The sequence below is a fragment of the Ferruginibacter lapsinanis genome (genome assembly GCF_020783315.1).
GTDB classification, from domain to species: domain Bacteria; phylum Bacteroidota; class Bacteroidia; order Chitinophagales; family Chitinophagaceae; genus Ferruginibacter; species Ferruginibacter lapsinanis.
Genome location: NZ_CP086063.1, coordinates 1,268,771 through 1,326,441, shown reverse-complemented (window position 1 = coordinate 1,326,441; position 57,671 = coordinate 1,268,771). Strand labels below are relative to the sequence as shown.

Genomic DNA, 57,671 nt, shown 5'->3' with positions numbered 1-57,671 from the left:
GCAAAAGGTATATCATTAACTGAAAGAATAATTTTATTCATCAACCAAACAAGCCATGCAACTGCCTTTCCTAAATATATTCCAACAAATGGAATCCATGCTAAAGCGACCAATCCTATTTCTGTAAATAATATTATAGTAGATAAAGGCACTGCAATAATATTAGTGATCAAAAACAAATTCGGAAACTGATGAAAATAATAAATGCAAATTGGGAAAGTCAATATTTGTGCTGCCAATGAAACTGCAGCCAATTGCCAAACTTTATCTATCCATTTATTTTTTACATAGAATAAATTATAAATAGGTTTTTGAAAAACAATAATTCCAACTACTGCTAAGTAAGATAACTGAAAACCTACATCCCACAAATAATATGGATTGTAACATAGCATTACAAATGCTGACGCCGCTAATGAATTATAAATAGATGCTTGTCTGAAAAATGTTTTTCCAACAGTAATAAAACTAAACATTACTGCAGAGCGTAAAACAGATGCTGAACCTCCTGTAAGAATTGAGAACAACCACAAACAGGATAACATCAATACAACCTGAGTGATTTTCGATTTTTTTATTAGTGGTGTTCTTGCAAAGATCCATACCAGCATAACATATATCAAACCGAGGTGCATCCCGGATATTGCAATGATATGCACTACGCCTGTATTGCTGTAAGCCTGCACCAGATCCTTATCAAGATCATTTGTATAACCAATCAACAAGGCTTCGGCTATTCCTAATTCATTGGTATTAGCACCAACAGTTTTCTCAAGCGTTGCTAAAATTTTATCTGTTGCCGAAAAAATAAATTGATTAAACCAATTCACCTTTGTCTCTTTCAATTTAACCCAATCTTTATCTTTTAAAAATACATTGTGAAAAGTTTGTTGAAAGGCAGCATACCGTTCATAATTGAATGCACCAGGGTTACCTGAGTTTTTTATCGCTTGTAAATTTTTACTAATCAGAATTTTGTCGCCATAGTGTAATTGTTTTACTGAAGAGTCTTTCGAAAAATATAAAAGCAATTTTCCTTTGCCTTTTATAACAGAATCGTTTCTGATCATAGATTCTATATAACCATCTGCCTTATACGATTTTGTTTTTTCTACAATCGGTTCATTGATACACACTACCAAATAATCACTGTCATGATAATTTTGTCCATACCAATTATTGGTATGCCGTATATCTTTTTGCCAGGTGATAAATAATCCAAAATTTATCAATATCAGATTAAGCAATAAGCCCTGCAATGATTGAAGTTTAAATCTTACCCCAATTGGCAAAAAATAAAACAATAAATAAGCTGTGGTAAAACAAACAATGCTGATACAAATGATAGTCAATGGAATTTGCAGATACCATTCTAATAATATTCCTGCAATGAATGGTAACAGCAGACGCAGGAACGGCGCTGTTTTCCAAATGGGTATATTAAGTCGCTTCATGATGATGTTATTAAAAAGCCTAACAATCAATCATAGGAAGGTTATTGTAAGATAATAATTTTATGCTACATGAATATTTTTGACAGTATATAATTTTAGAAATACAAATATTTAAGTTGCCAAGGCCAGTATGGCCGATAATTTGGTAGAAATATTTAACATGATTCTAAGCTCTGTAGGAGCGACATTTTTAAACCCCCTCTAATGTTAATCATAAAACTCAAAGATATATTTATCGTTGTATTCTACTTCAAAATCGTTTAACATTTTTATGTATTCGTCGCTAAATGTTTTGACTTTATGATGTTCTTCTTGAGTCATAATGTAATTTATAACTACATCTCTTTGACTTTTTGAATGTGAAAATGCACCATAACCAGATTGCCATTGAAATTTTCCTTTTACAAACTGCTTTTCATTAATCCATTTACTACTATTTGCTTTTACAATACTCATAAAATCAGCAATGGTTGTTGTCATCGGCAAGCCGAAAAAAATATGTACATGATCTATCCAACCACCTACAGCTAAAGACTTAGCACCATTGCCTGTGATAATGCCCGAAATATATTTATGTAAATCATCTCGCCAATTACATGCAATTAAATTTTCTCTACCTTTTACAGAAAAAACAGCGTGAATAAAAACTTGCGAATATGTATTAGCCATAACAGGATTGATTAAAATGTCGCCCCTTCGGGGCTCAATAAGATTTTACAAAACTTCTTCTACCAAAATATTGGCCCTATGGGCCTTTGCCAGATTAAAAAACTATTAGATACACTCAATTATATTTATTGAGGCATTCTCGGGCTATACTCCTCTTTAATAATTTCTCCATTCTGTGCATCTATTTCTAAAATTCCTATATCGCCTCCATTTTTGACTTCAAAAAATCTCCAATAATATTGAATCCCAACATATTCTTTAGTTTGTTTTGATGAGCTAAATATACTTTCTAATTGACATTCGAGAGTTGGCTCAAATTCAAATCCTTTTTGTCTACCTAATTTTATAGCCATATCCAAACTAAATTTTAAATTCCCCTCAAAATGTTTTTTAAATCCTCTGATTAATGCTGGACGAGTACCTATTGGACAACCAAACTCACTTCTTACTAAACCTCCAGAACTATCAATTGATAAGTCGAAATTTCCAATTACTCTCTTCTTGTCTAAAACATAGTAATAAAGTTCATAACAGGTATCTACACCTAATCCTCTGTATTCTTTTGGTTTAGAAGAATATCGTGGAATTATTACTTTAGTAGAAAGTGAACAGTCAAACCAAATGTTTTTCGCAACCGACCTACCTACAATTGAAATAATATATTTTTCAGCACTTTTCAATGCTTTAAAATCTTTCTCTATTCTTGGATTTACTTTTCTACTATGGAATTTGCAATTAGAAGTATCGAGATTGATATAATTGGGAGTTTGACCAATTAACTTAAATGGACTTATGAAGATGGAAAGTAAAAATGTAAAGTATACTAGTTTCATGAAATTTTAAGATATTAGATTATATTTCAAGATAATTAATATCTTATACTGTACAAAAAAATATTATATTAAATTATTTCATCTGCTTTTTGATCATCTCCGTAAACACCAACGCTGCTTTTTTTCGATAGCTCTCTTTCGGCCAAGTAATAGAAGCCTGGCTTACAATATTCAAACCTTTAACAGGAATGGCCTTCAATGTGTGCCTGCCTTTTACAGCAGCAACAGTCATGACAGTGCACCAGTTACCTGTTTCAACCAATTGGAGCAATACATTAATATCATTTAATTCCATTTTTATATTTGGCTGAATATTGTTTTTCGCCAAAGCTTCATTGAGAAAATGTCGGGTATGAAAACCCGTGGAAGGAAGTACCAACGGAATGTCCTTTAGGTCTTTTATGTTGATAGAGGCTTTCTTTGATAGAATATTGGACGGATGTACCGCTAATGCCAAAGGCGAATCATATAATCGTTGAGAAATAAATTTTTCATTATCCTGCAATTCAAGAAAAGAAAGAAGAAAGTCAACTTTTGTTGACTTCAATTTATCCAGCATATCTTCTGAAGTACCAAATTCAACGATGATCTTAATGTCGGGATATAGTTCGGAAAACTGCAACAACACTGGGGTTAGTACTGCTGATAACCCGTATGTAACACCTATTCTAAGTTCGCCTATTTTTAATCCTTTCAAATCATCAATTACGAACCTACCGCTTTCTGCATCCACCAATGATTGTCGGGCATAGGGCAAAAATAAATTACCTGCTTCAGTTAAATGTACCCGTTTCCCGATCCTGTCAAATAAGGGAATCCCCAATTCGTCCTCTAACTGCTTGATCTGCTGCGATAAAGTACTCTGACTGATATACAATGTACCTGCAGCCTCAGTAAAATTGAGCAGTTCTGCTGAACGGATAAAATATCTAAGTTGTCGAAGCTCCATGATCAATCGGTTTTATCAATGATAACGATAGAAAAATACGGTTTTACAAATTTAGGAATTAAAATATATTTGTGCTCTAATTGGCGATTGATATTATGTAATTGCTGGTTTAATCGCTAAATTTGACACCCCTAATACAAAAATTATGAGTAGTACTTTATTCGACAAAGTTTGGGATGCCCACGTTGTCCGCAAAATTGAAGATGGTCCGGATGTATTTCTGATCGACCGCCATTTTATTCATGAAGTAACAAGTCCGGTGGCTTTTGTTGGATTGGAAAGCAGAGGCCTTGGTGTAATGTTCCCTGAGCGTACATTCGCAACTGCTGATCATAATACTCCGACAATCAACCAGCATTTACCGGTAAAAGACCCGTTATCTGCCAATCAGTTGAATGCTTTGGAAAAAAATTCTGCTAAATATGGCATCTCACATTGGGGCTTAGGAAATCCTAAAAACGGTATTGTACACGTAGTTGGACCTGAAAACGGTATCACTCTTCCGGGTATGACCATCGTTTGTGGTGACTCACACACTTCTACTCATGGTGCATTTGGTTGTATCGCTTTTGGTATAGGTACTTCAGAAGTTGAGATGGTATTGTCTTCTCAATGTATTATGCAGCCGAAACCTAAAAAAATGCGTATAACCATCAACGGTAGTTTAGGAAAAGGTGTTTTACCAAAAGATGTTCCTTTATATATATTATCTCAGATCAGTGCAAGTGGGGCTACCGGTTATTTCATCGAATTTGCCGGAGAGGTTTTTGAGAAAATGAGCATGGAAGGAAGAATGACTGTTTGTAATTTATCAATTGAAATGGGTGCCCGTGGCGGTATGATCGCTCCTGACGAAACCACTTTCAATTATTTAAAAGGAAAAGATCTTGCACCAAAAGGTGAAGCATGGGATAAAGCTTTAGCTTATTGGAAAACTTTGAAAACAGATGCTGATGCAACATTTGATTACGAATTAACCTATAATGCTGCAGATATTGAACCGCAAATTACTTACGGTACTAACCCAGGTTTAGGAACGGGTATCAGCAAACATATTCCAATGGCTGCTGATGTACAGGATGGTGCTGCTTCTTACAAAAAATCGTTGGAGTACATGGGTTTTCATGAAGATGAATCTATCCTTGGTAAAAAAATCGATTACGTTTTCTTGGGAAGTTGTACCAACGGACGCATTGAAGATTTCAGAGCTTTTGCATCAATCGTAAAAGGAAGAAAAAAAGCAGATAACATCACTGCATGGTTGGTTCCTGGTTCTCATGTTGTGGAATCTCAAATTAAAGAAGAAGGCATTTTAGATATTTTGAATGCAGCTGGTTTTGAATTACGTCAACCAGGTTGTTCAGCTTGTTTGGCGATGAACGATGATAAGGTTCCTGCCGGAAAATATGCGGTGAGCACCAGCAACAGAAATTTCGAAGGTCGTCAAGGCCCTAATAGCCGCACATTGTTGGCTAGCCCTTATGTGGCTGCTGCAGCTGCTGTAACTGGTGTTGTAACTGATCCGAGGGAGTTGCTTGTGTAAGGCTTTGGCTTCGGCAAACGGCTGCGGCTAGAAGAGAATACTAATTAAAGAAAATAATAAAATTAATCAAACCGAAGCCACTAAAGAAAGACCTCAGTCAAAAAGATGAGAGACTTCAGAAAGTACGAAGCATGGCAACTAAGTCATAAGTTGGTTTTGGAAATTTATTTGTTAACGAAAGACTTTCCAAACGAAGAAAAATTCGGATTGACGTCACAGATCAGAAGGTCAAGTGCTTCAATACCAACAAATTTTGCTGAAGGGTCATCAAAAACAAGTGAAAAAGATTTTACAAGATTTATTGATATAGCATTAGGTTCAGCAACGGAAGTAGATTATCAATTAGAATTAAGTAAAGACTTGAAATATATTAGTGAAGAGAAATATTTAACCTTGAACAGCAAAATAATTTCAATAAAAAAATTACTCTTTGCCTTAAGACAAAAAATATTAAAAGACATTAACAATAAAATGTAAACACGCTGTAGCCAAAAGCTGCAGCCAAAAGCAAAATTATGGCTTACGATAAATTCACAGTACTACGCTCAACAGCAGTTCCTTTACCAATTGAGAACGTAGATACAGATCAAATTATTCCTGCAAGATTTTTAAAAGCTACCAAACGTGAAGGTTTTGGTGATAATCTTTTCAGAGACTGGCGTTATAACGGTGACGATACGCCGAAAAAAGATTTCGTGTTGAACAACCCTATCTACTCCGGTAAAATTTTAGTAGGTGGTAAAAACTTTGGTAGCGGTAGCAGCCGTGAGCATGCTGCATGGGCTATTTATGACTATGGTTTCCGTTGTGTAATATCAAGCTTCTTTGCAGATATCTTCAAAGGGAACTCATTGAACATTGGTATTTTACCGGTAACAGTTAGTCCTGAATTTTTAGATAAAATTTTCAGAGCAATTGAAGCTGATCCAAAAGCAGAAATTGAAGTTGATTTACCTGCGCAAAAAGTTACGATCGTTGCAACAGGCGAAAGTGAAGGTTTTGCGATCAACACCTATAAGAAACATAATTTAACCAATGGCTTCGATGATATCGATTATTTACAAGCCATGAAAGAGGAGATAAAAGAATTCGCAGATAAAAGTCTATATTAAGCTCAAGGCTAAAAGCAGAAGGCACAAAGCTTTCAGCTTTTAGCTTTAGGCCTTAAGCTTAACCACCAATAATGAGACAGATTCAAATAATGGACACCACTCTCCGTGATGGAGAACAAACAAGTGGTGTATCCTTTTCATCGTCAGAAAAATTAACGATCGCACAATTGCTGTTGACTGAAGTAAAGGTTGACAGAATTGAGATCGCTTCTGCTAGAGTTTCTGAAGGCGAACTGGATGCTGTTAAAAAAATTACTGCGTGGGCAGATAAACAAGGGCTATTAGATAAAGTTGAAGTCTTGACTTTTGTTGATGGCGAAACATCCGTCAACTGGATGATTGACGCCGGAGCAAAAGTAATGAACCTTTTAACCAAAGGTTCTTTAAACCATCTTACACATCAATTAAAGAAAACACCGGAACAACATTTTAGTGATGTTGCAAAAGTGATCGCATTAGCAAACAGCAAAGGTTTGCAATGCAATGTTTATTTAGAAGACTGGAGTAATGGTATGCGCAACTCTAGGGAGTATGTCTTTCAATACCTGGATTTTTTATCTACACAACCTGTTAAAAGAATTTTATTACCGGATACGCTCGGCGTATTGATTCCTTCCGAAACATTTGAATACATTTCTGCGATAGTAAAAAAATATCCATCTATACATTTTGATTTTCATGCACACAATGATTATGACCTCAGTGTTGCAAATGTTTTGGAAGCGGTAAAAGCAGGCGCTCATGGTCTTCATCTTACCGTAAATGGTATGGGTGAAAGAGCAGGTAATGCTCCACTAGCAAGCGTTATTGCTGTGTTGAACGATTATCAAAAAGATGTAACAACCGGTGTTGAAGAAAAATCTTTGCACTCTGTGAGTAAACTCGTAGAGAACTTTTCAGGTTTCAGAATATCTGTGAACAAACCAATCGTTGGAGAAAATGTATTTACTCAAACTGCAGGTATTCACGCCGATGGCGATAAAAAAAATCAATTATACTTTAACGAGTTAATGCCTGAACGTTTCGGTAGACAAAGAAAATACGCTTTAGGAAAAACATCCGGCAAAGCAAATATTGAAAATAATTTACAACAGCTCGGTATACAATTATCTGACGAAGACCTAAAAAAGGTAACGCAGCGTATCATTGAATTAGGTGACAGAAAAGAAACGGTTACGCAAGCAGATCTTCCCTATATTTTGTCAGATGTATTGGATGGTGCTACTCTAGTTGAAAAAGTTAAAGTAGAAAAATATATACTAACTGTATCGAATGATTTAAAACCATATGCTACTATCAAAATAAAATTTGAAGACAATGGTTTGCATGAAGCAAGTGCTGAAGGTGATGGACAATACGATGCTTTTATGAATGCACTTAAAAAAGTGTATGCAAAAAAAGATTTAGAATTGCCTTTGCTCACGGATTACGTTGTACGCATTCCGCCGGGAGGTAAAACAGATGCGTTGTGTGAAACGATCATTACATGGAATTTAAAGGGAAGAGAATTTAAAACGAGAGGATTGGATTCGGATCAGACAATTGCAGCGATTAAGGCAACGCAAAAAATGTTGAACACTATTTAGGCCTTTGGCTGCAGCTTATGGCTACGGCCGAGCTTTTTAAAATAGAATTTTTAATTATAATAATAGGTCAAAGCTGTAGCCAAAAGCCGCAGCTGTAGCCACAAACACTTTCGAATGAAAAAACACATCGTTATCGTTCCTGGAGACGGAATCGGACAAGAAGTAACTGTTGTTGGTAAAAAAGTATTAGATAAAATTGCTGCAAAGTTTGGACATGAGTTCACTTATGATGAAGCATTGATCGGTCACGTAGCAATTGAAGCAACCGGTAATCCTTTACCTGATGAATCATTAGAAAAAATGAGAAATTCAGATGCAGTATTATTTGGTGCAGTAGGTCATCCGAAATATGATAATGATCCTTCAGCAAAAGTTCGTCCTGAACAAGGTTTGTTGAAAATGCGTAAAGAATTAGGCTTATATGCTAACCTTCGTCCGATAAAATTATTTGATGAATTGCTGAGTGCATCCAGCATCAAACCAGAAATATTAAAAGGAGCAGATATCTTATTCTTCCGTGAATTAACAGGAGATGTTTACTTCGGTGAAAGAGCAAGATCTGCTGATGGTAACACTGCTTACGATACAATGATCTACAGCAAATATGAAGTTGAACGTATTGCACGTAAAGCTTTTGATGCTGCAATGACAAGAGGTAAAAAATTAATGAGTGTAGATAAAGCGAATGTTTTAGAAAGCAGTCGTTTATGGAGAGAAACCATTTTAGAAGTGGCAAAAGATTATCCTGAGGTTCAATTAGAACATCAGTTTGTTGATGCAGCAGCGATGATCTTAATTAAAGATCCTAAACGTTTTGATGTGGTAGTAACCGGTAATTTATTTGGTGACATCTTAACAGATGAAGCTTCGCAAATTGCAGGCTCAATGGGCATGTTAGCATCTGCGTCCATCGGAGATGGGACAGGCGTTTACGAACCAATACATGGTTCTGGTCACGACATTACAGGTAAAGGCGTTGCTAACCCGATGGCTTCTGTTTTATCAGCAGCATTATTATTAGATATTTCTTTCGGCTTAAAAGCTGAAAGTGAAGCCGTGATCAATGCGGTTGACCAGGTATTGAAAGCTGGTTTCCGTACAAGGGATATTGCTGATGCTACTACGCCAGCTGACAAAATTTTAGGCACCGATGCTATTGGTGAAGAAATCCTAAGCAGAATATAGATCCTTGTAATTTTTTTATATAAAAAGTGCCGATCAGATCGGCACTTTTTATTTTGTTCTGATTACTTCTTTTGCCCCAATGGCCTTACTTTTTCCTCAAGTTCAACAATTTTTCCATTTACAATTTTAGCATCATCCATACAGATCATAGAATCAACTTTCCCTTTCATATCGGTATTGATCTGTTTATACCATAACGACACATACTCCAATTTTTTATCTTTAGAGATAACAGATTCATAATCATTCATAACGATCTTAATAGATGCAATAGCTTTCAGATCATTTGTAAACATTGATCGTAATGAGTCTTTTGAGATCTTAGCATCCATATTCCCAACTTGCCAGAGTACACTGTCTGCAAATGGCTCCAACGCCTGTTCAACATTTTTTGTTTCAAATCCTTTTAAAGACTTAAGCACCAGGGCAATATTTTTCTGATCCCCCCTATCCCAATAATCCGGAGGATGATTGGCGGGTAAATAAGCATAATCAATTTTTCCAGAGGAAGTGTCAGCTGCCGCTGTACTGTTTTCTTTTGTTGTGGCATTATTGCAACTCATCGCAAATACGGCAATGAAAGCAATCAGCATAAATTTTTTCATACGCATGTTGAGGTTTGGTTAATAAATGAATAAATATGATGGCCTTACAAAGAATGGATATTTTGCAGTAATTATGGGAGCGGATAGAGTAAGATAGAACTATTTTCTATAAAGTGCAATATTTTTGAGAGAACTAGAAAATACCTTCTATGATATAGCTGTTTCCATTCATAATCGCAGTATCTCCTTCTTTCAGTCTCATTAATTGTATGCCTAATGGTGACTGTGGCGAAAGTGCAATAACTGTTATACCCTCTATTTCCGCTTTACCTAAAGCAACACTCATGAACAAATAACCTCTATTGGTCTTGATAAGACTGCCAATCGTTACAATCGGCGCAGATATGGTTGGATTTATTTTTCCCAACACATTTTTTTGAGCTATTATCTCCTGTAATTGAGCTCGTTTGTTTGCCTGTTCTATTTGCAACATAGCTAAGGCTGTTTCATGTTTATCTCCTGCTGTACTTTTAGTTTCGTTAGTGCCACTTTCTTTCAGATCAGCCAATACCTGCTGTAGCAGCGTTATCTTCTGCTCTACTATTTGACAGTAGTGGCGATATATTTTTTGTTTTAGTATCATACTATGTACAGACAAAAATATGTTGCCAATCCGGCATTCGCTGATAAATAAATTTTTCATTACTGCTAAATATCATTGAAAATGTCTTTTATTTCTGCTTACTTTCCATTAGATTTAGGGTATAAAGTCTGGCCATAGTTTCAAGTGCTTCGGGAATATTTGTCGTTAGTATTATAAACCCTAAATCTTACCGGGATGAAATACACTGCTACAAAAAATACAGCTAAGCTAACCCATGTTTTTCTGTTATTAGCTATCACTATGTTTTCTTGCTCAAAAAGTTTTGCAACCATCGGGCTTACGGTTAATGGGCAAGCCAATGGTGCCACGTTTGAAACAGGCAATACTTTTTCATGGAGTATCAGCGGACTAACTACCGGAGCTGGTGTATCTAATCAGTTATGGATAGATATGAATGGCAACGACATCATTGATCCGGCTACTGATTTTTTATTCGTTTCCTTTAATCAAACAGATGGTGTTCCTGGTGGAAACCAAGGGCCGGGTGATGACGATGCAACTGCAAATGGCACTATCACTACTAGTATTGGAGGACTAGGCTTTCCGGTAGGCAATTATATTTTCCGAACGATCTCCGGTACAGATACGGCTACATCTACCTACTCGTTAACAGCCATCTCATCCCCTACATTTACCGTAAGCGGCAAAGTAACCAAAGATGGGAGTGGCCTGATAAATGTTGTGGTAAGTTTACAGGGGCCTGATGGCGAATATTATGTACTTACTGATAACAACGGTAATTATATTATCACAACTAAAGAAGCCTCCGGATCTAATGTAAGAGTACGTGTTCCAATGGAATCTTTCAACAGTTCTTTAAGCGGTTATGTGTTTACTCCCAATGAAGCAAGTTTCACATTAAGTTCTAATGTTTCAAATATTGATTTCACTGTTCTTGCCGGCAAAATTATCATGGGTACTGTTACTGACACAACCGGTGCTCCCATTTTTGACATGGCTGTAAATGTTTATACCCCTAATGGTGGAGGAAATAAAAATTATGATGGACGAACAGATGTAAATGGGAATTATTCTATTACAGTAGACACCGGAACCTATACTGTCCAATTTGGAAATGATCGGGAGCCTAAAGGATATCTGAGAACTTATTATAATCAAAAATACTCCAGTCAAAACGCCGATTATATTCACGTAACTGAGTTCACCGATACCATAAAAAATATCAATGCAGTTTTGAGAAAGGGTGCAGTCATAATGGGCACATTTAAAAAAGACGGGAAAAATATAAGAGGCGGAATCAATGCATATGCATATAATGTTCCGGGGCCTCCATTATATGAAGCCTATCATGACAGCACAGAAAATTTCTATTATTTATTTGTACCTCCCGGACAATACTCAATACAATTTCATGTGGACAATGGCGGAGGTGGGGGACCATCGCTGTTTTTCAACCAGACACCCAATTTTCCAGGAAGTATGGTTAACATCAACGCCCTGAGTGATACGGCAAAAAATATTAATGTTGATTTCACTTCTCCGCTCACTTATATGTTTATTGGCAATGGCAACTGGGGTAATCCTTTTAACTGGAAAGACAATTTGAGGCCGCCATTTACATTATATCCACCGGATACCATATTAATAAGCCATGTTCTCGGTGGGCAATGTATTTTAAATTATACACAACATATTTCCAACGGAGCTTCGTTGGTTGTACCTACGGGCAAAACACTTGTCGTCCCGGGATCATTGACGATACAATGATAATTTTCAGGTTTACAATTGGCAACAAAAAATCTTTGTAGGGACATCGCACAACTATATATTGAAATATATTTTTTGCAAATCAGTACGCTTTTTTACACAATAATGGATATTTTATTTCGTTTTCCTCTATTATTAAATCCATTATTATGAAAAATCAAACCTACCACACAACAGCCAAGTACAGTAGTACGCCGGAAATTACTAACGGTCAGGAAAATGTTACTATCACAGAGGATGAATTACATTTATTGGAAGATCAGTATCAAATTTTAACCAGCTTATCTTTTCCTTTCCCATAGTAGTTACATAATTAGCAAAATAAAATAGGGCTGCTTGATAGCAGCCCTATGACCTTTAGACCTATAACCCGTTTTATGTTGACTATCAAAATATCCTCAGATAAGTCATACTGTTAGGTCAGCAGATTCCAAAAATAGTAATTTTACGGAAACAAGAAGCATTTATACGTAATTTTACTATGAAATTTTACGAATTAGTTAGTTTTCTACAAATCATCGCCGCTTTCATCTATACTCCATCGTTATTGATACTTGCATCAGTTTTTGATGACTTACAATCTTCGGGGTAAAAAATCAATTTTCTAATGTTGATTTATTTTTTAACCCAATCTTATCAAACGATCAAAATCATAGCTCAATAAAAAAGCCCCGTTCAAAAAAAACGAGGCTTTCAATTATATTATATGTAACAAACTCTATTTACTCAAATGCATACTTCTCTCTTTGTACAAAGTTCTGAAGTAAGGATCACGAAGATCTTTGATGAAACGAATTGCTTCACCGGTACTCTTCATTTCCGGGCCTAACTCTTTATTTACACCAGGAAATTTATTGAAAGAGAATACCGGTTCTTTGATCGCAAAGCCTGTCATCTTTTTCTCAAAAACGAAGTCTTTTAATTTATTAACGCCCAACATTATTTTGGTAGCAATATTCAAATATGGTATTTGATATGCTTTTGCAATAAACGGTGTAGTACGGCTAGCACGTGGGTTTGCCTCAATCACATACACATTACCATCTTTAATAGCAAACTGAATATTGATCAATCCTCTGATATTTAATTTACGTGCAATTTTTTCTGCGTATTCTTCCATTGTATGAACGATCAATGGAGATAAATTGAATTGTGGCAACACGGCATTACTATCACCACTATGGATACCTGCCGGTTCAATATGTTCCATCACGCCCATGATATGGAATTCATCACCATCAAAAATTGCATCGATCTCAGCCTCCTGACAACGATCTAAGAAATGATCAATTAAAATCTTATTGCCCGGCAAATGTTTGATCAAACTTAAAATCCCTTTTTCCAACTCTTCGTCGTTCAACACGATACGCATTCTTTGTCCGCCAATAACATAACTAGGGCGTATCAATACAGGATAACCGACTTCTTTTGCCACTTCAATCGCATCATCAGTATTGTATGCTGTACCATATTTCGGATAAGGGATACCTAGTTCTTTTAATGTATCACTAAATCTGCCTCTGTCTTCAGCAATATCCATACTATCGAAAGAAGTACCGACAATTCTTATTCCTTTTTGATGTAATTTCTTTGCAAGTTTCAATGCTGTTTGTCCTCCCAACTGAACAATCACACCATCCGGTTGTTCATGTTCAATGATCTCCCACAAATGCTCCCAGAACACTGGCTCGAAATATAATTTATCAGCTATATCAAAATCTGTACTTACTGTTTCTGGATTACAATTTACCATGATCGCTTCATAACCTGCTTCTTTTACAGCAAGCAACCCATGTACACAACAATAATCAAACTCAATACCCTGACCGATCCTGTTCGGACCACTACCGAGTACAATTATTTTTTTCTTATCAGATCTTTTACTTTCGTTGCTGATCAGTTTGCTATCGTTAGCCGATTTGTTTTCAAATGTTGAATAGAAATATGGCGTCTTTGCCTCAAACTCTGCAGCACAGGTATCTACCATTTTGAACACCCTGGTCAATCCCATTTTCTTTCTGCGTTCGTAAATATCTTCAGCGTTTTCTTCTTTCATGATACGAACAATCTGCTCATCACTAAAGCCCAAGAATTTCGCTTCTTTCAACAACTCATCCGGCAAAGTCTTCAGATCATACTTAAGGATCTCTTTTTCGCAGTTACATATTTTTTGTATCTGGTAGATGAACCACCTGTCGATGCCGGTGCTTTCGCAAATACGTTTTACACTGGCCCCAGCCATCAATGCATCCTTAATTCTGAAAACCCTATCCCACTTCGGTATCTTGATGTATTCAATTAAGTCATCTGCTTTCATTAAGCTTTGTCCGTAGTAACCCAACCCTACCGCTTCATTCTCCAAACTCTGACAGGCTTTTTGTATCGCTTCAGCAAAGCTTCTGCCAATACCCATTACTTCCCCCACAGATTTCATCTGGAAACCTAAAGTATCATCAGCTCCTTTAAATTTATCGAAGTTCCAACGAGGTACTTTTACAATTACATAATCCAACGCCGGTTCAAAATAAGCCGAAGTACTTTGTGTGATCTGATTTTTTAATTCATCTAAATTATATCCAACCGCCAGTTTTGCAGCAATTTTAGCGATAGGATAACCCGTAGCCTTAGACGCTAATGCAGATGAACGACTTACACGTGGATTAATTTCTACAACAATAATCTCTTCTGTTTGCGGATTCATTGCAAACTGCACATTACAACCTCCGGCAAAATTGCCCAGGTTACGCATCATACTGATTGCTGTGTTACGCATCAATTGAAATGCCGTATCACTCAAGGTCATTGCAGGTGCTACAGTGATAGAGTCTCCTGTATGCACCCCCATCGGATCAAAATTCTCTACCGTACAAATGATCGCAACATTATCCGCATTATCTCTTAATAATTCTAATTCGTATTCTTTCCAACCCAACACTGCTTTTTCTACTAACACCTCATGTATCGGACTTGCAGTCAACGCTCTGTTCAGCGCTTCGTCCAACTCTTCTTTTTTAAATACTACACCACCGCCACTACCCCCAAGGGTAAACGAAGGACGCAGTACTAATGGGAAACCGATATCCTGTGCAAATTCTTTTCCTTCTAAAAATGAGTTGGCAATATGTGCCGGACAAACTGGTATACCCATCTCGATCATCCACTGACGGAATTTTTCTCTATCCTCCGCTTTATCGATCGCTTTAATATCAACACCGATCAAACGGACATTATGTTTTTCCCAAATACCCAGTTCATCTACTTCTTTACAAAGATTCAATGCTGTTTGTCCACCCATTGTAGGCAACACTGCATCAATATCATTTTCCTCTAAAATTTGTTCAATGCTTTCTACCTCTAATGGCAATAGATAAACTCTATCTGCCATCATCGGATCGGTCATGATGGTAGCCGGATTACTATTGATAAGGATCACTTTTATCCCTTCTTCTCTAAGGCTACGAGCAGCTTGCGTACCGCTATAATCAAATTCGCAGGCTTGTCCGATAACAATAGGTCCGGAGCCGATAATAAGTACTGATTTTATTGAATTGTCTTTTGGCATGATGTCTAAAACGGGGTTGTTATTCGGGGTGCAAAATTAAGGCTTCAAGACCATAAATATTTTTGTTTTTTAATTTTATTGAACAAGCTGTGGTACTACTATTCAACATCGTTGTGTCACTCTCTTGTACGGCATCGTTCTATTCAACTTTTTTCCACATAATGGGGCATTTGTTACACTTTTAGCAGGAAAACAATTGAATACTGAAGAATTTACAAAAGCCCGAAAAACAACTTCTTATCAACATTTAAAAAAAATATCAATCTCAAATGATTATCTCATAGTCTGATAAGTACGCGGCATACCTATGTTTACATTTTTTTAACGTTTACTACTTTAACTGGCACGTTATTTTCAAGTCATAGTACTAGAAAAGGCCTTTAGGTTATTCCTTCAATCAAAAACTAAACATTATGAAAAAGTTTGCAATGATATTAACAATGGCAGTAGTAATGGTTTCTTGTAAAAACAACAAACCCGCTAACACTGATGACACAAAAGTATTAGGCGTTACTGCTGAAGACTCTGCTGCATTTAAACAATGGAAAGCAGAAAGAGATGCAAAAACTGTAACAACCACAACAACAACAGTTGTAAAAGAACAAACCACAGCCGCTCCGGTGGCTACCCAAACTACCGCAGCAACGAATACAACCCCTGCAACAACTACAACCACTAAGAAAAAAGGTTGGAGTAAAGCAGCAAAAGGTACAGCAATCGGTGCTGGTACTGGTGCCGTAGTAGGTGCAATCGTTAACAAACGAAACCGTGCAGTAGGTGCTGTAGTAGGAGGCATTATTGGTGGCGGTGTCGGTTACGGTGTAGGTCGTTCGCAAGATAAAAGAGATGGCAGATACTAGATAACATAGAGAGCAAAAGCGGAGTGGTTTCACTCCGCTTTTTTAGAATCACCCATAACCCAATGAAATTGTTGCTATGAATTATACCGATATCATTTCCCTGACGATCATCATCATGGGAATTTTTTTAGGTTACAAAAAAGGATTTATCTCCTGTTTGATTGATATGGTCAGTCTGACAGCAGCAATTTTTTTTGGAGTATTGCTCAAACAAAGCCTGCTCGGTTATGTAAACAATTTATTCCCCTCTAATATTGAGTACAACCCATTCATCGCTTTTTTAATCCCTGCACTTTTTTTTCTTGTATTGTATGCTTTCCTACTCTCCTTTTTAAAAAAGGCAATTCCTGTACAGGTACATAAAAATTATTTCAATAAGTTCGGCGGTATCTTGCCGGGTATACTTTTTGGAATAGTATTGACCGGCATTTCTTTACATGCTTCAACCAATCTTTCTCTCAATGAAGCAATTAATAAGGATATAGAAACGAGCTATGCTTCTGATGTTTTGGTAAACATCACCAACAGGCATACTGACGCTCCAATACAAAAAGTAACCAGTTACGAAAACATTGCTGCTACCGGCAACGGAAAGATCCACACAGAAACACTTCTTCCATTCAAATCAAATAAATTTCAAGAAAGACCTGATCTTGAAGCATTGATGTTAGACATTATTAATAAAGAACGGCATCTTCAACACTTACGGCTTTTAACCTATGATAAAGACTTGAGAAGGGTTGCGCTGGACCATTCTGCTGATATGCTTGAAAGGGGATACTTTTCTCATAATACACCCGAAGGCATCGACCCATTCATGCGAATGAAAAAAGCCAAAATAGTATACACCGTTGCCGGAGAAAACCTGGCGCTGTCAAACGACCTGTATAAAGCATATACACAACTCATGTTGTCTCCTGACCACAGGGCTAATATTTTAAATGCTTCCTATGGGAGATTAGGTATAGGGATACTAGATGCCGGAGAGTATGGGTTAATGATATCACAAGAATTCAGAAATTAACCAATAAATATTTTTTTGCTCTACCTTTAGCAAATCCGATTTTTGCAACACTAAACCCATTTGAGTTGAATCTATCAATTACCTCTTTTTTGCAAAAATTATTTTGCATACTCATTTTGCTATTGTTATACGTATGTGCATCAGCACAAATTTTCCCCGACAAAGATTACCCAAAAGGATATTTTATATGGCCCGTAGCGGCGACAAAAGCTTTGGCTGCAAATTTTGGAGAACTACGGCCCAATCACTATCATATGGGATTGGATTGCAAAACAGATCAAAAAGAAAACATTCCGGTGTTGGCTGCCGCAAATGGATATATTGCTAAAATCAAAATTGAACCTTCGGGATTCGGACAGGCTATTTATCTGAATCATCCAAACGGGCTTACAACATTGTATGCACATTTAAACAGTTTTTATCCTGCTTTACAACGTTATATAAAAGAACAACAATACAAATTAAAAAGCTGGGAAATTTTTATAGACATTCCTCCACATATGTTTGAAGTTGAACAAGGGCAACAAATAGCATTAAGTGGCAATACCGGTGGCAGCCAGGGCCCACACCTGCATTTTGAAATACGAGACACCAAAACAGACAAAGTACTCAACCCGTTGTTATTTGATTTCCCAATTGCAGATAATATTCCTCCGGACATCCTTCGTTTAGCCGTTTACGATAGAAGTATCAGTACCTATGAACAAACTCCGAAGATATATCCACTTAAAAAAGTAAATGGCATATATATGCCATCCATGTCAACACTTATTTTAAATACGGATAAAGTAAGTTTCGCTATCACGGCCTATGACAGATATACCGGCTCTACCAATCAAAATGGTATATACGAAGCCGTATTGTATGATAATAATGAAGCTGTTATCGGCTTTCAAATGGACAGCATCAGTTATGACGAGACAAGGTATTTAAATGCTCATGTAGATTACAAATTACGCAGTAGTGGCGGGCCCTTTGTACAACATTTATCAAGATTACCCGGCTATACTTATGGCATATATAAAGATGTAACAGGCGACGGTGTGATCAATATTGGTGACGAAAACACTCATCAAATTAAAATTGTGGTAAAGGACCCTAATGGCAATACTTCACAAGTAAAATTTGATGTTAGAAGTAGTTTACAGTACGAATCAAAAACCTCTTCAGCAATATATGACCCGAAAGAATTTCATCCCGGGTTTATCAATATTTTTGAAAATGACAAGATCGGTTTTTACATGCCGGAAAATGCTTTATATGATTCAATCAGATTTAAATACAAAGAAACACCACAGGCTGATGGCAGTGATATCTTTTTACTCCATAATGGAAATATACCTGTACAATGCAAGTTCCCAATAAGAATAAAGAATACAACAACAAGTTCTCCTGATAAATTAGTTATGCACCGTTGGTGGGGCGCTAAAGATGATTATGCCAAAGCCGAATCGGTAAAATTCCCTGATAAGGGTGACTGGTATCAAGCCAGTTTCAGGGCATTTGGTAATGTTCAATTGATAGAAGACCACACTCCTCCTGCTATTACTCCCCTTGGATTCAGAGATGGTATGGATATGAGTAAACTTTATACTATCCGATTTGTTATTATTGATAATACAGAAGAATTAGAAAATTTTCATGCAGAGATCGACGGACAATGGGTATGTTTCAGCAATGATAAAGGCAAAACCTTTATTTATAAATTTGATGAACATTGCGGACCAGGTGAACATGAATTAAAGATCAGCGTGGAAGATTGTGTGGGGAACAGGTCAGAAAGGGTGTATCACTTTACGAGATAGAACAGCCTCCCACATAAAGGGTGAACTGAAAAGTATCAGAACAGAAACATTATTTATCAATCATAAAAGAAAATTTCTTTCCTGTGAGTAATTTCTAAGGAAAGCCCCTTTAGGGGTTTAGGGTATTATGACACACTTAACCGAAGGCCAAAAAGCACCAGCATTCAAAGAAAAAGACCAGAATGGAAAAGCGGTTTCTTTAGCCGATTACAAGGGTAAAAAGATCGTTCTGTATTTTTATCCGGAAGACAACACACCTACCTGTACCATTCAGGCATGCAACCTTAGAGACAATTTCGGGCTTTTAAAAGCCAAAGGATTTGTTGTGCTGGGAGTTAGCCCGGATGAAGTAAAAAAGCACAAAAAATTTGAAGAAAAATTTGAACTGCCATTTACTTTAATTGCCGACCCGGAGCATAATATCATTGATAAATACGGCGTATGGGGAGAAAAACAAATGTATGGAAGAACTTACATGGGCCTCCATCGCACCACATTTTTAATAGATGAAAAGGGTGTTATCCGTAAAATATTTTTGAAGCCAAAAAGTAAGGAACACACTCAAGAAATCTTAAATGCCTGGGCAGAAATTGACAACTGATCATTTTACCATAAAAGAAAGATCCTGGGTAGCAAAAATTGCCGCAAGAAAATTGAAAGTACCATCTGTTGCGATCGTGTTGGGAAAAACAATCCATCTACACAATATTTCTTCGAAGGATTTTTTAAAAGATACCAAACTGCTGAAACATGAGTTGTGCCATGTTCGGCAGTTTCAACAACATGGCTATATCCGTTTTATTGTAAAATATTTATGGGAAAGCCTGCGAAAAGGATATTATAACAATAAATATGAGATAGAAGCCCGGGCCGCCGAAGAATTATAACACCCACTCTACTTCGCCAAAATCAAATTGGTTGTTCATCACATCAGTAGTTAGTAATTGCCCAAAGGCAGAAACCCCTTTGATCTGCGTTTCAAAAACCATGTTTTCTCTTTTAAGTTTAACTTTTTCGTTTAAACGAAACAAGTGACTATTATATTCATTAAGTATTTGATCATAATTCTCTACAGAATAGGCATTTATCCGCCCCAATACAAATTGGTGCAGCTCCCTGGCCAATTCAATGATTTCAAACTCTTTTCCGGTAATCTGTTTAAGTGAAACCGGATTTTGCAGGGAACTATCAAACACAGATTGGTTGATATTGATCCCTATCCCAACAATTGACCATTTCCAAGCATTCCCACGCAACACATTTTCTATCAGCACTCCCCCTGCCTTTCTGTCACGCCAGTAAATATCATTTGGCCATTTTATCGTCGTTTCATCACCGGCATACCGACTAAAAAAGTCCCGTCCGGCCAATGCAACCAAAGCCGACAAATGAAATTGATGCAGCAATTTTACCTGTTGCGGCTCAATAACTATACTGAGCGCTATATTCAGATCTTTTCCTGATTGCCATTGCCTACCCCTCTGGCCCTTACCGGCAGTCTGTTCTACAGCAAAATAGCTATCCCCGTTTTTCGCCATTCCTGCATGAGCTTTTGCCATGGCATAGTTGTTGGTACTATCTACACTATCTAAAATTGTGAAAGAACCGGTTATAAACGACATAATTCAGCGATTGGTAAAGAAGTAGTACTTTTGATAATTGCAAGCTACTTAAAAAAACAAAAAAGTAATTATTGCGTTTAACAGGTATCAATATGGTCATTTCCATATAAACAATAAAATTAAAAACAGCGTAGGATTTGAAGAAAACGACACTAAAAACAGCCGATACAAAAAAAAGTAGTATTACCAGGCTAACGAGAAATAGCAAAATTGTAAAAGCAATTATCAACGCTATTCAGGAGAAAAAAGGCGAAAATATTATCAGCCTTGATTTGCGTAAAATACCAGAAGCGGTTGCCGATTTTTTTATCATTTGTGAAGCAACCAACAGCACTCAGTTAAGAGCTATTGCTGATTTTATTGAAACGGATGTAAAAGAAAAAATACAAGAAATTCCGTTCAAGCATGAAGGTAAAGTGGCACAACAGTGGATATTGATCGATTATGTCAATGTTGTAGTACACGTAATGATGCCTGATATCCGAAAATTTTATCAATTGGAAGAAATGTGGAGTGATGCTCCAATGATGGAACATAAAGGCTAACATAAGATAATATCAATCCAACAATCAATAAAAAGCAACCAGCGTTCAGCACACAGTAAATAATTATGGCACAACAAAATAACCAGCAGGACCCAAACAAAAAATTCGGCCCCGGCAATACTCCTCCCTTCGGCGGTGGAGATGATCAACAAAAAAATAAACCTCGTTTCAATATCTATTGGATCTATGCCATTGCCTTTGCAGGTATCATGGCTTATAGTTTTTTTAGAAGTGCAAATAATGCTGGCATCGAAACTGATCAGTTAAAATTTACAGAATTTGTAAAACAAGGTGATATTGATAATATCAAAACGATCCGTAATAAAAAGATAGTACGTGTCTTTTTAAATAAAGATAGTCTTGCTAAAAAAGCAGATTATTATAAAGCGAAACTGGGTAATGATTTTGCCTTGGTTACTAAGTTAAATCAGCCGCAATTGTATTTCAGCATTGTGGATGACAAAACATTCTCTGATGATATGCGGAATTTTTACGACAAAAACCCGCTGGTTAAACAAGTTGGAGACAGACCCGATGATGAAGGCGAATTGTTTGGACAGATCATCAGTACTTTATTACCTATATTATTAATAGGATTATTGTTTGTGATGATGATGCGTAAGGTAGGTGGACCAGGCGGCTCTGGTGGCGGACCAGGCGGCATTTTCAACATCGGAAAATCCAAAGCTACTTTGTTCGACAAAGCATCAAGAGTAAACATCAACTTTGGTGATGTAGCTGGTTTGGATGAAGCAAAAGTAGAGGTAATGGAAATCGTTGACTTCTTAAAAAACCCTAAAAAATATACAGCCCTAGGCGGTAAAATTCCAAAAGGTGCATTGTTGATCGGCCCTCCGGGCACAGGTAAAACATTATTAGCTAAAGCAGTGGCAGGTGAAGCTCAAGTACCTTTCTTCAGTTTAAGTGGTAGTGATTTTGTTGAAATGTTTGTGGGTGTGGGAGCAAGCCGTGTGAGAGATCTGTTTAAACAAGCAAGAGAAAAAGCTCCTTGTATCATTTTTATTGATGAGATAGATGCGATCGGTAGAGCAAGAGGTAAGAATGTAATGATGAGTAATGATGAAAGAGAAAATACATTGAACCAGTTATTAGTGGAGATGGATGGTTTCGGTACTGACTTAGGTATCATCATCCTTGCGGCTACTAACAGACCTGATGTATTGGATAGCGCATTACTTCGTCCGGGAAGATTTGACAGACAAATTTCTATCGATCGTCCGGATCTGGTAGGTAGAGAAGCAATTTTTAAAGTGCATCTTGGGCCGATAAAAATATCTACTACATTGGATATTCATAAACTGGCAGAACAAACACCTGGATTTGCCGGTGCAGATATTGCTAACGTTTGTAATGAAGCGGCTTTGATTGCTGCCCGTAAAAATAAAGAGGCGGTTGACATGCAGGATTTCCAGGATGCTATTGATAGAGTTATCGGTGGATTGGAAAAGAAGAACAAGATCATCTCTCCGGAAGAAAAAGAGATCATTGCGTATCACGAAGCCGGCCATGCCATTTGCGGATGGTATTTAGAGCATGCGTACCCGCTATTAAAAGTAACGGTTGTGCCAAGAGGAAGTGCGGCACTGGGTTATGCTCAATACACTCCTAAAGAACAATACTTATATAACACTGATCAGTTGATGGACCAGATCTGTATGACATTAGGGGGTAGAGCTGCCGAAGATATTTTCTTTGGAAAGATCAGCACCGGCGCAAGCAATGATTTACAACAGATCACAAAAATTGCCAACAGTATGATCACTGTATATGGCATGAACGAAAAAGTAGGCAATATCAGTTACTACGATCCGAACCAGGAAAATGGTTTCACCAAGCCATTTAGTGAAGAAACCGGCAAGATGATCGATGAAGAGATTCGTAAACTGATAGAGACGGCTTATATTAGAACAAAAAAATTATTGACTGAAAAGAAAGGTGATGTTGAATTGTTAGCGAAAGAATTATTGAGAAAAGAAGTGCTGTTTAAAAGTGATGTTGAATCTTTGATAGGCAAAAGGCCATTTGAAGAAAAAACAACCTTAGGTGTTCCTTCTGATGAAGAGGCAAAAGGAGCTATCTCGGAAACACCCCCAACAGATCTTCCTGAAAACGAAGTTCATCCTCCACAAATTTAATTGGCAACATGCAAGTTTCGGCGGCAAAAGAAAACATATTAAAAAAGATAAGGCAGGCACTGAGTAACCCGGTGCCTTTGCCTTTTCCCCAAAGCGAAGGCAATGCCTCAGTTTTCACTGCTCCTACAGATGAGTTAGAAGTTGTATTTGCACAGGAGTTTACTAAACTCCAAGGCAAGTTTGTTTTTTGTTTAGATGAAAAAGATCTTGCGGAGCAATTACAACATTTAGTCACTAAAAAAGAATGGACAAAAATTTATTGTAAAGAAGACAGATGGAGTGAACAATACAGCAATACCATCAATTTAGAAACCTGTCATGCATCCATTACCGGTTGTGAATATTTAGTAGCCCGGACAGGTACTATAGTAATGAGCGCTGCTGAACAGAGCGGTCGTACCACCAGCGTATATGCACCAATACATATTTGCATCGCCTATACCAATCAATTGGTGTTTGATATTAAAGATGCCCTACAAGCCATTAAAGAAAAATACAACGGAAATATTCCATCATTGATCACATTTGCCAGTGGACCAAGCCGTACTGCTGATATTGAAAAGACCTTGGTAACGGGTGTGCATGGCCCAAAAGAGGTTTATCTGTTTCTAGTAGATAGCCCAACCAAGTCTTAATTCTTCTTCTTACTTTTACGTAAGTAAATTACTTACTTCTTGAATACAGCTACCACTAATAAAAAAATATACTTCCTCTCCGATTTTCATCTCGGTGCTCCTGATGCAACCAAAAGCCTGCAACGGGAAAAACGTGTGGTGCAATTTCTGGATGACATCAAACACGATGCAGCACAAATATTCATCGTTGGTGATATGTTTGATTTTTGGTTTGAATATAAAAGAGTAGTGCCTAAAGGTTATGTAAGATTATTAGGCAAACTGGCTGAGCTAACTGACACTGGCATCACTATTCACTTTTTTGTAGGTAATCATGATATGTGGATGAGAGATTATTTTCAAACAGAATTAAATATCCCCGTTTATTTTGAACCAAAAACATTTGTACTGAATGGTAAAAAAATACTGATTGGTCATGGAGATGGATTGGGACCCGGAGATCATAAATACAAATTTTTAAAAAAGATATTTAGAAACCCATTGTGCCAATGGTTATTTGGAATTATTCCCCCGCAAATTGGCATAGGCCTTGCAGATTATTTCTCAACAAAAAGCAGGCAAGCAGCAGGCAATCATCAGTTAGAAACTTTCTTAGGTGAAGAAAATGAATGGCTGCTCATATACAGTAAAGAAATGTTGCAAAAAGAACATTTCGATTATTTCATTTTTGGCCACCGCCATCTGCCTATCGATTTTGTATTGAATGAAAAAAGCCGATACATCAATCTGGGAGAATGGATCAATTACGAAAGTTACGCTGTGCTTGATGAAGATAACATTGAGCTGAAGTATTATACCTCAACCCCCTAAAGGGTTTTAAAGACTGTAAAAATGAAGTTTACTTTTTTACCCATATTTCTTTCTTTTTGTTTTTGCGCCTTCGTGACTCAAAAAATAACTGCACAAAAGGATTCTTCATTCACACTTAGTAAAACTATTGCCGGAAACTTTTCTTATTTCACAGCCGATAATCTTGATAATATTTATTTAGTAAACACAGCTAATCAATTAAAAAAGATAAACAGCAACGGCGATAGTGCCGGCGTATTCAACGATGTAAGAAAATACGGAAAGCTCACATCTATTGATGCCACTAACCCGTTGAAATTATTGTTGTATTATCAAAATTTCTCTACTATTGTTGTATTAGATAGATTTTTGAACATTCGCAACACTATCAATCTCCGCAAACAAAATATATTTAAAGTAAAAACCATCACAACATCTTACGATAACAATATCTGGTTGTTTGATGAAGGGGATGCTAAACTAAAAAAGATCGATGATAATGGCGAAGTACTAAGTGAAACAGTTGACCTGAGGCAAATATTCGACACACTTCCTTCTCCCTCGAAGGTCATAGACAGAGATGGCTTTGTTTATTTATATGATGAGAACAAAGGTTTTTACATTTTTGATTATTACGGGGCCCTAAAAAACAAGATACCGTTTTTGCACTGGAAGAATGTTGAAGTGATTGGCAAAGACATCTACGGTTTCGGAGACAGCTGCCTCTATCAATACCCCTTATCTTCCTTAAACCTAAAAGAATATATTCTTCCAAAATCTTTTTCTACTGCAACCGAAATTGAGATAGAAAATAATAAAGTGTATTTGCTGAAGGAAGATGGGTTGCAGGTGTATAAAGTGCAATAAATTGATTAAACACGAATTTGACTGATCGGATTGATTTACACTAATTAGCTCATGTGATTATAAGTTTAATAGACGTTATCAGTGTTTTATTCAAAATAAGTATTTTTACCTCATGGACTTTCTTGATGAAATATATTTTGACAATACCGTTCGCAGCTACCTCATCGTTGCTGCAACCATACTGATCGTATTAATTCTAAAGAGGTATTTATCCAGATACATTGCCGCACTTTGTTACAGGCCTGTACATCGGGTTTGGAAAACAATCGATAAAAAAGCGTTTATTGACCTGGTAGTTGAGCCGCTTGAATGGTTCCTTGTAATTTTTATTTCCATTTTCGCTATTGATAAATTGCATTTCCCTACAGCATTTGACCATGATATTTACGGACATACTACCCGTGATATCGCTTCCAGATTAGGGATCGGTATTATCATTATTTCCTTTACAGGATTGGTGCTTCGATTGGTCGATTTCATTGCCATGGTGATGGAGCATAAAGCAAATCTCACTGTTGATACAAGAGACAACCAGCTGATCGTTTTCTTCCGAGATTTTTTAAAAGTGATTATCGGTATAGTAGGTGTGTTATTAATCGTAAAAGCTTGTTTTCATCAGCCTATCGGGCAGCTATTGACCGGACTAAGTATTGTCGGTGCTGCACTGGCGTTGGCCGCTAAAGAGAGCCTGGAAAACCTAATAGCTTCATTCATCATCTTTTTTGACAAACCTTTTTTTACAGATGATACCGTAAAAGTGAACAATGTAATTGGTAAAATAGAAAAAATAGGATTACGAAGTACCCGTATACGTACCCCCGACAAAACTTTAGTGACTGTTCCCAACAAACAAATGGTTGACACTATGGTTGATAACTGGAGCATGAGAACCAGCAGAAGAGCAGAGATCAAATTAGAGTTTGATGCTAAGATGTCTTCCGAAAATATCGAAACTACTCTTAAAAGCTTACAAAAAATATTGGCAGATAAAAATCAGGAGATTATTTCTTTCAGTGTTTTTTTAAAAGAGATTAGTAAGAACGGATTATTGGTGGTAGTAGAATATTTTACGGAACCTTATACATTAAAAGAATTCGACACTTTAAAACAGGTAGTAAATTTGGAGATAAAAAAAATGATGGAGACCAATAACATCGACTTTGCCAGCGAGGTAAGCACCATCGTTATTAATAATGAAGCAAAAGAAAATTAGATCGAAAAAGTTTCATTTTCACAATGCTCACTAACTAGTCACAAAGTTTCACAGAGAGTTTCCAATTATTTCGAAGGCTGTCATATTAATACACTCTCTCGGTGAAACTTTGGCACACTTTGAGTATCTGTGAGAAAAAATTAATTTGAAGTTATTATCTCTGCCAACTCTTTCTCCCATTTGCCTGTTTTACCGTACTCCACAACTCTTCCTATCTCCTTCCCATTTTTCATCACAATAATTGTGGGCACATTAATTATTGCAAAAGCCGATGCAATATTACCTATTGCCTGCTTTTGCCTGTCTACTCCAAAAAAACTGATCATGCTGTCGGGTAACCCTGCCATCTCCTGCATCTTAAAAAATCTTGGTAAAATAAATTGAGAATCATCGCACCAGGTGCCACCAAATAACACAAACTGTATACTATCCTTTGCTTTTAAAAAAATATTCAACACAGCAGAATCCGGGGTATATCCTTTCTGATTAAATGTGTACCACTTATTAAATTCCTCATTGTTTTGCAACAGGTATTTATTGATCACGCCTTTGTAAATCGTTACCTCCGGATGTTTAGGATCTTTACTAGTTTCATATGGCACCTGAGCAAAAACCGCACAAGAAATAAGAACCAATAAAATTGTAAGAGTAAACTTCATTCAAAAAATTCGTTGATGAGAATAATTCGTGTAATGAGAAAATCAGAGATTCGCTTTAAATTCCAATAAAAAGCCTTTTATTTTTTTCAACGATTCTATCGCAAGGTATTTTTCTTCTGCCTTCTTATTATTCTTTATAAAATCTTTAGCGCCTTGCATGGTGTATTTCTTTTCCCTCATCAGATGGTAGATCAACTGAATATTCTTAATATCCTCCGGTCTAAACAACCTATCCCCTTTCCCATTCTTTTTGGGCTTTAATATATCAAACTCATTTTCCCAAAGCCGTATCAATGATTGATTCACTTTAAACATCTCTGCCACCTTCCCAATAGAATAATACATTTTCTGAAACAATATCTCATCTTCCGGAACATCAACCAGATCGATCCCTGCATTCATTTCTTCAATACTCTTTCTGCCTCTGGTCGATTTTATTTTTACTTCCGAAACGGCTGTTACCGCCTCCGGAACTATAACAGGTTTTTGCTTTTTCACAACAGCTTTCTTCTCCGGCAATTTTTGTTCCGGCAGATCCCCAAAGTCAAAAGCAAATTGTGTTTGTAAAGCCATAATTAAAGTTAATCAAAACTTTTTGCACTTCCCGTTGCAGCTAATTTCAATAATCGGTCGTACTGTTCTGCATTCAAATCATTATAGAAAAAGTAAACCGGATCTACCGGTGTGCCATTAATATGCACTTCATAGTGACAATGCGGCCCTGTACTTGCACCCGTGCTGCCCACCCAACCTATCACTTCGCCACGTTTCACCGTTTGGCCAGCTCTGGCTTTAATACGAACCATGTGCATATACACCGTTTCATACCCATACCCATGATTGATAACAACATGATTTCCTGTACCATTGCCCTCCCCGGAAGTAGTTACTCTTCCATCACCCGTGGCATATATCGGTGTGCCCTGAGGGGCAGTAAAGTCAAGCCCATTATGCATTTTAGGTATCCCGTAAATAGGATGTATCCTGAAACCAAAGCCACTGGCTATTCTTGTAAGATCTTTGTTACTGATGGGTTGTATCGCCGGAATGCTAGACAATTTTTCCCCTTGATTCTTTATCAGTTTTACGATCGCATCGTAACTGGTACGCTGATACGCAATACGGGCACCTATATTATTCAGTTTATTGGCAATATCAATACTCAACTCATCATCATTCATCACATTCACCTTATCCAGTTCCTTTTTCTTTTCTATCAATTTGGCCCTAGCGCTATCAGGTACAGGGTTAGCTTCAAAAATACTACGGTATACCTCATTATCCCTTTTTTCCAATTCTGCAATTTGTCGCTCCAGGGTTTGGGTCTTTTCTTTTAATGAAGCATAATTATCCTTCATGGCATCATACCGGTATTGTAATACTTTATCGGTAGGCTTGGGTATAAATCTTGTATACAACCATATCACCAATGCAGAACTAACCAGCAATGCCGACAAAAAACCGAATATACGCAACAGTTTTACCCTTAGAGGGGTTACCAGTTTTTCGTAACGCAGTGTATTGGTGTTATAGAAGTATTTAATTTTCTTCATGCCCTATCTCCGCCAAGGCGGAGGAATATTATTTTTGGTTCAAGCAATTGCACTTATCTCAGCTTCATTGGTAAAGTTTATCCTGAGGAACAAAGGACACTCTTGTACAGTATACCTTTATTCAGCCATTAAAATAAACGCCTGTTTTCGTTACCTTTGCATCCACTTTACAAAAGTGTACAAATATAGACTGTTAAATTGCAAAAATCAACCCCAAAACAGAAAGGTTTATGATGACGAGTGCCGAGATAAGACAACAATTCCTCGACTTTTTTAATTCGAAAGGGCATACTATTGTCCCATCAGCACCTATTGTGCTTAAAGATGACCCCACATTGCTGTTCACCAATGCAGGGATGAACCAGTTCAAAGATTATTTCTTAGGTAATAAAAAAGCGCCATATAACAGGGCCGCCGATACGCAAAAATGTTTACGGGTAAGCGGAAAACACAATGACCTGGAAGAAGTGGGTGTTGATACTTACCACCATACCATGTTTGAAATGCTGGGCAATTGGAGCTTTGGCGATTATTTCAAAAAAGAAGCCATTGCATGGAGTTGGGAGTTGTTAACTGAAGTGTACAAACTGGATAAAGACCGTTTATACGTTACGGTTTTTGAAGGAGATGAAAAGGAAGGCATCCCAAAAGATGACGAAGCATTTGAAGAATGGAAAAAAGTAATTGCAGCAGACAGGATCTTGCTGGGTAATAAAAAAGATAATTTCTGGGAGATGGGTGATACCGGCCCTTGCGGACCTTGTACAGAAATTCATGTGGATTGCAGAAGCGATGAAGAAAGAAAACAAATTGCCGGAGCTACTTTGGTTAACAACGATCATCCGCAGGTGATTGAAATATGGAACAATGTATTCATCCAGTTCAACAGAAAAAAAGATGGCAGTCTTGAAGTGTTACCTGCTCAGCACGTAGATACAGGTATGGGCTACGAACGTTTGGTACGGGTGTTACAAGGCAAACAAAGCAACTACGATACAGATGTTTTTACCGGAACAATTGATGCTATCAGCAAAATAGTTAACAAACAATACAAAGCAACCGACGATAAAGAAAGTATCGCTTTCAGGGTTTTAGCGGATCATATCAGAGCTATCTCTTTTACCATTGCAGATGGCCAATTACCTTCAAATACAGGAGCAGGCTATGTTATACGCCGTATTTTACGTAGAGCAGTTCGTTATTATTACTCTTATCTGGAGTATAAGCAACCGTTGTTACACCAATTGTTGCCGGTTATTGCAAAACAATTTGAAACCGTTTTTCCGGAATTAAAAGCACAGCAGGATTTTGTTGGTAAAGTAATTAAAGAAGAAGAAGAAGCATTTTTAAGAACACTGGATAAAGGCTTAAAATTATTGGACAATTCTTTTAGAACAGCAATGCCAATTTCTGATGGCGTAGATTCGGACTTTCATGCTCAATTAAGTGGGGAGGTGGCATTTGAACTATATGATACTTATGGATTCCCTCTAGATCTGACTAAATTAATTGCATTTGAAGAAAACATTAAAGTTGATGAAGTTGGATTTGAAGTCGAAATGCAAAAACAAAAAAATCGCAGCCGTTCTGCTTCGGTTTTAGATACAGATGATTGGATAAAATTTAGAGATAAAGCTATCACACTTTCTGGAGTAGCTTTGTTAGTTGATGGTAAGGAAATAGAAACAAAAGTTCCATCTACTTCTGTAATTCAATACAGAAAAGTAAAAGATAAGAAAGGTGAATTTTATCAAATTGTTTTAGAGATAACTCCTTTTTATGCAGAGGGTGGCGGACAAGTTGGAGACTCAGGTGTATTGCTTTTTGATGAGAACGAACTTATAGAAGTTTATGATACTAAAAAGGAAAATGGCCTAGTAATTCACTTTACAAAAAAAATACCTGCGAATTTAAATGGCTCAACTAAAGTTGAACCAAAATATGATGTAGAGAGAAGAAAAAAGATCGCAGCTCACCATAGTGTAACGCATTTAATGCATGCAGCACTTCGTAATGTATTGGGCAAACATGTAGCACAAAAAGGCAGCTTGGTAAATGATGAGCATTTGCGTTTCGATTTTAGTCATTTTGCCAAAGTAACCGATGAAGAAATTGCTGCTGTTGAAAAAATAGTGAATGAAAAAATAAGGGAAAATATTCCTGTTGTTATTAAAGAAATGAAAAAAGACGAAGCGATTGCACTTGGAGCGATGGCTTTGTTTGGCGAAAAATACGGAGATACAGTAAGAGTAGTGATGATGGACCCTGCCTACTCTATCGAGTTGTGTGGTGGTACACATGTTGGCAGTACCGGCGAGTTAGGATTATTTAAAATAAAACATGAAAGTGCTGTTGCTGCTGGCGTTCGTCGTATTGAGGCTGTTTGCGGCCAAGCGGCTGAAGCCCTGATCAATGAACAATTTGAATTAGTTCGTTCACTTCGTGACACTTTAAAAAATCCGAAAGACATTAAAAAATCTATCGAAAATTTATTGACAGAAAATGCTTCTCTTGCAAAACATATAGAAGGATTGGAAGCAAGGCAATTGGTTGGTGTCAGAAATGAATTATTGCAAAAAGATCAGATCATCAACAATATAACTTTTGTTGGAGAAATTATTGAAGTGGCGAGCGCCGATGCATTAAAGAAATTATGTTTCGATCTGAAAAATCATTTACACGACCATGTAGTGGTTCTTTGTACTAATATAGATGGAAAAGCATTTGTAGCCATCGGTATCAGCGATACTGTTGTTGCGGCTAAAAATTTAGATGCAGGCAAGATCATTAAAGAACATATTTCATCTTTGATCAATGGCGGTGGCGGCGGACAAAAAAATCTGGCTACTGCCGGCGGACAGAATGTGGCCAATTTGAAAGAAGTGATTGAGAAAGTAAAATCGTTGTTATAAATTTTAATAAACATCCAAAGTTTTAAAACTTTGGATGTTCCTACACAATCATTCTTACTATGATAAATTACAATCCTAAAGATTGGTTTACATTTATTTTTCGTTTTCATAAAGCGGACACATTCAGGAAATTGTTTCCATTGATAATAGGAATATGCATTTACTCTTTTATTATCGCTTTCCTTGAAATTGAATACTTCAAATTATCTGCTAACAGCTATGTAAAAAATATTCCTGTAATGCACAGCCTGCTTGGCTTTGCTATTTCTATGCTATTGGTTTTTCGTACCAACACTGCATACGATCGATGGTGGGAAGGACGAAAACTTTGGGGGGCGTTAGTAAATAACAGCAGAAATTTAGCCATCAAATTAGCCGTCATCCTTCCGGAAGATGATAAAGAAAACCGTGATTTTTTCAGAACAATTATTCCAGCATATGCCAATACGTTACGCAGCCATTTAAGATCAGAAAAAACAAGAATAGAATTATTTGAGGAAGACCTTCGCCATCCTTTTATAGAGGCTATTGATGAGAAAAAACATCTGCCCAACCAAATAGCATTATCAATCTTCAAAAAAGTACAAGAGTTACATCAAAAAAATATCATAAGCAGCGAACAACTCTTATTCCTGAATACTGAATTACAATCATTTACAGATATCTGCGGCGCCTGTGAAAGAATCAAGAATACACCTATCCCTTTTTCTTACAGTGTCTTTATAAAAAAATTCATTTTTATTTATGTGATGACACTTCCTTTTGGTTATGTATTTAACCTGGGATACTATGTTATTCCGGTAGTAGCATTTATTTTTTATGTACTGGCAAGTTTAGAATTGATTGCTGAAGAGATTGAAGATCCGTTTGGCAATGATACCAACGATGTACCAACAGATAAGATCGCAAATAATATCCGAAATAATATCCAGGAGTTGATATAATAACGGCTATGAAGATCTTCGAGCTTTTCGTAACTTTATGCAATGCTCATCCTTTTTGAAAGTCCCCATTTATTGTTTCGACAATTTACCGAAGCTGATGCTGGTCTGATACTTGACCTGAACAGTTCTGCTGATGTGGTAAAATATGTGCATGAACCCATCTTACAAACCTTTGAAGCTGCCGGAAATATTTTAACAAACGTTATTTTACCTCAATATAAAAATGACCTGGGCAGATGGGCAGTCCATTTAAAAAGTAACAATGAATTTATAGGTTGGTGTGGATTGAAATACATCAAAGAAAAAGATGAAATAGATCTGGGCTATAGGTTTCTACAGGAATATTGGGGAAAAGGATATGCTTCTGAAGCAGCTGCATATACCCTTGAGTATGGCTTCAAAAAATTACGTCTGCATAAAATAGTTGGTAGGGCACATGTCGACAATATAGCCTCCTGGAAAATTCTCGAAAAGATCGGTATGCAATTTTTAAAAGAAACAAATGATTGCGATGGAAGAACCAAGTTGTACAGTATCTCCAACCCTGATATGAACCATTCAGAAACCTGATTTGCCAAAAAAATGTTAAACACTAAAGTTGATCTGCGAAATATTTCGTAATTCAAAAAATCTTTTTACATTTGTTCTACTAAACACTTCGTACATTAAAATACAGCATTATGAAAAAAATATTAATAACCGCTACAGTATTAGCTTTTATAGGTTTGCCTACCTGGTTATGGGCTCAAGAAGATGTAAAAAAAGATAAAGAGACCGAAGAAGTAGTTATCCGTAATAAAGGCGATAAAGACATGAAGTTGAAAATAGAGATCGACGGCGATAAGATCATTGTAAACGGAAAACCATTGGCCGAATTTAAAGACGATCAGGTTACTATCAATAAAAGAAAGATCATCATTAGAGACGGCGACGATATGATGGCTTTCGATTTTGGAGAAGGTGGACATCCATTTAATCTCAATGAAGATATTATGGAACAATGGAATGACGGTAAAGAAGAAACCAGGCCTTTTTTAGGTGTAACCACCGAAAAAGTTGATGATGGCGTAAAAATTACCGAAGTAATTGAAGGTAGCGCTGCAGAAAAAGCCGGATTGAAAGAAGGTGATATCATCACAAATATTGACAATGATAAAGTTGAAACAGCCAATGGCCTTGCTACGATCATCTCAGGAAAAAAACCAAAAGATGAAGTAAAGGTTTACTACATAAGAAAAGGCAAGAAAGCCAATGTGAAAGCCACTTTGGGCGAAAAAAAAGAGAAAAGAAAAATGGTATTTTCTTTTAAAGGCAGTCCAGAAGATATGATGAACCGCTTTAATATTCCAATTCCCCCTACTCCACCAAATGCAGATATGTTCAGTGAGAATTTTGAAAAATTTCACATGATGCCTCGTCAGAAAAAATTGGGGTTAAAAATTCAGGATACAGAAGAGGGTGGCAATGTAAAAGTGATTGATGTAGAGGATGAATCTGCTGCTGCTACAGCCGGATTGCAAAAAGGCGATATCATCACTGAAATTGGGGGCAATAAAGTCAACAATACCGATGATGCAAGAGAACAATTAAAACCGGTAGATGGAAAATCAAACTATACCATCAAGGCCTTACGAAATGGAAAAGAGATGACCTTTGAAGTGAAGATCCCTAAAAAATTAAAAACTGCCGATCTGTAAAAACGCTCTCATAGCTTAGATTCTGGCGTCATTCGGGCAACCGTTTGGCGCTTTTTTATTCCTTCAAGAATCCTTACAATCATTGCTCATCATGATTTACCTTTGCAAACAATGAAAAATGACAAGTATGAAGTGGTAATTGGGCTTGAAGTGCATGCCCAGTTATTAACGAAGAGCAAAATATTTTGCGGTGACAGTGCTGCTTTTGGTGGTGCTCCCAATACGCATATCAGTCCTGTTACACTGGCTCACCCGGGTTCTTTGCCAAAAATGAACAAGAAAGCCATTGAGTATGCTGTAAAATTAGGTATCGCATTGCATTGTGAAATTGAGCAGCATAACTATTTTGCCCGTAAAAATTATTTTTACCCTGATCTGCCTAAAGGATACCAGATCAGTCAGCACACTACCCCTATTTGTAAAAATGGTTTTGTAAAGATAAAAGTGGGAGATACCGAAAGAAGTATCCGCCTTAATCGTATCCACATGGAAGAAGATGCCGGCAAGAGTTTGCATGATGTGGATGAACATTACACAGCAATAGACCTGAACAGGGCGGGTGTTGCATTACTTGAAATTGTAAGCGAACCCGATCTGCATAGCAGCGAAGAAGCTTTTGCATATGTAACTGAATTAAGAAGATTAGTAAGATGGATAGATATATGTGATGGCAATATGGAAGAAGGCAGCATGAGATGTGATGCAAATATTTCTATCCGTTTAAAAGGCGAAACAAAATTGGGAACAAGGGTGGAAGTAAAAAATCTGAACAGCATCCGTAACGTAAAAAGAGCGATCGATATAGAAGTAGACAGATTGATTGACATCGTGGAAAGCGGCAACGCTGTTGTTCAGGAAACAAGAAGTTTTGATGCAGATAATAACACTACATTTTCATTACGTTCTAAAGAAGACGCTGATGATTATCGTTATTTCGCAGATCCCGACCTTACTCCATTTAATATTACCGATGAATTTTTACAAACAATAAAAGCGGAGTTGCCAGCATTACCGGAGGAATTAGAAACAAAATACAGAGATGTTTTCCTTCTGGCGCCTTATGATGCACAAGTGATATGCAGTGATAAATCGTTGGTTAATTATTTTGAAGCCATTATCAAACACACATCAAATTACAAAGCAGCGGTTAACTGGCTGATGGGACCTGTAAAATCTTACCTGAATGAGAACAGTATTGAATTAGATGCATTTCCGTTACCGGCTGATAAAATTGCCGAACTGATTCAGTTAGTGGATGATGGCAAAGTAAATTTCAGCATAGCATCAACAAAAATATTTGCTGCTTTATTACAAAGCCCGGATAAAAAAGCATTGCAAATTGCCACCGAATTAAACCTCCTGCAAGAAAGTGACAGTGGCTCTATTGAAGCATGGGTAGATGAAGTGATTGGCAAAATGCCTGACAAAGTAGTGGAGTATAAAAAAGGAAAAAAAGGTTTAATAGGCATGTTTGCTGGAGAAGTAAAAAAACTCAGCAAAGGAAAAGCAGACATGAATCTTGTAAATAAATTATTAGCCGAAAAATTAAACGGATAACCTTACAATGAAAAAGCTATTCTCATACATTGTTGTTTGTACATTATTGTTTTCATGTAACAACAATACAGATGAAGGAAAATTTACAGTAACAGGAGAAATTAAAAACCTGCCTGATCAAAATATATTTCTGGAAGAATTGTTTTTCAGTGATAAAAATCCTGAGGTACTGGATACAGCCGAAATAAAAAATGGTAAATTCACTATCAGCGGAACTGCGCCCGAACAAGGTTTGTACAGACTGAGATTACAAAATGGCAATATCGGATTCATATTTATCAATGATCAAAAAGAGATCCCCTTTACTGCTGATAATGGGAACCTGTCATTCAATAGTTATAATTTCAAAAGCCCCGCCAACAGTCTTTTAAAAAGTTTTATTATAAATGTAGATTCTCAGCAAACTAAATTAGCAGCTGAATCTTCGATGATCGAACAATTAAAAGCGAGTAAAGAAAGTGATAGCCTGATCGCCGAATCTACATACTTGCTGGAGAATAATATAAAGTTGCATCACAATTATATCATCAAATATATTGACACAACCAGCAATCCCGTTATCGCATTATTTGCATTGGGCTACTCACAAAATATTGCACCGGAAAAATTAGAACATTCTATCGAAAGTTTGAATACCCGTTTTGAAGGAAACCAGGCAATAGCAGGTGTTACAGCCCGATTTAAACAAATGCTGGCAGCAGCCAAATCGCACCCTCCTCAAATTGGCGATATTGCTCCTGAGATCAGCTTGCCTGATACCAGTGGTAAGCTTATTTCTTTAAGCAGTTTTAAAGGGAAATATGTATTAGTAGATTTTTGGGCTAGCTGGTGCGGCCCTTGTCGTGGAGAAAATCCAAATGTTGTAAAAGCCTATAATACTTTTAAAAATAAAAATTTCACTATCCTCGGTGTATCGTTTGATAAAGACAAGGAGTCCTGGTTAAGTGCTATTAAACAAGACAACTTAACCTGGCAGCATGTTAGTGATCTAAAAGGCTGGAATTCTACAGCAGCTAATGCTTACAGTATAGAATCAATTCCATACAATGTATTACTTGATCCCGAAGGAAAGATCATCGGCATTTCTTTAACAGGCATTACATTGGAGAAAAAGTTAGCTGAAGTATTGAAATAAATTTATTTTTTCTCTTTCTTTACTAACAACAGTAATGTTGGCAACAATACAAGATTTGTCATTGTTGCTACCAATAACGTTACAGAGGTAAGCCAACCTAAGGCAAACGTTCCGCCAAAGCTACTGAAGCAGAATATTACAAAACCTGCGATCAATACCAAAGACGTGTATACAATACTTAATCCGGTATGCTTAATTGTTGACATCACCGTTGCCTCCACATCATTATCAAAAACCGGCAACTCTTGTTTATAGTTAACCAAAAAACGAATAGTTATATCTATTGCAATCCCTAATGCCACGCTAAACACTAACACTGTGCTTGGTTTCAGAGGCACCCCTGCCCAGCCCATTACACCTGCAGTAATTACTAATGGAATAAGATTAGGGATCAATGAACATAACAGAATCCTTACTGATTTAAATAAATACAACATACACAAACTAATGAGTAAAAAAGCCCAGAAGATGCTTTCTTTCAATCCATTGATAATAAACTTGCTTCCTTCTAAAAATGTTATACTCGTTCCTGTTAGTTTTACATTGTATTGAGTTGAATCAAATAATTGATTCGCCCTGTTTTGTACTCCCGCTAATAACAGGGGCAACTGTACCGTTCCTACATCAGCCATATTTACACTGATCCTTGTGCTTTGTCTGGAAGTATCCATAAAAGCTGTAAGCATTTTTAAGAAATTATTTTTATTGCCTGTGTCGTTTTTATTAGGTCGCAGATATTCTCCCACAAACGCTCCGTCAAAAGTGTTAGGCAATAAATAACTGGCAGAGTCCCCATCATAAAACGCCTGTTTGGCAAACTTCAATCCTTCTGCCACACTCAATGGTCGGTTCATGTTTTTTTGAGCCGAAATATATTGCGATAAAGAATCTACTTTTTCAAAAACTGTAAGCGCCCTCATTCCTGCAAGACCATTGCGTTTTTTCGTATCTATTACAATCTCTAACGGCATCACTCCTTTAAAATTTCTTTCAAAAAATTTAAGGTCAGTATATACCTTGTCTGTTTTGGGAAGATCATCCACTATGAACGCAACGGTTTTTAATTTAAATATCCCGATCACTGCAAATACAAGGGCTGCAACAGTAACACCATAGATCACTTTTTTGTGATTGACCACCCATCTTTCTATTCTTAATAAAAAAGAAACAGCAAAGCGATTGTTTAAATATTTTGTTTGCGCTCCTTTAGGACTCGGCAGATAACTCAATATCGACGGCAGCAAAATAAATGAGATCACAAAAATCAGCATAATGCTGATACCTGCCACAGCTCCGAATTCTTTTAATATGGCGCTTTTTGTTAAAGCAAAAACTGCAAATCCAATGGCAGCAGTAATGTTACAGAATAGTGTAACAATTCCCATCTTACTTACCATGTCTACCAAAGATTGGTTTTTATCATTTGACGCCAGATAAGAAGTATGAAATTTATTAATAAAATAAATACAGTTTGGAATGCCAATAACCACTACCAATGGCGGTATCAGCGCAGTAAGCAAAGTGATTTTATATCCAAATAAATAGATCACCCCAAGACTCCACACAACCCCTAATATTACAACAGATAAAGAGAGAACAGTTGTACTGAATGAACGGAAGAACAACAATAAAATTAAAGCACTCAACACTAAAGACCCTATCAGGAAAAAGCGCATTTCTTTTTGTATTCGATCTCCGACAACAGTTCTTATCAATGGCAAACCACTTAAATGCGCTTCGATCTTCGTGTCCGTTTCAAACTTGTTTACAACTGCAGTTATCTCTTTTACTATTTTTGAACGCTTGGCAGAATTAAGAGAATCTTTATTGATCCGCACTCCCATCAGGTATGCAGCTGAATCAGGATTGTATAATAAGGACCTGTAAAAAGGAAGATTTAAAAAAACATTTTTAGCAGAATCCAACGCTGCTTGTGTTGCAATACTATCAGAAAATATTTTTACGGCATTTAATTTTTCTGTTAAAAGATCTTTCTCCAGATTAACAGCAGACGGCACACTCAGCACATCTTCTACATCAGTCACTCCTTTCAATTTTTTTTGCAGCTCCTTATATTTATTAAAAGTAGCCAACTCAAAAATTTTGTCGCTTTGTACCCCAATCACTAAAAGATTTCCATCGTCACCAAATTTTTGTCTGAAGGCTACATAATCCTTGTATTTCGGATTGTCTGTAGGAATGGCCCGAGAAAACTCATAGCTCAATTTTACCTTGCTTGCAAAAAAGCCCATAACAGCAGTTGTTGCAAATAAAACGATCAAAAGGGGGAAGCGATATTTAATTACAAGTTTTCCTAAACGTTGCCACATAATTTATTGAATATTGAGATGCAAAGAAAGATAATTTAAACGGCTTATCAATATATACAGGTGCTAATCTTTAGTTACTTTCGTTTGTAAATCAACTCTTCGGAGCTGCGACATGACTTATAAAACAAAAGGAATTGTATTGCGTATCGTTAAATATGGCGAAACCAGCCTTATTGTAACCATTTTTACAGAATTATTCGGTGTGCAGAGCTATATGGTTAACGGTGTCCGGTCTTCTTCCAGGAAGAATGCAAAGGGCAACTATTTTTTACCCGGTGCTATATTAGATCTGGTAGTGTATCATAATGAACAAAAAAGTTTACACCGTATCAAAGAATTTCAATGGGCTTATTTATATCAACATGCTTTTAGTGATGTAATAAAGAATTGTATTGTGTTATATATGGTTGAGTTGTTGACCAAAAGTTTGAAGCAACCGGAGCAAAACGCCGATCTGTTCAATTTCTGCGAAGATGTGTTGAAGGAATTAGATGAGACCAATAAAATAACCACTGCAAACATGCCGTTATTTTTCACCTTACACCTCACTCATTTTCTTGGTTTTAAAATGATAGACAACTACAGTAACGATAATGTTTTTTTAGATCTTCAGGAAGGATGCTTTGAACCAATGCCGCCTACACACAATAATTATATCGATGGAGAAAAAGCTCATATCACATCGCAATTATTAAAAATATTACAACCTTTTGAGTTGGAGCAAATAAAGCTGAATAAAGAAACAAGGCGTGAGTTGCTTTCACAATATCAAAGTTATTATGCGCTACATATCAGTGATTTCGGACAAATGAAAACGCTGACTGTTTTACACGAAGTGTTATAATGGCCTGACCGTTAAATAATTCTTTTTGCAGAAGATCTCACTGTAATATTCAATCCATTCATCTCTTCTATCAATACCACTCCCGGCGTTTTCCCTTTATCAAAACTCCCCAACTCTTTATCCATCCGCAATGCCTTAGCACCATTGATAGTAGCCCATTGCAATATTTCCGACAGTGGAACAGCAAAAGCCATTTCATGCTGAATAGTTTTTATTTCTTCAAACATATTCAATTGCCAGTTGCTGGCATAGCTATCAGTGCCTATCACAATATTGCAGTTATTTTTTCGCAATAAATTGATGGGAGGTATTTTCAGTTCTATATACCTGTTAGCATTGATGCAAAGGCAAAAGAAAGGTTGGAGGTTGGAGATTGGAAGTTGGTTGAGATCTTCCTGATTGGTGAATGTATTATGTACTGATATAATTGATTGGTTGTTGGTAAAATACGGCAACCAGGTTTGCAAACTTGTTTTTTGTGTTGGTTGAAAAGATGAAATATCGATGCCGAAATTTTTATATAGCTCCAAAAAGCCTCCGGACTTATTTTCATACAATTTATTTTCTTCTTCGCTTTCTTGATTATGGATAGAAATTAATTGATTGGCTGTTTCATTATTTAATAATTGAAATAAGGTTTTTGATACAGAATAAGGAGCATGCGGAACGATCGACCATTGATTATTGACCATTGACCATTGATGAGCAATCTGCATTGCTGCATTTAATCTCATTTCTGCTGCCGCATCTATAAAACCACTAACCTCAACAAAATTGTGCCACCGAATCTTGCTTTTCTGTTTGATGGCAATCGAATCTGCGGTATTGCAAATATCTCCCACGGCCACTGTGCCGCCATTATACATTTCCTGCTCTGCTAAACGCATGGCATCAAATTTCACTTCATCCGAGGCTGCTCTTTGTGTCATTACCTTTTGCACAAACTCCACCAAACCTGTTCTATTGGGTATAATGCCTTTTAAATGACTGAGTTCCAGATGACAATGAGCATTGACAAACCCGGGAGTAAGTATTCCCTTAAAGCTTTCTATATCATCGCCGGCATCATTTTTATCTACTATTTCGATGATCTTACCATCTAAATCTGTAACCAACACCGCATTACGATACAAGACTTCGTGGCCAGTAAAAATATGATCTGCTTTAAATTTTCTGTACTTCATACTCCAACCCCTAAGAGGGCTTTTAGACCAAAATCTTTAAAGTGATTCAAGTGATTAGAGAAATTTATTTTTTCCATTTATTCGCAACCTTTAAAACATTAAATTTGCTGCCCGTCGGGACCGTTTTGCAAAACGTAATAAAAGTTCCCCAAAGGTATGCGGTACAAGTGAGTGACACAACGATGTTGAGCAAAGATATTGGCTGGTAACAAAATTTTACTTGCGAAATCCCGATTATTTCGGAAAAGACAAGAATTACCGAAGCTTGTTCAAAAAACAACTAAAAAGCGTCTCCCTTTAGGGGACAAGGAATTATGTTAGATAAATTAGATGCGATAAAAGCAAAATTTGATGAACTGGGTGTAGCCCTCACCAATCCGGAGATTGTGAGCGACAATAAAAGGTTTAGCGCCCTGAGTAAAGAATACCGTAGCGTTGAAAAAATTGTAAACGCAAGGAATGCTTATATTAAAGTGTTGGAAGATATTGAATTCAATAAAGAAGTATTGAATGGTGATGATGAAGAAATGAGGGATCTGGCAAAAATGGAATTGCCCGGCCTGGAAGAAAAGAAGACCCAACTGGAAGCCATCGTTCGTAATATGCTGATCCCAAAAGATCCGTATGATGAAAAGAATGCTATTCTGGAAATCAGGGCTGGAACCGGAGGTGATGAGGCTTCATTATTTGCCGGAAATTTATTCAGAATGTATTTGAAGTATTGCGAAAAGAAAGGTTGGAAAACAGCTTTATTAAGCGAAAGCGAAGGTACCGTTGGAGGATATAAAGAGGTTCAATTAGAAGTAGTAGGTGATGATGTATATGGCACGTTGAAATTTGAAAGTGGTGTACACCGTGTACAAAGGGTGCCCGACACAGAAGCCAGTGGCCGTGTACATACCAGTGCTGCCACCGTGGCTGTAATGCCTGAAGCCGAAGAAGTGGATTTTGAATTGAAGGAAAGTGATGTAAAAATGGAAACTGCCCGAAGCGGTGGCGCCGGCGGACAGAACGTAAATAAGGTAGAAACAAAAGTGTTTTTAACCCATAAGCCTACGGGTATCGTAGTGATGTGCCAAACCGAAAGAAGTCAGTTGGGCAATAAAGAGAAAGCAATGGATATGTTGCGTACCCGTTTATACGATGAAGAAGTTCGTAAAGCGGAGGAAGCAATCGCACATAAAAGAAAAAGTTTGGTTAGTACAGGAGATAGAAGTGCTAAGATCAGAACCTATAACTATCCACAGGGAAGGGTTACCGATCATAGAATTGGTCTTACAGTATACAATCTGGATAGTGTTTTAAACGGAGAGATCCAGGAGTTTATAGATGCGTTGCAATTTGCAGAAAATGCAGAAAAAATGACCACACAGAGTTAGGATGCAACTATTGACAAATCAATTACGTCATACAGTCACAACTTAAATTTAAAACTCATGTTAGAAAATCTTTTCAACCTAATCAAACAAGAAGGTACTGAAGCAGTTATAAACAACCCTGCTATTCCCAACGAAAAAAACGATGCTGTAATTGCTGATGCTACCCATTCGGTTGCTGATGGATTACAAGGCGTTTTAGCCAATGGCGGCCTGACCAACATCTTGTCTCTTTTTGGCAATAATAACGCAGGTGGAAATAGCAGTCTTCTAGACAACCCGATAGTAAGTTCAATTATTGGCAATTTCACCAACAAGCTTACCAATAATCATGGGATACAGCAAGATCAAGCTAATGGCATTGCAGGCAGTTTGATCCCTAACATTATTGGCAGTTTGGTAAATAAAACCAACGATCCTAATAACAACAGTTTTGATATTAATAGCATTATAGGTGCTTTAACCGGCGGGGCAAACAATGTACAAACAGGTGGTGGAGGATTTGATTTTGGTAGCCTGGTCAGCAAATTTGCAGGCGGTGGATTAGATGCTAATAATGACGGACATGTTGGCCTCGATGATATTATCAGTAAAGTAACAGGCGGAGCCCAACAACAGCAGCAGCAAGCCCAAAATAGCGGAGGTGGATTGATGGATATGATACAAGGATTTTTAAAATAAGCTATTTCTAAAGTATTGTTAAAGCGTCTCAAAACTGGGGCGCTTTTTTATTTCTTTTAAACTCTTGATATAACTTACAGTCGGAATTAAGGAGTTCTTTTATAGCGCAAAAGCATAGTAAGTATTAGGGTTTTATTAACACTGACACTATAACCGATGGCATCGAATTTGCGTTAAGTAAAGTAGAACACATAACAGATAATTTAAGTTTTTCTCATAAGCAGTTAGTTTTGGTAAACGGCCCCGATTTCTATCGGGGCTTCTCTTTTACAATAGTTTTATTTACCATTCGTTAACGTATTAGTTACCTTCAACCAAAACAAATAGAATAATTTTGCTGCAATAATGGAGAAAGAACATCAAATATTTCAGGCAGAGAGCCCCACCAGGTGGAAAAGAATAAAATGGACGGGAAGAATTATTCTCGTTATTGCCATTTTTATTATAGCCGCCGTAGTGTTGGCTGTTGCTGTTAGTTCAAATCCCTCCACCGTTATAGCAACCGGAGTATTCACAGGGGAGAAAGACAGCGCCAACAACCCATACAAAAAGATCAAAGGTTTTAAAGATTTTTTGGAGAAAAAACAACGGGAAGATTCTTTAAGTAAACTGTCTAAAAATGCTAAAAAAGAAGAAAGCTCTTTTTTGAGATGTGCATTTTATACTCCATGGTCGGGAAGTAAATCAATTAACTCGTTAGAAAAATACGGAGATAAACTATCGGTTGTTTTTCCGGAATGGTTTTTTATTGACACTAACGGCCGTGATAAAATTCAATTAAGGATCGACAGTTTAGGATTGGCTCAAATGCGACAAAAAAAATTACGCATCATGCCAATGCTTACAAACTTTAATTCATCTACCAAAGACTTTGACGGCGATCTTATTCATCCAATACTTACCAACAGCCGTATACAACAAGCCTTTATCCAGAACCTGGTTGATACGCTGACCAAATATAATTTCAGCGGAATCAATATTGATTTTGAAGAATTAAAAGAACCTTCAAACAAGCCGTTATCTGTATTCCAAAAAAATCTATATACACAACTGCATGCAAACGGATTTGTTGTAACACAGGATGTAGCTGTAAACGACAATGATTACAATTTTAAAGAATTAATCAATTATAACGATTATGTTATTTTAATGGCATATGATGAACATAGTAATGTTCAAAGCGGTTCTGGGTCAATCAGTTCTCAACAATGGATCGAAAATGCACTTGATATCGCTGCTACAAAAATGGAAAGCAGTAAAATTATTCTGGGCTTGGCTGGATACGGGTATGATTGGTACGAGGGTTTTGATGACGATGGTAATATCATCACTAAAATAAAAAATATTACTTATGCGGAAGCGATAGACAATGCCAATATTTCCAAGGCTACGATCAATTTTGATAACAATACCTATAACCTTCATTACAGTTATACCGAAAAAACAATAGACACCAAGGGGCATCAATTTAAACATGATGTCTATTTTACCGACGCGGCTACTACTTTCAATATTATGCGGTTTGCAGATGAATATGGCCTTGCCGGCACTGCATTATGGAGGTTGGGCAGTGAGGATCCGAGGATATGGAGTTTCTATAATCGTGACTTAAGTAATGATGCGCTGAACACAAAGCCTTTCAATTTCAATTCGCTGGCAACTATACCCATCAACCCAAATCAAAAACCAACAGCTGTTGGACAGGCGGGTGGTGAAATATTAAATATCTTATCAAGTCCGCAGGAAGGAAAGATACAATTTGAGTTAGACAGCACAGAACGATTGATTGCTGAGCAATTCTACACACAATTACCTTCTGGATATGTATATGAAAAATCTGGTGAAGACCCTTCTCCTATCGGACCGGGACATAAGATCATTTTAACTTTTGATGATGGTCCCAGTGAGAAATATACTCCAATGATATTAAGCATCCTGGAAAGAGAAAAAGTACCTGCTACTTTTTTCGTTGTAGGATTGGAAGCAGAAAAGAATTTATCATTATTACAAAGAATCTATCGGGATGGTTATGAGATCGGCAATCACACATTTACGCATCATAACATTGCCACAATGAGCCCGGGAAGGGCCGATATAGAACTAAAAGCCACCCGACTGTTGATTGAAGCGGCAACCGGGCATTCAACTATTTTATTCAGGGCTCCTTATAATGCTGATAGCGAACCCCAGACTTTTGAAGAAATAGAACCGCTTGCCCGTAGCAAAAAAGATAATTATATCACCGTAGGTGAAAGTATTGACCCGAATGACTGGGATGCTCATAACCCCGCCGATTCAATCGTTGCAAAAACGATCAGACAAGCGGAAGAAAGAAATGCAAATATTATTTTATTACATGATGCAGGCGGCGAAAGCAGACAAGCTACTGTTGATGCCTTGCCAAGGATCATACAGTATTTTAAAAGTAAAGGTTGCACATTTACAACCGTAGCAAATTTAATGGGCAAAACAAAAGACGATGTGATGCCTGTAGCAAAACACGACTGGAAAACCGGCACAAGTTTTATGTTTGCCAAAACAACTTATTGGTTAACTAATTTTATTTTCTCTCTTTTTCTGATAGGGATATTTCTTTCTGTTGCAAGAATATGTTGTATTGCTTTATTGGCGTGGATACAAAAAAGAAAAGAATCAAAACAAGCTGTTGTTATTCCCTTTACACCCAAAACCTCTCTTCCGCTGGTAAGTATTATTGTACCGGCATATAACGAAGAAGTAAATGCAGAAAGAACTGTGCAAAGCCTGCTGCAACAAAACTATCCCAACCTTGAAATTGTTTTTGTGGATGATGGCAGTAAAGATGCCACCTATTCAAGAGTAAGCAATGCCTTCCAGGATGTAGATAACGTATATGTACATACTAAATTTAATGGCGGCAAAGCATCGGCACTAAATTTTGGTATTGCACATGCCTCGGGTGAGTTTGTTGTTTGCATAGATGCGGATACGCAGTTGAAAAAAGATGCAGTATCTCAATTAATGAAAAAATTTACAGGGCCCGAAGTTGGTGCTGTTGCAGGCAATGTTAAAGTAGGCAACGAAATTAACATGATCACCAAATGGCAAAGTATAGAATATATCACCTCACAAAATTTTGATCGCAGGGCTTTTGATTACCTGAATTGTATTACAGTTGTGCCAGGCGCTATTGGTGCTTTTAAAAAAGAAGCCGTTTTACATGCCGGAGGTTTTACTACCGATACGTTAGCTGAAGATTGTGATCTTACCATGCGATTACATAAATGCGGATATGATGTAAAAAATTGTACCGAAGCTATATCTTATACCGAAGCTCCGGAAACAATGAAACAGTTTATGAAACAACGATTCAGGTGGAGCTTTGGTGTAATGCAAAGTTTCTGGAAACACAGAGGTGCTTTATTCAATCCGAGATATAAAAACTTTGGCATGATCGCCTTACCGCATATTTTGATCTTTCAAATGATCTTACCATTTTTAGCGCCAATTGCTGACCTTGTATTGATCATTAGCCTGGCACTGGCAGCTGCTAATATCATTCCTTTAAGTACTGGGCATATTCTTTTGTACTATGTAATTTTTTCATTGGTAGATATTGCCGGAGCAGCATTGGCGTTTGCATATGAAAAAGAAGATTATAAAAAACTGGTATGGATGATCCCTCAAAGATTCATCTACCGTCAGTTGATGTATTATATTTTGTTCAAATCTTTCAATAAGGCATTAAAAGGCGAATTACAAGGCTGGGGCGTATTAAAACGCACGGGTAGTGTAAAGCAGCTTACATCTGTCTGATTGTATCAATGCATCACTTACCTTTGCAAACAATTATTTATACATAAGTGGCAACAACAGATTTAGATAGAAAATCTTTTTTTAACAGACTGAGCGGCAAGGACAAAAGCGAGCAGGCAGAAATGACTTTTTTCGATCATATCGAAGAATTACGCTGGCATCTTATCCGTAGTGTTGTAGCCTGGTTAATTGCAGCCGTTACTATTTTCATATATATAGATTGGGTATACGACAACCTGATACTTGCGCCTGCCAATGAGAAATTTGTAACCTATGGGGCGCTTTGTAAATTTGGCCGTTGGCTTCATTTAGGAGATTCTTTTTGTATGCCGCCGGTTAAGATCGACTTTCAGGTTACTGAGGTGAACGGAACCTTTTCTTCTGCCATCACCATTGCTATGATCGGTGGTATTATTCTCGCTTTTCCCTATATTTTCTGGGAGTTATGGCGATTTGTAAAACCTGCTTTATCTCCTAAAGAAAGAAAATACGGAAGAGGAAGTATTTTTTGGGTGTCATTATGTTTTTTCACAGGCGCTGCTTTTGGTTACTATTTATTAGCCCCTTTCACATTTAATTTTTTAGCAAGTTTTACTCTCGGGAAATCAGGTATGATCCAATATCGTCCGGCAATTAATGATTATATCGATAGTTTGACCAACCTGATTCTTGGTTGTGGTATTGCTTTTGAGTTGCCGGTACTTTGCTATGTTTTGGCAAAAATTGGTCTTGTTAGTGGCAGTTTTCTGAAAAAATATTTTAAGATCGCATTTGTGATCATATTGATAGTAGCTGCAGTAATTACACCATCCCCAGACTGGACCAGCCAGTTCCTTGTAGCCATCCCACTTGTTTTATTATATTGGATCAGTATCATTCTGGCGTCAAGGGTTGAAAGAAGAAAGCTGAAGGAAGAAAAAGAATGGAGCTAAGAGAAATTATGAATTATGAATTAACTTTACACTTCGAAAATTCTGCTCATAACTCATAACTCATAACTCATAACTCATAACTCATAACTCATAACTCATAACTCATAACTCATAACTCATAACTTATAACTTATAACTTATAACTCATAACTCATAACTTATAACTCATAACTCATGTCGACCTTCAACCTACACCTCCCAATAGCAATCGGCTGCGACCATGCCGGATTTGATTGTAAAGAAGATCTGATCTCTTTTTTGGAGGGCAAGAGTTTGGTCTATAAAGATTTTGGCTGCTTTGATAAGCATTCTGTAGATTACCCCGATTTTGCACACCCCGTTGCATCTGCTGTTGAAAGTGGCGATTACGCTTTTGGCATTTTGTTATGTGGCAGCGCCAATGGTGTTGCGATTACTGCCAATAAACATCAAAACATACGAGCAGCTATCTGCTGGGGCGAAGAATTAGCCCAATTGGCTCGTCAGCACAATGATGCCAACATCATTTGTATCCCCGCCAGGTTTGTAAGAGATGGCGACGCTGAAAAAATGCTTCACCTGTTCATGACCACTCCATTTGAAGGCGGTCGTCATCAAAACAGGGTAGATAAAATTTCCTGCTAACCTTTTATCATTTTTCTGCTACCAAGCCGGGTTGATATTGTACATTTAGTATCTAATATTTTTTATATGAAGAAAATCTTTCTTTCTGCTATCGTATTGTTATTAATAGCCGGCCATTCGATTGCCCAAATTGATGATGCTGCAAAATATGCCGCCAATATTACCGGAGATAATTTAAAGAAACATCTTACCATTATTGCCAGCGATGAAATGGAAGGAAGAGAAACCGGAACCGAAGGTCAGCGAAAGGCAGCAGCGTATATTCAGGAACAATTCAAGTTATTAGGACTACAGCAGGCACCTGCATTAAAGGGATACCAACAATATTACCCCCTTGTAAATGACTCTATGATCAGCAGCAGTTTGAAGATCGGCACAAAAACCTTTTCTTATGGTACGGATTATTATTCGCCTGTTTTATTCAATGCAACTAAAAAAACTGTAGCCAACAAAATTGTATTTGCAGGATATGGCATCGATGAAAAGAATTATAATGATTATGCAGGCAAAGATGTTAAAGGCAAGATCGTTGTCTTATTTCTTGGCGAACCAAAAGCCAATGGAAAATACATTCTCAGCGGCAACAGTAATTCATCAAAATATTCTTATCCGGGCATTTCACATAAATTAGCGATCGCAAAGAAAAAAGGAGCTATCGGTGCTATTGTAATTTACCCCTGGATAGACACCTTCAACACAGCATTGATCGAAAAAACTGCTAAAAATGCAACTCCTGCTTTTCCAAGAGAGAGTGATGTGAGTATCAATTACAATGTACTATCACATGAAGCCGCTAAAAAATTATTTAGCAAATGGAAGATGGACAGCCTGATAGAAAAAGCAAAATCTTATGAACCGTTAAATAGTAAAAAGACAACGGATATTACTGCTGCATATACCTTCAACTACAAAAAAAAGAGAACGGAAGTAATGGCAAGCAATGTGTTAGGTTTTATTGAGGGATCAGATAAAAAAGATGAGTATGTGTTTCTTACAGCACATTATGATCACCTAGGAAAGCATGATGGCAAAATTTATTATGGTGCCGATGATGATGGCAGTGGTACCTGCGCCGTACTGCAAATGGCTACCGCTTTTGCTAAAGCTAAAGCAGAAGGACATGGACCAAGAAGAACAATTGTATTCATGACGGTAAGTGGCGAAGAGAAGGGATTATGGGGAAGCGAATATTATAGCGACCATCCTGTTTTTCCTTTAGACAAAACGTCTGTTGATCTGAATACAGATATGGTGGGAAGAATTGATACTGAAAGACAATTGGACGACACAATGAGTTATGTATATGTTATCGGTCATGATAAAATAAGCAGCGACCTGCCTATCATCAATGAAGGCGTAAATAATAAATATACCAACCTTACACTTGATTATAAATTTGATGACCCCAACGATCAGGAAAGAATTTACTACCGTAGTGATCACTACAATTTTGCCCGTAAAGGAGTCCCTATTTTATTTTTTTACGATGGTATGTTGTTAGCTGATTACCATCAACCAACCGACACTGTAGAAAAGATCACCTGGCCTTTGTATGAAAAAAGAGTTCGTATGATCTTCCATACCGCATGGGAAATTGCTAATAGAGATGAGATGTTGAGAAGAGATAAACCGCTTCCGCCCGGAGAAAGATAAAATAAAAAAGCTGCAAAATTTTGCAGCTTTTTTATTTGTACAGTCAAAGCAATCAAGAAATATTCCTATTTCACTATCATTACTTTTTTAGCCCCGAATGGTGTTTGTAAATAATATACACCGGCGGTCAAACTACGTAGATCCATAGTTTGAGTACCTTGTTGAAGTAATAATTTTTTTACTAAAACACCCTGGCTATTAAGCAATCTTACCCAATTATTTCCTGCTCCGTTATTGGCTGTTTGGATTTTTATCCACTGGCTTGCAGGGTTAGGAAATACAGCTATTGTTGATTTTGTATCTGTCGGTATACTGACTTTAATAATACTTGAATAAGTAAATTTACCATCAGTATCAATCATTTTTAAACGGAAATAAGTTATTGCATTTGTTGCAAGAGCATCTGTTTTGTAATTGTAAGAATTATTACTCTGCTTTTTTGCAGATACCGAGGCTATATAATTAAAATTTACTCCATCCGTACTTTGTTCTATAATAAAACTGTTGGCATTAATCTCGTCGTTGGTATTCCATGATAACAACGCACTATTATCAATGCTTATTAATGCAGTAAATGTTGCTAGTTTAAGAGGCAGTAACCCTATAACTTGATTATTGATTGCAATAACATTCCCCATACCATTATTAACAATACTTGCTATTGTAACAAAGTTCCAAATCGCTCCTCCTAAACTAGGGTTTCCTGTAGTTGCATCTTTTGAAAAATATAGTATTATTGCTTTATGTTCACCCGGTGCTAAATTTGATTCATTTAAAATTAATGTCTTCCCATTATCAACCACGCCGGCATTTGACGAAAAGGTATATCGTATCAAACTACTATCATAATTAAGTGTAATAGTTGGAGAAATCGTTGTAGTTCCTCTGTTTTCATACTCAAGAGTTATAGAACCAGTTTCATACCAACTGTTTTGACTGGGAAAAAGCATTGGATTATAAAAACCTCCTAATGTAAATCCTCCATTTCCTGTTATAAAAAGACTATCAGGGTTATCTAAGTTTGATTGCAATGCAAAATTCTGAACAAGAGTCGTCCCGGGATTTGTAAAATCCACATTTGCAGATGCCGGCACAACTTTATAATACTGTGGTGGAGCATCAGTACTAATAGTATAATTTTCTGCAACTTTCGGCATTAAAAGATAAAAGCCTCTTTGAGTAGCGATGCTACTATCGTTATTTATTGGGGAGATATTTGCCAGTTTAATTTGAAAGTCAGCTTTAGAACAATCTCCTGCATCAAATAGCCCATTCGTATTATTGTCATAGAATACCCTTCCTGATAATGAAGAAGGGACATCACAATCATTTATATTGTTACCTGAACTACATACTTGCATTGGCACATAATTCTGACTTCCATACAATATTTTTTGGTGAAAAAAATTAGCATCAGTCACATTGGGCACACAATGAATGTATGAAGTGTCTAAAGAAACAGTTTGAAGACTTTGTGGCAATGCTGGCAAGCAATGTAGATCATTTTGGTAGCACTTTAGCTCATACAACGCTTTCCCAAATACGGGCAATTCAGACAAAAGATTATTTGAACAATCCAGATACCCCAAGCCACTTGGCAATTCAGACAAACTCACCAATCGGTTTTTATGGCAGTCTAAATAAGTTAATGTTTCTGGCAGCACTGATATATGCTGAATCCTGTTATTTCCGCAATGTAATATCTTCAGTGCCTTAAAATACTGTATTCCCTCGATGTCAAAAATTGCATCAAAGTTATCGACATCAAGTTCTGTTTCACTTAAAATGCTACTGCAGGTTGTATCCATCATGTCGCTACTATTGAAACAAGATGGATATTTTGCTTTAAGTAGGCTTCTAAAAAGATAATCCGGAATATTCACATACTGAGCATTGGCAGATCCCGTAAAAAGTAAAACGATAAAAAAAAGTAAGAGTAGATTTTTTGTCATACGCAATTATAATTTTAGATGATTAAAATTGGAATTACAGTCGGAGAAGGTACTATAAACCTAATCAATTTTATCCATACAACAAACGAAAAAAGCACAGAGTTTATATCTGTGCTTTTTTCATTTGTAATCGTGTTAAATAAATTGCATTACCACCCCAACACCCACGCAAATATCAGCGGCGCTACAATTGTAGCATCACTTTCAACAATAAACTTTGGTGTATGTATATCTAATTTACCCCAGGTAATTTTCTCATTTGGTACAGCTCCGCTGTATGAACCATAAGAAGTAGTACTATCACTTATCTGACAGAAATAACTCCAGAAAGGAACATCATGCCACTCCAGATCCTGGTACATCATCGGCACAACACAAATCGGAAAATCTCCGGCAATACCACCGCCTATCTGGAAGAACCCTACGCCCTTACCGGATGAATTATTTCTATACCAATCTGCCAGCCACACCATGTATTCAATTCCACTTTTCATAGTGGTAGCTTTCATTTCATTTTTGATGATGTACGATGCAAAAATATTGCCCATGGTACTATCTTCCCAACCAGGAACAACAATGGGAATATTCTTTTCAGCCGCTGCCAGCATCCAGCTATTCTTTGGATCGATTTCATAATATTGCTCCAGCACGCCGCTCAACAACATTTTGTACATGTACTCATGTGGAAAATATCTTTCTCCTTTGTCATCTGCTTCTTTCCATAATTTATGAATATGCTGCTGTAGTCTTCTGAAAGCTTCTTCTTCCGGAATACAAGTATCTGTAACACGATTGTAATGATTTTCTAACAGATCCCATTCCTCTTGCGGAGACAGATCTCTGTAATTAGGCACTCTCTTATAGTGACTATGCGCTACCAGGTTCATGATATCTTCTTCCAGATTAGCGCCGGTACAACTGATGATGGCTACTTTATCCTGACGGATCATTTCGGCCAAACTTAACCCCAACTCTGCTGTACTCATAGCACCTGCAAGTGTAATCATCATTTTACCACCTTCTTCTAAATGGGTTACATACCCTTTTGCAGCATCCATTAAAGCAGCTGCATTAAAGTGACGGTAATGATGTTCAATGTATTGTGAAACAGGACCTTTACTCATGGTTATTTTTTTTGAAGTGCAAAGATAATTTTTTTGTAACAAGTCGGCTTAACCAAGGAAACAATTATTCAATACACTGTTTTTTATACCCTGTCTTTTAACCAGCTCCAGCACTTACCAATTCCATTCAACAGCCAAAGCCCTGCCAGTATCATCAACCCCCAACTCAATATGGTGTATTTTTCATACAGCATATCTGCAAAGAACCCTACCTTTTCCCAGGCACTCATTTTGTCCGAATAAACCGCCCCTTTTTTAACATAATATATTTTAGTGCTATCCTTTGACACACCGATCTTGTATTTTTTAAGAGAATCAGTCGATATTACTTTAATCTCTTCTTTGTTTTGTGCAACAACTATTCCTTGAAATAAACAAGGCACAAAAAATAACAACCATTTCATACTAAATAATTTTAGTAAAAATGAGTAAAAATGACTTGCTTTACAATACCCAACTGGTGGTATATATGAATTATCTGGCGCATGCATATTTATCTTTCAATCAACCGCAGTTGCTTATCGGCAATATGATCAGTGATTTTGTAAAAGGCAAACAAAAATTCGATTATCCGATAGAGATACAGAATGGGATCATGTTACACCGAGCCATAGATGAGTTTACCGACAATCACCCCGCCACCCATCAGGCAAAACAATTTTTTAAAAAAGATTACCGTTTGTATGCAGGTGCCTTTGTAGATGTAGTATATGATCATTTTTTGGCTAATGACACAAACGAATTTGAGAATGAAAAAGCCTTGAATGAATTCGCTCAAAAAACTTATTTAACCCTCCAAAATGAAAAAGTAGTACTACCCAATAGATTTCAGCAAATGCTTCCATATATGCAGTCGCAAAACTGGTTATACAACTATCAATACAGAGATGGAATTGAAAAAAGTTTTGGCGGATTGGTTCGCAGGGCTACCTACCTGAACGAGTCTGCAATAGCATTTAACATTTTCAACAACCACTACCTGGAAATACAGCATTGTTATAATAATTTTTTTGCTGATGTAAAAAAATTCGCCGCTCATCATTTGCAGCAATTTTAAAAAATTGATTGCCCTATATTTGTAATAAAAAAATAATGAAACAACTTATAGTAGCCATTTGCTGCCTGTTTACCTCTGCAGTTTTTGCTCAAGCAAAATTTTCTCCGATCGATAAATCACCAATGGATATGTGCTATTATCCTGATGCTTACCCCGTATTAAAAATACAGGACAAAACAACAGAAACTCCTGTAGCAAGAGTGATATACAGTCGTCCGCAAAAAAACAGCAGGGTTATATTCAGTGAATTGGTGGAGTATGGAAAAGTATGGCGCCTGGGAGCCAATGAAGCAACTGAAATTGAATTTTTTAAACCTGTAAAGATTGGCAGCACCAAAGTAAAAAAAGGACGATACACTTTGTACTGTATCCCCGATACGAATAAATGGACGATCATCATAAACAAAGAAACCGATACTTGGGGTGCATTCAAATACAATCAGTCAAAAGACCTGCTTAGATACGACGTGCCTGTACAAAGACAAGCTGATATAACAGAAGCCTTTTCTATGGTGTTTGAAAAATCATTGACCGGCGCTAATCTCCAAATAGCCTGGGATGATGTGAAAGTAGCTTTACCGATTGTTTTTTAAAACTTTCAATAATATTTTTACAGCCCGGCTTTATGCCGGGATTTTTTTTGGATATTTACATTATGTGCGGAATTGCAGGAATCATTTCACCTAACTCTTTAGTCGTAAACGAAGGTTTATTACATTCAATGGCCAACACAATTGCCCACCGTGGACCCGATAGTGAAGGATATTGGATCAACGATGATGGTAATATGGGATTTGCTCATCGGAGACTTTCTATTATTGATTTAAGTAATGCAGGAGCCCAACCCATGCATTACTTAAACAGGTATACCATTGTTTATAATGGCGAGATCTATAATTATATTGAGGTTAGGGAAGAATTACGTAAACATGGCTATAGCTTTGCATCACAATCAGATACAGAAGTTATATTGGCTGCGTATGATTATTGGAAATCGGATTGCCTACAGCACTTCGACGGTATGTTTGCTTTTGCCATTTGGGATGATAAAAAGAAAAAACTATTTGCTGCTAGAGATCGTTTCGGCGAAAAGCCATTTTATTATTATGAAGAAAACGGGCACCTTGCATTTGCCAGTGAGATGAAAGCATTATGGGCAATTGGCATTGAAAAAAAGCCAGACCCAAAAATGCTGCTTAATTACCTTACGTTGGGACATGTACAAAACGTAAAAGAAAAAAAAGAAACATTTTTTGAAAACATCTACTCTTTACCTCCTGCACATTATCTGAGTTTTTCTCCCTTTACAGGACAACTTTCTATTTTAAGTTATTGGGATCTTAATAAAGAAAAAGAAATTAATTACACAGAAAAAGAAGCCATTGTAAAATTTACCGAACTATTTAATCACTCTATTAATAGAAGATTAAGAAGCGATGTTCCTGTCGGCACCAGCTTAAGCGGCGGGCTCGACAGCTCATCAATTGTAGCGGTGGTCAGTAAATTGAAAGCCAATGGAGATCGCTTGAAAACTTTTTCTGCAGTTTTTCCTGGTTTTGAAAAAGACGAATCGAAATATATTGCTGAAATTGCGACCAATTTTAATGTAGATAATTTTCAGATTACACCTTCGGCAGATGAGTTGATCAAAAACTTTGAAACACTTTGCTATCACCAGGAAGAACCTTTTCCTTCATCAAGTATTTTTTTACAATACAAAGTTTTTGAATTAGCCGCAAAGCATAAAACAAAAGTTTTATTGGATGGACAAGGAGCAGATGAAACTTTAGGGGGGTATCATAAATATATCCACTGGCATTTACAACAATTGATTGGCAGAGGAAAATTCAAACAGTTAAAAAATGACATCCGCATCTTTAAAGAAAATAATTTTTCATTTGATTGGGGAATAAGAAACTATATCGCTTCCTACTTCCCATCACATATTGCCATTTTTTTAGAAAAAAATGAATACCGGAAAATGATTTATAATAGAAATATTAACAGAGAATTTTCTGCTTCATTGGCCGGCAGAGGTTTGGAGGGTATTTATAAACCTATCGTTACAAAACTGAATGATCTTCTTTACTACAACACAACACAAATGGGGTTAGAGGAGCTGCTTCGATACGCTGACAGAAACAGTATGGCACATGGCACAGAAGTTAGATTGCCTTTTTTAAGTCATGAGTTAGTCGAATTCATTTTCTCTCTTCCTTCAAATTTTAAAATACACGACGGCTGGACAAAATGGCTCTTACGCAAAGCAATGGAGAAAAATTTACCTGATGCAATAGTTTGGAGAAAAGATAAAGT

General features: G+C 36.9%; 50 protein-coding genes (2 of these 50 running past the window's edge). 34 read left to right on the top strand and 16 right to left on the bottom strand.

The window, feature by feature from the left end; translation table 11 throughout:
• The 4 genes from LK994_RS05830 to LK994_RS05815 form a co-directional block, all read right to left on the bottom strand.
• Positions 1 to 1,454, bottom strand: the 5' portion of a protein-coding gene (locus tag LK994_RS05830) for a ComEC/Rec2 family competence protein (protein ID WP_229761956.1). 646 nt of this gene lie to the left of the window's left edge; the window shows 1,454 of its 2,100 coding nt (coding positions 1-1,454); the start codon lies at positions 1,452 to 1,454; its stop codon lies beyond the left edge, outside the window.
• 207 nt (positions 1,455 to 1,661) lie between these two features.
• On the bottom strand, positions 1,662 to 2,123 hold the full coding sequence (gene tnpA, locus LK994_RS05825) for an IS200/IS605 family transposase (RefSeq protein WP_229761955.1): 462 nt from the start codon (positions 2,121 to 2,123) through the stop codon (positions 1,662 to 1,664).
• Between the two features lie 125 nt (positions 2,124 to 2,248).
• Positions 2,249 to 2,956, bottom strand: coding sequence for a hypothetical protein (locus LK994_RS05820; protein ID WP_229761954.1), 708 nt, complete (start codon positions 2,954 to 2,956; stop codon positions 2,249 to 2,251).
• 73 nt (positions 2,957 to 3,029) lie between these two features.
• On the bottom strand, positions 3,030 to 3,905 hold the full coding sequence (locus LK994_RS05815) for a LysR substrate-binding domain-containing protein (protein ID WP_229761953.1): 876 nt from the start codon (positions 3,903 to 3,905) through the stop codon (positions 3,030 to 3,032).
• Between the two features lie 145 nt (positions 3,906 to 4,050).
• On the opposite strand from LK994_RS05815, the gene leuC reads away from it, so the two are divergent.
• The 5 genes from leuC (at position 4,051) to leuB (ending at position 9,331) form a co-directional block, all read left to right on the top strand.
• Positions 4,051 to 5,448 carry a 3-isopropylmalate dehydratase large subunit gene (gene leuC, locus LK994_RS05810; RefSeq protein ID WP_229761952.1) on the top strand — a complete coding sequence of 466 codons (1,398 nt, stop codon included), beginning with the start codon at positions 4,051 to 4,053 and terminating at the stop codon, positions 5,446 to 5,448.
• Between the two features lie 105 nt (positions 5,449 to 5,553).
• Positions 5,554 to 5,925 carry a four helix bundle protein gene (locus tag LK994_RS05805; protein ID WP_229761951.1) on the top strand — a complete coding sequence of 124 codons (372 nt, stop codon included), beginning with the start codon at positions 5,554 to 5,556 and terminating at the stop codon, positions 5,923 to 5,925.
• 38 nt (positions 5,926 to 5,963) lie between these two features.
• A complete protein-coding gene (gene leuD, locus LK994_RS05800; RefSeq protein WP_229761950.1) occupies positions 5,964 to 6,560 on the top strand; it encodes a 3-isopropylmalate dehydratase small subunit in 597 nt (198 codons plus the stop codon).
• A 71-nt stretch (positions 6,561 to 6,631) separates the two neighbouring features.
• Complete coding sequence (locus tag LK994_RS05795; protein ID WP_229761949.1) at positions 6,632 to 8,146, top strand: alpha-isopropylmalate synthase regulatory domain-containing protein; 1,515 nt, start codon at positions 6,632 to 6,634, stop codon at positions 8,144 to 8,146.
• 114 nt (positions 8,147 to 8,260) lie between these two features.
• Positions 8,261 to 9,331 (top strand): 3-isopropylmalate dehydrogenase, encoded by a 1,071-nt coding sequence (gene leuB / locus LK994_RS05790; protein WP_229761948.1) that lies wholly within the window; start codon positions 8,261 to 8,263, stop codon positions 9,329 to 9,331.
• A gap of 62 nt (positions 9,332 to 9,393) precedes the next feature.
• Here leuB and LK994_RS05785 read toward each other — a convergent pair whose 3' ends face one another.
• Positions 9,394 to 9,936 (bottom strand): hypothetical protein, encoded by a 543-nt coding sequence (locus LK994_RS05785; protein WP_229761947.1) that lies wholly within the window; start codon positions 9,934 to 9,936, stop codon positions 9,394 to 9,396.
• Positions 9,937 to 10,069: 133 nt separating this feature from the next.
• Positions 10,070 to 10,579: a hypothetical protein gene (locus tag LK994_RS05780; protein WP_229761946.1), complete on the bottom strand. Its 510-nt coding sequence runs from the start codon at positions 10,577 to 10,579 to the stop codon at positions 10,070 to 10,072.
• Positions 10,580 to 10,714: 135 nt separating this feature from the next.
• Here LK994_RS05780 and LK994_RS05775 point away from each other — a divergent pair, with 135 nt between their 5' ends.
• Both LK994_RS05775 and LK994_RS05770 read left to right on the top strand, forming a co-directional pair.
• Positions 10,715 to 12,268, top strand: a complete 1,554-nt coding sequence (locus LK994_RS05775) for a carboxypeptidase-like regulatory domain-containing protein (RefSeq protein ID WP_229761945.1) — start codon at positions 10,715 to 10,717, stop codon at positions 12,266 to 12,268.
• Positions 12,269 to 12,417: 149 nt separating this feature from the next.
• Positions 12,418 to 12,570: a hypothetical protein gene (locus tag LK994_RS05770; protein ID WP_229761944.1), complete on the top strand. Its 153-nt coding sequence runs from the start codon at positions 12,418 to 12,420 to the stop codon at positions 12,568 to 12,570.
• Between the two features lie 416 nt (positions 12,571 to 12,986).
• Here the strand turns inward: LK994_RS05770 and carB are convergent, their stop codons facing one another.
• Positions 12,987 to 15,830, bottom strand: coding sequence for a carbamoyl-phosphate synthase large subunit (carB, locus tag LK994_RS05765; RefSeq protein WP_229761943.1), 2,844 nt, complete (start codon positions 15,828 to 15,830; stop codon positions 12,987 to 12,989).
• 413 nt (positions 15,831 to 16,243) lie between these two features.
• Here carB and LK994_RS05760 point away from each other — a divergent pair, with 413 nt between their 5' ends.
• The 5 genes from LK994_RS05760 to LK994_RS05740 all read left to right on the top strand — a co-directional run bounded on the left by LK994_RS05760 (position 16,244) and on the right by LK994_RS05740 (position 20,406).
• Positions 16,244 to 16,690, top strand: a complete 447-nt coding sequence (locus LK994_RS05760) for a glycine zipper family protein (RefSeq protein ID WP_229761942.1) — start codon at positions 16,244 to 16,246, stop codon at positions 16,688 to 16,690.
• Positions 16,691 to 16,766: 76 nt separating this feature from the next.
• On the top strand, positions 16,767 to 17,714 hold the full coding sequence (locus tag LK994_RS05755; RefSeq protein ID WP_229761941.1) for a CvpA family protein: 948 nt from the start codon (positions 16,767 to 16,769) through the stop codon (positions 17,712 to 17,714).
• A gap of 89 nt (positions 17,715 to 17,803) precedes the next feature.
• Complete coding sequence (locus tag LK994_RS05750; RefSeq protein ID WP_229761940.1) at positions 17,804 to 19,519, top strand: M23 family metallopeptidase; 1,716 nt, start codon at positions 17,804 to 17,806, stop codon at positions 19,517 to 19,519.
• Between the two features lie 127 nt (positions 19,520 to 19,646).
• Positions 19,647 to 20,120: a thioredoxin-dependent thiol peroxidase gene (bcp, locus tag LK994_RS05745; RefSeq protein WP_229761939.1), complete on the top strand. Its 474-nt coding sequence runs from the start codon at positions 19,647 to 19,649 to the stop codon at positions 20,118 to 20,120.
• The gene (locus tag LK994_RS05740; protein WP_229761938.1) at positions 20,110 to 20,406 is read left to right on the top strand and encodes a DUF4157 domain-containing protein; all 297 of its coding nucleotides are present in this window, start codon (positions 20,110 to 20,112) and stop codon (positions 20,404 to 20,406) included. Before bcp ends, LK994_RS05740 begins: the two co-directional genes overlap by 11 nt.
• On the opposite strand, the gene LK994_RS05735 is transcribed toward LK994_RS05740, so the two are convergent.
• Entirely contained in the window at positions 20,401 to 21,141 is a 741-nt protein-coding gene (locus LK994_RS05735; RefSeq protein WP_229761937.1) for a biotin--[acetyl-CoA-carboxylase] ligase, read from the bottom strand. The two genes, LK994_RS05740 and LK994_RS05735, sit on opposite strands and share 6 nt — an antisense overlap.
• Before the next feature lie 137 nt (positions 21,142 to 21,278).
• On the opposite strand from LK994_RS05735, the gene rsfS reads away from it, so the two are divergent.
• The 6 genes from rsfS (at position 21,279) to LK994_RS05705 (ending at position 27,346) form a co-directional block, all read left to right on the top strand.
• Positions 21,279 to 21,686 carry a ribosome silencing factor gene (gene rsfS / locus LK994_RS05730; RefSeq protein WP_229761936.1) on the top strand — a complete coding sequence of 136 codons (408 nt, stop codon included), beginning with the start codon at positions 21,279 to 21,281 and terminating at the stop codon, positions 21,684 to 21,686.
• A gap of 65 nt (positions 21,687 to 21,751) precedes the next feature.
• Entirely contained in the window at positions 21,752 to 23,842 is a 2,091-nt protein-coding gene (gene ftsH, locus LK994_RS05725) for an ATP-dependent zinc metalloprotease FtsH (protein ID WP_229761935.1), read from the top strand.
• An 8-nt stretch (positions 23,843 to 23,850) separates the two neighbouring features.
• A complete protein-coding gene (locus tag LK994_RS05720) occupies positions 23,851 to 24,477 on the top strand; it encodes a LutC/YkgG family protein (RefSeq protein WP_229761934.1) in 627 nt (208 codons plus the stop codon).
• A 39-nt stretch (positions 24,478 to 24,516) separates the two neighbouring features.
• Positions 24,517 to 25,287, top strand: coding sequence for a UDP-2,3-diacylglucosamine diphosphatase (locus tag LK994_RS05715; RefSeq protein WP_229761933.1), 771 nt, complete (start codon positions 24,517 to 24,519; stop codon positions 25,285 to 25,287).
• A gap of 21 nt (positions 25,288 to 25,308) precedes the next feature.
• Positions 25,309 to 26,133, top strand: a complete 825-nt coding sequence (locus LK994_RS05710; RefSeq protein ID WP_229761932.1) for a hypothetical protein — start codon at positions 25,309 to 25,311, stop codon at positions 26,131 to 26,133.
• Positions 26,134 to 26,245: 112 nt separating this feature from the next.
• Positions 26,246 to 27,346, top strand: coding sequence for a mechanosensitive ion channel family protein (locus LK994_RS05705; RefSeq protein WP_229761931.1), 1,101 nt, complete (start codon positions 26,246 to 26,248; stop codon positions 27,344 to 27,346).
• Between the two features lie 140 nt (positions 27,347 to 27,486).
• On the opposite strand, the gene LK994_RS05700 is transcribed toward LK994_RS05705, so the two are convergent.
• Genes LK994_RS05700 through LK994_RS05690 form a run of 3 tightly spaced genes read right to left on the bottom strand, consistent with a single transcriptional unit; the run spans position 27,487 to position 29,558 of the window.
• A complete protein-coding gene (locus tag LK994_RS05700; protein ID WP_229761930.1) occupies positions 27,487 to 28,005 on the bottom strand; it encodes a thioredoxin family protein in 519 nt (172 codons plus the stop codon).
• A gap of 42 nt (positions 28,006 to 28,047) precedes the next feature.
• Positions 28,048 to 28,578: a MerR family transcriptional regulator gene (locus LK994_RS05695; protein WP_229761929.1), complete on the bottom strand. Its 531-nt coding sequence runs from the start codon at positions 28,576 to 28,578 to the stop codon at positions 28,048 to 28,050.
• An 8-nt stretch (positions 28,579 to 28,586) separates the two neighbouring features.
• Complete coding sequence (locus tag LK994_RS05690) at positions 28,587 to 29,558, bottom strand: M23 family metallopeptidase (protein ID WP_229761928.1); 972 nt, start codon at positions 29,556 to 29,558, stop codon at positions 28,587 to 28,589.
• Positions 29,559 to 29,788: 230 nt separating this feature from the next.
• Here LK994_RS05690 and alaS point away from each other — a divergent pair, with 230 nt between their 5' ends.
• The 6 genes from alaS to LK994_RS05660 all read left to right on the top strand — a co-directional run bounded on the left by alaS (position 29,789) and on the right by LK994_RS05660 (position 37,803).
• Positions 29,789 to 32,470, top strand: coding sequence for an alanine--tRNA ligase (gene alaS, locus LK994_RS05685; RefSeq protein WP_229761927.1), 2,682 nt, complete (start codon positions 29,789 to 29,791; stop codon positions 32,468 to 32,470).
• Between the two features lie 59 nt (positions 32,471 to 32,529).
• Positions 32,530 to 33,414 carry a bestrophin family protein gene (locus LK994_RS05680; RefSeq protein ID WP_229761926.1) on the top strand — a complete coding sequence of 295 codons (885 nt, stop codon included), beginning with the start codon at positions 32,530 to 32,532 and terminating at the stop codon, positions 33,412 to 33,414.
• Between the two features lie 42 nt (positions 33,415 to 33,456).
• Positions 33,457 to 33,984 (top strand): GNAT family N-acetyltransferase, encoded by a 528-nt coding sequence (locus LK994_RS05675; protein ID WP_229761925.1) that lies wholly within the window; start codon positions 33,457 to 33,459, stop codon positions 33,982 to 33,984.
• A 110-nt stretch (positions 33,985 to 34,094) separates the two neighbouring features.
• Positions 34,095 to 35,111, top strand: a complete 1,017-nt coding sequence (locus LK994_RS05670) for a PDZ domain-containing protein (RefSeq protein WP_229761924.1) — start codon at positions 34,095 to 34,097, stop codon at positions 35,109 to 35,111.
• Between the two features lie 111 nt (positions 35,112 to 35,222).
• Entirely contained in the window at positions 35,223 to 36,668 is a 1,446-nt protein-coding gene (gene gatB, locus LK994_RS05665; protein WP_229761923.1) for an Asp-tRNA(Asn)/Glu-tRNA(Gln) amidotransferase subunit GatB, read from the top strand.
• A gap of 7 nt (positions 36,669 to 36,675) precedes the next feature.
• Positions 36,676 to 37,803: a TlpA disulfide reductase family protein gene (locus LK994_RS05660; protein ID WP_229761922.1), complete on the top strand. Its 1,128-nt coding sequence runs from the start codon at positions 36,676 to 36,678 to the stop codon at positions 37,801 to 37,803.
• Positions 37,804 to 37,805: 2 nt separating this feature from the next.
• On the opposite strand, the gene LK994_RS05655 is transcribed toward LK994_RS05660, so the two are convergent.
• On the bottom strand, positions 37,806 to 40,133 hold the full coding sequence (locus LK994_RS05655) for an efflux RND transporter permease subunit (RefSeq protein ID WP_229761921.1): 2,328 nt from the start codon (positions 40,131 to 40,133) through the stop codon (positions 37,806 to 37,808).
• A 112-nt stretch (positions 40,134 to 40,245) separates the two neighbouring features.
• On the opposite strand from LK994_RS05655, the gene recO reads away from it, so the two are divergent.
• Entirely contained in the window at positions 40,246 to 40,977 is a 732-nt protein-coding gene (gene recO / locus LK994_RS05650) for a DNA repair protein RecO (RefSeq protein ID WP_229761920.1), read from the top strand.
• Positions 40,978 to 40,988: 11 nt separating this feature from the next.
• Here the strand turns inward: recO and LK994_RS05645 are convergent, their stop codons facing one another.
• Entirely contained in the window at positions 40,989 to 42,161 is a 1,173-nt protein-coding gene (locus LK994_RS05645; protein ID WP_229761919.1) for an amidohydrolase family protein, read from the bottom strand.
• A gap of 314 nt (positions 42,162 to 42,475) precedes the next feature.
• On the opposite strand from LK994_RS05645, the gene prfA reads away from it, so the two are divergent.
• From prfA to LK994_RS05615, 6 genes are all read left to right on the top strand, one after another.
• Entirely contained in the window at positions 42,476 to 43,540 is a 1,065-nt protein-coding gene (gene prfA / locus LK994_RS05640) for a peptide chain release factor 1 (RefSeq protein WP_229761918.1), read from the top strand.
• 57 nt (positions 43,541 to 43,597) lie between these two features.
• Positions 43,598 to 44,218, top strand: a complete 621-nt coding sequence (locus LK994_RS05635) for a hypothetical protein (protein WP_229761917.1) — start codon at positions 43,598 to 43,600, stop codon at positions 44,216 to 44,218.
• Between the two features lie 345 nt (positions 44,219 to 44,563).
• Entirely contained in the window at positions 44,564 to 48,013 is a 3,450-nt protein-coding gene (locus tag LK994_RS05630) for a glycosyltransferase (RefSeq protein ID WP_229761916.1), read from the top strand.
• Positions 48,014 to 48,060: 47 nt separating this feature from the next.
• On the top strand, positions 48,061 to 48,945 hold the full coding sequence (gene tatC, locus LK994_RS05625; RefSeq protein ID WP_229761915.1) for a twin-arginine translocase subunit TatC: 885 nt from the start codon (positions 48,061 to 48,063) through the stop codon (positions 48,943 to 48,945).
• 174 nt (positions 48,946 to 49,119) lie between these two features.
• Positions 49,120 to 49,569, top strand: a complete 450-nt coding sequence (gene rpiB / locus LK994_RS05620; RefSeq protein WP_229761914.1) for a ribose 5-phosphate isomerase B — start codon at positions 49,120 to 49,122, stop codon at positions 49,567 to 49,569.
• 66 nt (positions 49,570 to 49,635) lie between these two features.
• Positions 49,636 to 51,222: a M28 family peptidase gene (locus LK994_RS05615; protein WP_229761913.1), complete on the top strand. Its 1,587-nt coding sequence runs from the start codon at positions 49,636 to 49,638 to the stop codon at positions 51,220 to 51,222.
• A gap of 65 nt (positions 51,223 to 51,287) precedes the next feature.
• Here the strand turns inward: LK994_RS05615 and LK994_RS05610 are convergent, their stop codons facing one another.
• The 3 genes from LK994_RS05610 to LK994_RS05600 all read right to left on the bottom strand — a co-directional run bounded on the left by LK994_RS05610 (position 51,288) and on the right by LK994_RS05600 (position 54,702).
• Positions 51,288 to 53,174 (bottom strand): T9SS type A sorting domain-containing protein, encoded by a 1,887-nt coding sequence (locus LK994_RS05610; protein WP_229761912.1) that lies wholly within the window; start codon positions 53,172 to 53,174, stop codon positions 51,288 to 51,290.
• Positions 53,175 to 53,323: 149 nt separating this feature from the next.
• Complete coding sequence (locus LK994_RS05605; RefSeq protein WP_229761911.1) at positions 53,324 to 54,298, bottom strand: deoxyhypusine synthase family protein; 975 nt, start codon at positions 54,296 to 54,298, stop codon at positions 53,324 to 53,326.
• 83 nt (positions 54,299 to 54,381) lie between these two features.
• Positions 54,382 to 54,702, bottom strand: a complete 321-nt coding sequence (locus LK994_RS05600) for a hypothetical protein (RefSeq protein WP_229761910.1) — start codon at positions 54,700 to 54,702, stop codon at positions 54,382 to 54,384.
• 20 nt (positions 54,703 to 54,722) lie between these two features.
• Here LK994_RS05600 and LK994_RS05595 point away from each other — a divergent pair, with 20 nt between their 5' ends.
• The 3 genes in view from LK994_RS05595 to asnB are tightly spaced (at most 35 nt apart) and all read left to right on the top strand, a layout consistent with a single transcriptional unit that may run on beyond the window.
• Positions 54,723 to 55,355 carry an acyl carrier protein phosphodiesterase gene (locus LK994_RS05595; RefSeq protein WP_229761909.1) on the top strand — a complete coding sequence of 211 codons (633 nt, stop codon included), beginning with the start codon at positions 54,723 to 54,725 and terminating at the stop codon, positions 55,353 to 55,355.
• 35 nt (positions 55,356 to 55,390) lie between these two features.
• A complete protein-coding gene (locus tag LK994_RS05590) occupies positions 55,391 to 55,948 on the top strand; it encodes a DUF2911 domain-containing protein (RefSeq protein ID WP_229761908.1) in 558 nt (185 codons plus the stop codon).
• Between the two features lie 32 nt (positions 55,949 to 55,980).
• On the top strand, positions 55,981 to 57,671 hold the 5' portion of the coding sequence (gene asnB / locus LK994_RS05585) for an asparagine synthase (glutamine-hydrolyzing) (RefSeq protein WP_229761907.1). 193 nt of this gene lie beyond the right edge of the window; the window shows 1,691 of its 1,884 coding nt (coding positions 1-1,691); it begins with the start codon at positions 55,981 to 55,983; its stop codon lies beyond the right edge, outside the window.

What these genes read in the sequence shown, in the direction of transcription:
- tnpA (WP_229761955.1), bottom strand. Translation starts at nt 2,123, where the DNA reads ATGGCTAATACATATTCGCAAGTTTTTATTCACGCTGTTTTTTCTGTA.
- LK994_RS05820 (WP_229761954.1), bottom strand. Translation starts at nt 2,956, where the DNA reads ATGAAACTAGTATACTTTACATTTTTACTTTCCATCTTCATAAGTCCA.
- LK994_RS05815 (WP_229761953.1), bottom strand. Translation starts at nt 3,905, where the DNA reads ATGGAGCTTCGACAACTTAGATATTTTATCCGTTCAGCAGAACTGCTC.
- leuC (WP_229761952.1), top strand. Translation starts at nt 4,051, where the DNA reads ATGAGTAGTACTTTATTCGACAAAGTTTGGGATGCCCACGTTGTCCGC.
- LK994_RS05805 (WP_229761951.1), top strand. Translation starts at nt 5,554, where the DNA reads ATGAGAGACTTCAGAAAGTACGAAGCATGGCAACTAAGTCATAAGTTG.
- leuD (WP_229761950.1), top strand. Translation starts at nt 5,964, where the DNA reads ATGGCTTACGATAAATTCACAGTACTACGCTCAACAGCAGTTCCTTTA.
- LK994_RS05795 (WP_229761949.1), top strand. Translation starts at nt 6,632, where the DNA reads ATGAGACAGATTCAAATAATGGACACCACTCTCCGTGATGGAGAACAA.
- leuB (WP_229761948.1), top strand. Translation starts at nt 8,261, where the DNA reads ATGAAAAAACACATCGTTATCGTTCCTGGAGACGGAATCGGACAAGAA.
- LK994_RS05785 (WP_229761947.1), bottom strand. Translation starts at nt 9,936, where the DNA reads ATGAAAAAATTTATGCTGATTGCTTTCATTGCCGTATTTGCGATGAGT.
- LK994_RS05780 (WP_229761946.1), bottom strand. Translation starts at nt 10,579, where the DNA reads ATGAAAAATTTATTTATCAGCGAATGCCGGATTGGCAACATATTTTTG.
- LK994_RS05775 (WP_229761945.1), top strand. Translation starts at nt 10,715, where the DNA reads ATGAAATACACTGCTACAAAAAATACAGCTAAGCTAACCCATGTTTTT.
- LK994_RS05770 (WP_229761944.1), top strand. Translation starts at nt 12,418, where the DNA reads ATGAAAAATCAAACCTACCACACAACAGCCAAGTACAGTAGTACGCCG.
- carB (WP_229761943.1), bottom strand. Translation starts at nt 15,830, where the DNA reads ATGCCAAAAGACAATTCAATAAAATCAGTACTTATTATCGGCTCCGGA.
- LK994_RS05760 (WP_229761942.1), top strand. Translation starts at nt 16,244, where the DNA reads ATGAAAAAGTTTGCAATGATATTAACAATGGCAGTAGTAATGGTTTCT.
- LK994_RS05755 (WP_229761941.1), top strand. Translation starts at nt 16,767, where the DNA reads ATGAATTATACCGATATCATTTCCCTGACGATCATCATCATGGGAATT.
- bcp (WP_229761939.1), top strand. Translation starts at nt 19,647, where the DNA reads ATGACACACTTAACCGAAGGCCAAAAAGCACCAGCATTCAAAGAAAAA.
- LK994_RS05735 (WP_229761937.1), bottom strand. Translation starts at nt 21,141, where the DNA reads ATGTCGTTTATAACCGGTTCTTTCACAATTTTAGATAGTGTAGATAGT.
- ftsH (WP_229761935.1), top strand. Translation starts at nt 21,752, where the DNA reads ATGGCACAACAAAATAACCAGCAGGACCCAAACAAAAAATTCGGCCCC.
- LK994_RS05720 (WP_229761934.1), top strand. Translation starts at nt 23,851, where the DNA reads ATGCAAGTTTCGGCGGCAAAAGAAAACATATTAAAAAAGATAAGGCAG.
- LK994_RS05710 (WP_229761932.1), top strand. Translation starts at nt 25,309, where the DNA reads ATGAAGTTTACTTTTTTACCCATATTTCTTTCTTTTTGTTTTTGCGCC.
- LK994_RS05705 (WP_229761931.1), top strand. Translation starts at nt 26,246, where the DNA reads ATGGACTTTCTTGATGAAATATATTTTGACAATACCGTTCGCAGCTAC.
- LK994_RS05700 (WP_229761930.1), bottom strand. Translation starts at nt 28,005, where the DNA reads ATGAAGTTTACTCTTACAATTTTATTGGTTCTTATTTCTTGTGCGGTT.
- LK994_RS05695 (WP_229761929.1), bottom strand. Translation starts at nt 28,578, where the DNA reads ATGGCTTTACAAACACAATTTGCTTTTGACTTTGGGGATCTGCCGGAA.
- LK994_RS05690 (WP_229761928.1), bottom strand. Translation starts at nt 29,558, where the DNA reads ATGAAGAAAATTAAATACTTCTATAACACCAATACACTGCGTTACGAA.
- alaS (WP_229761927.1), top strand. Translation starts at nt 29,789, where the DNA reads ATGATGACGAGTGCCGAGATAAGACAACAATTCCTCGACTTTTTTAAT.
- LK994_RS05680 (WP_229761926.1), top strand. Translation starts at nt 32,530, where the DNA reads ATGATAAATTACAATCCTAAAGATTGGTTTACATTTATTTTTCGTTTT.
- LK994_RS05675 (WP_229761925.1), top strand. Translation starts at nt 33,457, where the DNA reads ATGCTCATCCTTTTTGAAAGTCCCCATTTATTGTTTCGACAATTTACC.
- LK994_RS05670 (WP_229761924.1), top strand. Translation starts at nt 34,095, where the DNA reads ATGAAAAAAATATTAATAACCGCTACAGTATTAGCTTTTATAGGTTTG.
- gatB (WP_229761923.1), top strand. Translation starts at nt 35,223, where the DNA reads ATGAAAAATGACAAGTATGAAGTGGTAATTGGGCTTGAAGTGCATGCC.
- LK994_RS05660 (WP_229761922.1), top strand. Translation starts at nt 36,676, where the DNA reads ATGAAAAAGCTATTCTCATACATTGTTGTTTGTACATTATTGTTTTCA.
- LK994_RS05655 (WP_229761921.1), bottom strand. Translation starts at nt 40,133, where the DNA reads ATGTGGCAACGTTTAGGAAAACTTGTAATTAAATATCGCTTCCCCCTT.
- recO (WP_229761920.1), top strand. Translation starts at nt 40,246, where the DNA reads ATGACTTATAAAACAAAAGGAATTGTATTGCGTATCGTTAAATATGGC.
- LK994_RS05645 (WP_229761919.1), bottom strand. Translation starts at nt 42,161, where the DNA reads ATGAAGTACAGAAAATTTAAAGCAGATCATATTTTTACTGGCCACGAA.
- prfA (WP_229761918.1), top strand. Translation starts at nt 42,476, where the DNA reads ATGTTAGATAAATTAGATGCGATAAAAGCAAAATTTGATGAACTGGGT.
- LK994_RS05635 (WP_229761917.1), top strand. Translation starts at nt 43,598, where the DNA reads ATGTTAGAAAATCTTTTCAACCTAATCAAACAAGAAGGTACTGAAGCA.
- LK994_RS05630 (WP_229761916.1), top strand. Translation starts at nt 44,564, where the DNA reads ATGGAGAAAGAACATCAAATATTTCAGGCAGAGAGCCCCACCAGGTGG.
- rpiB (WP_229761914.1), top strand. Translation starts at nt 49,120, where the DNA reads ATGTCGACCTTCAACCTACACCTCCCAATAGCAATCGGCTGCGACCAT.
- LK994_RS05615 (WP_229761913.1), top strand. Translation starts at nt 49,636, where the DNA reads ATGAAGAAAATCTTTCTTTCTGCTATCGTATTGTTATTAATAGCCGGC.
- LK994_RS05610 (WP_229761912.1), bottom strand. Translation starts at nt 53,174, where the DNA reads ATGACAAAAAATCTACTCTTACTTTTTTTTATCGTTTTACTTTTTACG.
- LK994_RS05605 (WP_229761911.1), bottom strand. Translation starts at nt 54,298, where the DNA reads ATGAGTAAAGGTCCTGTTTCACAATACATTGAACATCATTACCGTCAC.
- LK994_RS05600 (WP_229761910.1), bottom strand. Translation starts at nt 54,702, where the DNA reads ATGAAATGGTTGTTATTTTTTGTGCCTTGTTTATTTCAAGGAATAGTT.
- LK994_RS05595 (WP_229761909.1), top strand. Translation starts at nt 54,723, where the DNA reads ATGAGTAAAAATGACTTGCTTTACAATACCCAACTGGTGGTATATATG.
- LK994_RS05590 (WP_229761908.1), top strand. Translation starts at nt 55,391, where the DNA reads ATGAAACAACTTATAGTAGCCATTTGCTGCCTGTTTACCTCTGCAGTT.